39 protein-coding genes (1 of these 39 running past the window's edge) are annotated in these 45,414 nt (G+C 71.6%); 22 read left to right on the plus strand and 17 right to left on the minus strand.

The features are described 5' to 3' along the window. The 6 genes from ACZ4UV_RS38450 to ACZ4UV_RS38475 form a co-directional block, all read left to right on the plus strand. On the plus strand, positions 1-137 hold the 3' end of the coding sequence (locus tag ACZ4UV_RS38450; protein ID WP_390041759.1) for an ABC transporter ATP-binding protein. It extends 1,729 nt beyond the left edge of the window; the window shows 137 of its 1,866 coding nt (coding positions 1,730-1,866); its start codon lies off the left edge, out of view; the stop codon is at positions 135-137. 284 nt (positions 138-421) lie between these two features. Next, positions 422-1,783: a lectin gene (locus ACZ4UV_RS38455; RefSeq protein ID WP_467844465.1), complete on the plus strand. Its 1,362-nt coding sequence runs from the start codon at positions 422-424 to the stop codon at positions 1,781-1,783. A 32-nt stretch (positions 1,784-1,815) separates the two neighbouring features. After that, positions 1,816-4,002, plus strand: coding sequence for an RICIN domain-containing protein (locus tag ACZ4UV_RS38460; protein WP_451016665.1), 2,187 nt, complete (start codon positions 1,816-1,818; stop codon positions 4,000-4,002). Between the two features lie 144 nt (positions 4,003-4,146). Continuing rightward, positions 4,147-4,677, plus strand: coding sequence for a (2Fe-2S)-binding protein (locus tag ACZ4UV_RS38465; RefSeq protein WP_467844467.1), 531 nt, complete (start codon positions 4,147-4,149; stop codon positions 4,675-4,677). Further along, a complete protein-coding gene (locus ACZ4UV_RS38470) occupies positions 4,674-5,669 on the plus strand; it encodes an FAD binding domain-containing protein (protein ID WP_451016663.1) in 996 nt (331 codons plus the stop codon). The genes ACZ4UV_RS38465 and ACZ4UV_RS38470 overlap by 4 nt, the downstream gene beginning before the upstream one ends. 13 nt (positions 5,670-5,682) lie before the next feature. Continuing rightward, positions 5,683-7,770 (plus strand): xanthine dehydrogenase family protein molybdopterin-binding subunit, encoded by a 2,088-nt coding sequence (locus ACZ4UV_RS38475; protein ID WP_467844470.1) that lies wholly within the window; start codon positions 5,683-5,685, stop codon positions 7,768-7,770. On the opposite strand, the gene ACZ4UV_RS38480 is transcribed toward ACZ4UV_RS38475, so the two are convergent. The 7 genes from ACZ4UV_RS38480 to ACZ4UV_RS38510 all read right to left on the minus strand — a co-directional run bounded on the left by ACZ4UV_RS38480 (position 7,748) and on the right by ACZ4UV_RS38510 (position 18,120). Further along, positions 7,748-9,505: an MFS transporter gene (locus ACZ4UV_RS38480; RefSeq protein ID WP_451016661.1), complete on the minus strand. Its 1,758-nt coding sequence runs from the start codon at positions 9,503-9,505 to the stop codon at positions 7,748-7,750. The genes ACZ4UV_RS38475 and ACZ4UV_RS38480 overlap by 23 nt on opposite strands. Continuing rightward, entirely contained in the window at positions 9,502-9,969 is a 468-nt protein-coding gene (locus tag ACZ4UV_RS38485) for a MarR family winged helix-turn-helix transcriptional regulator (protein WP_390041296.1), read from the minus strand. The genes ACZ4UV_RS38480 and ACZ4UV_RS38485 overlap by 4 nt, the downstream gene beginning before the upstream one ends. Positions 9,970-10,055: 86 nt before the next feature. After that, a complete protein-coding gene (locus ACZ4UV_RS38490) occupies positions 10,056-10,229 on the minus strand; it encodes a hypothetical protein (RefSeq protein WP_451016660.1) in 174 nt (57 codons plus the stop codon). 25 nt (positions 10,230-10,254) lie between these two features. After that, complete coding sequence (locus ACZ4UV_RS38495; protein WP_451016659.1) at positions 10,255-10,611, minus strand: PRC-barrel domain-containing protein; 357 nt, start codon at positions 10,609-10,611, stop codon at positions 10,255-10,257. A 43-nt stretch (positions 10,612-10,654) separates the two neighbouring features. Then, the gene (locus ACZ4UV_RS38500; RefSeq protein WP_451016671.1) at positions 10,655-13,105 is read right to left on the minus strand and encodes a SpoIIE family protein phosphatase; all 2,451 of its coding nucleotides are present in this window, start codon (positions 13,103-13,105) and stop codon (positions 10,655-10,657) included. A gap of 72 nt (positions 13,106-13,177) precedes the next feature. Continuing rightward, the gene (locus tag ACZ4UV_RS38505; RefSeq protein WP_467844475.1) at positions 13,178-17,452 is read right to left on the minus strand and encodes a HAMP domain-containing protein; all 4,275 of its coding nucleotides are present in this window, start codon (positions 17,450-17,452) and stop codon (positions 13,178-13,180) included. Positions 17,453-17,754: 302 nt separating this feature from the next. Beyond that, positions 17,755-18,120, minus strand: a complete 366-nt coding sequence (locus ACZ4UV_RS38510; RefSeq protein ID WP_351489778.1) for an STAS domain-containing protein — start codon at positions 18,118-18,120, stop codon at positions 17,755-17,757. A gap of 145 nt (positions 18,121-18,265) precedes the next feature. Between ACZ4UV_RS38510 and ACZ4UV_RS38515 the strand changes: the two genes are divergently transcribed. The 4 genes from ACZ4UV_RS38515 (at position 18,266) to ACZ4UV_RS38530 (ending at position 19,915) form a co-directional block, all read left to right on the plus strand. Then, a complete protein-coding gene (locus ACZ4UV_RS38515; protein WP_451016658.1) occupies positions 18,266-18,826 on the plus strand; it encodes an ATP-binding protein in 561 nt (186 codons plus the stop codon). A gap of 69 nt (positions 18,827-18,895) precedes the next feature. Further along, positions 18,896-19,123 carry a DUF5133 domain-containing protein gene (locus tag ACZ4UV_RS38520; RefSeq protein WP_390041307.1) on the plus strand — a complete coding sequence of 76 codons (228 nt, stop codon included), beginning with the start codon at positions 18,896-18,898 and terminating at the stop codon, positions 19,121-19,123. 161 nt (positions 19,124-19,284) lie between these two features. Then, complete coding sequence (locus ACZ4UV_RS38525; protein ID WP_451016657.1) at positions 19,285-19,788, plus strand: MarR family transcriptional regulator; 504 nt, start codon at positions 19,285-19,287, stop codon at positions 19,786-19,788. Between the two features lies 1 nt (position 19,789). Then, on the plus strand, positions 19,790-19,915 hold the full coding sequence (locus ACZ4UV_RS38530; RefSeq protein ID WP_451016656.1) for a hypothetical protein: 126 nt from the start codon (positions 19,790-19,792) through the stop codon (positions 19,913-19,915). A 138-nt stretch (positions 19,916-20,053) separates the two neighbouring features. Here the strand turns inward: ACZ4UV_RS38530 and ACZ4UV_RS38535 are convergent, their stop codons facing one another. Then, positions 20,054-21,226, minus strand: coding sequence for a PP2C family protein-serine/threonine phosphatase (locus tag ACZ4UV_RS38535; RefSeq protein ID WP_451016655.1), 1,173 nt, complete (start codon positions 21,224-21,226; stop codon positions 20,054-20,056). Positions 21,227-21,376: 150 nt separating this feature from the next. Between ACZ4UV_RS38535 and ACZ4UV_RS38540 the strand changes: the two genes are divergently transcribed. Together ACZ4UV_RS38540 and ACZ4UV_RS38545 are read left to right on the plus strand one after the other, a co-directional pair. Beyond that, positions 21,377-21,862: a MarR family transcriptional regulator gene (locus ACZ4UV_RS38540; RefSeq protein ID WP_390041314.1), complete on the plus strand. Its 486-nt coding sequence runs from the start codon at positions 21,377-21,379 to the stop codon at positions 21,860-21,862. Between the two features lie 526 nt (positions 21,863-22,388). Then, positions 22,389-22,769, plus strand: a complete 381-nt coding sequence (locus ACZ4UV_RS38545) for an STAS domain-containing protein (RefSeq protein WP_467844482.1) — start codon at positions 22,389-22,391, stop codon at positions 22,767-22,769. Here the strand turns inward: ACZ4UV_RS38545 and ACZ4UV_RS38550 are convergent. From ACZ4UV_RS38550 to ACZ4UV_RS38570, 5 genes are all read right to left on the minus strand, one after another. Beyond that, positions 22,764-23,750, minus strand: coding sequence for a sensor histidine kinase (locus ACZ4UV_RS38550; RefSeq protein WP_467844485.1), 987 nt, complete (start codon positions 23,748-23,750; stop codon positions 22,764-22,766). The genes ACZ4UV_RS38545 and ACZ4UV_RS38550 overlap by 6 nt on opposite strands. A 141-nt stretch (positions 23,751-23,891) precedes the next feature. Beyond that, positions 23,892-24,290 (minus strand): hypothetical protein, encoded by a 399-nt coding sequence (locus ACZ4UV_RS38555; protein WP_451016652.1) that lies wholly within the window; start codon positions 24,288-24,290, stop codon positions 23,892-23,894. A 61-nt stretch (positions 24,291-24,351) separates the two neighbouring features. Beyond that, entirely contained in the window at positions 24,352-25,086 is a 735-nt protein-coding gene (locus tag ACZ4UV_RS38560; RefSeq protein WP_451016651.1) for an AraC family transcriptional regulator, read from the minus strand. Between the two features lie 164 nt (positions 25,087-25,250). Next, positions 25,251-26,822: a SpoIIE family protein phosphatase gene (locus ACZ4UV_RS38565; RefSeq protein WP_451016650.1), complete on the minus strand. Its 1,572-nt coding sequence runs from the start codon at positions 26,820-26,822 to the stop codon at positions 25,251-25,253. A gap of 98 nt (positions 26,823-26,920) precedes the next feature. Continuing rightward, positions 26,921-27,835 carry a PP2C family protein-serine/threonine phosphatase gene (locus tag ACZ4UV_RS38570; RefSeq protein ID WP_467844488.1) on the minus strand — a complete coding sequence of 305 codons (915 nt, stop codon included), beginning with the start codon at positions 27,833-27,835 and terminating at the stop codon, positions 26,921-26,923. A gap of 678 nt (positions 27,836-28,513) precedes the next feature. Between ACZ4UV_RS38570 and panD the strand changes: the two genes are divergently transcribed. From panD to ACZ4UV_RS38585, 3 genes are read left to right on the plus strand one after another with little or no spacing between them, the layout of a single operon-like run. Beyond that, on the plus strand, positions 28,514-28,933 hold the full coding sequence (panD, locus tag ACZ4UV_RS38575; RefSeq protein ID WP_390041326.1) for an aspartate 1-decarboxylase: 420 nt from the start codon (positions 28,514-28,516) through the stop codon (positions 28,931-28,933). A 21-nt stretch (positions 28,934-28,954) separates the two neighbouring features. After that, positions 28,955-29,299: a GNAT family N-acetyltransferase gene (locus ACZ4UV_RS38580; RefSeq protein ID WP_451016640.1), complete on the plus strand. Its 345-nt coding sequence runs from the start codon at positions 28,955-28,957 to the stop codon at positions 29,297-29,299. Between the two features lie 10 nt (positions 29,300-29,309). Continuing rightward, on the plus strand, positions 29,310-29,954 hold the full coding sequence (locus ACZ4UV_RS38585) for an aspartate/glutamate racemase family protein (protein WP_451016639.1): 645 nt from the start codon (positions 29,310-29,312) through the stop codon (positions 29,952-29,954). Positions 29,955-30,537: 583 nt separating this feature from the next. On the opposite strand, the gene gndA is transcribed toward ACZ4UV_RS38585, so the two are convergent. After that, entirely contained in the window at positions 30,538-31,977 is a 1,440-nt protein-coding gene (gene gndA / locus ACZ4UV_RS38590) for an NADP-dependent phosphogluconate dehydrogenase (RefSeq protein WP_451021709.1), read from the minus strand. Between the two features lie 350 nt (positions 31,978-32,327). On the opposite strand from gndA, the gene ACZ4UV_RS38595 reads away from it, so the two are divergent. After that, on the plus strand, positions 32,328-33,545 hold the full coding sequence (locus tag ACZ4UV_RS38595; RefSeq protein ID WP_467844493.1) for a transglycosylase family protein: 1,218 nt from the start codon (positions 32,328-32,330) through the stop codon (positions 33,543-33,545). Here ACZ4UV_RS38595 and ACZ4UV_RS38600 read toward each other — a convergent pair. Further along, positions 33,535-34,662, minus strand: a complete 1,128-nt coding sequence (locus ACZ4UV_RS38600) for a DMT family transporter (protein WP_451021711.1) — start codon at positions 34,660-34,662, stop codon at positions 33,535-33,537. The genes ACZ4UV_RS38595 and ACZ4UV_RS38600 overlap by 11 nt on opposite strands. Before the next feature lie 229 nt (positions 34,663-34,891). On the opposite strand from ACZ4UV_RS38600, the gene ACZ4UV_RS38605 reads away from it, so the two are divergent. From ACZ4UV_RS38605 to ACZ4UV_RS38630, 6 genes are all read left to right on the plus strand, one after another. Beyond that, entirely contained in the window at positions 34,892-35,719 is an 828-nt protein-coding gene (locus ACZ4UV_RS38605) for a (2Fe-2S)-binding protein (RefSeq protein ID WP_467844496.1), read from the plus strand. Positions 35,720-35,757: 38 nt separating this feature from the next. Continuing rightward, on the plus strand, positions 35,758-36,909 hold the full coding sequence (gene glgA / locus ACZ4UV_RS38610) for a glycogen synthase (protein WP_467844803.1): 1,152 nt from the start codon (positions 35,758-35,760) through the stop codon (positions 36,907-36,909). A gap of 104 nt (positions 36,910-37,013) precedes the next feature. After that, positions 37,014-38,234: a glucose-1-phosphate adenylyltransferase gene (gene glgC / locus ACZ4UV_RS38615; RefSeq protein WP_451021713.1), complete on the plus strand. Its 1,221-nt coding sequence runs from the start codon at positions 37,014-37,016 to the stop codon at positions 38,232-38,234. Between the two features lie 131 nt (positions 38,235-38,365). Then, a complete protein-coding gene (locus tag ACZ4UV_RS38620) occupies positions 38,366-40,687 on the plus strand; it encodes a GH92 family glycosyl hydrolase (RefSeq protein ID WP_467844499.1) in 2,322 nt (773 codons plus the stop codon). A gap of 149 nt (positions 40,688-40,836) precedes the next feature. Beyond that, on the plus strand, positions 40,837-42,168 hold the full coding sequence (locus ACZ4UV_RS38625) for a wax ester/triacylglycerol synthase family O-acyltransferase (RefSeq protein WP_467844502.1): 1,332 nt from the start codon (positions 40,837-40,839) through the stop codon (positions 42,166-42,168). Positions 42,169-42,271: 103 nt separating this feature from the next. Further along, on the plus strand, positions 42,272-43,798 hold the full coding sequence (locus ACZ4UV_RS38630; RefSeq protein WP_451022770.1) for an SDR family NAD(P)-dependent oxidoreductase: 1,527 nt from the start codon (positions 42,272-42,274) through the stop codon (positions 43,796-43,798). 208 nt (positions 43,799-44,006) lie between these two features. On the opposite strand, the gene ACZ4UV_RS38635 is transcribed toward ACZ4UV_RS38630, so the two are convergent. Next, the gene (locus tag ACZ4UV_RS38635; protein ID WP_390041345.1) at positions 44,007-44,777 is read right to left on the minus strand and encodes an SDR family oxidoreductase; all 771 of its coding nucleotides are present in this window, start codon (positions 44,775-44,777) and stop codon (positions 44,007-44,009) included. Positions 44,778-44,802: 25 nt separating this feature from the next. After that, entirely contained in the window at positions 44,803-45,180 is a 378-nt protein-coding gene (locus ACZ4UV_RS38640; RefSeq protein WP_451022771.1) for a hypothetical protein, read from the minus strand. Between the last annotated feature and the right edge of the window lie 234 nt (positions 45,181-45,414).

Below are 45,414 nucleotides of genomic sequence, written 5' to 3' on the forward strand. Positions count from 1 at the left end.
TGCGGGCCGCCGACCAGATCCTGGTGGTCGAGGCGGGGGAGATCGTGGAGCGCGGCACCCACGAGTCGCTTCTGGCGGCGGAGGGGCGGTACGCGGAGCTGTACCGGACGCAGTTCGCCGAGGTGCCGTCGGTCTGAGCGGGCGGAAGCCCGCCATGGGACTGCGGGCCGCTTCCGGGTGCACGTCTGATCTGGCTGGTCGCGCCCACGCGGCGGCAGCCGCAAATGCGACACGGCCCCGCGCCCCTTCGGGCGCGATCCTGGCGGGGTCCAATTGGCTCCGCACCCCTTGACGCAGATGGTCCGGACCTTTAGCTTCACGCCTTAAACAAAGCCTCACGGATGTGCTCAACGCTCGGCGGTAACACGGGCGTTGAGCACAAACCGTGCTGCATCCCCCCGCGTGAAAGGCCACCCCCGCAATGGCCAGACCTCTCCCCACGGCTGTCTCCATAGCCGCTCTGACCCTGTCCGCAGGACTGCTCACCGCCGCTCCCGCGCACGCCGCCACCGGCACCATCACCGGCCTCGCCGGCAAGTGCCTCGACGTCGCCGGCGCCAACTCCGCCGACGGCACGGCCGTACAGCTCTACGACTGCAACGGCACCGCGGCCCAGCAGTGGACCGTCGGCAGCGACGGCACCATCCGCGCCCTCGGCAAGTGTCTCGACGTGACCGGCAATTCGACGGCCGACGGCGCCAAGCTGCAGCTGTGGACGTGTTCCGGCGGCGCGAACCAGAAGTGGGCCGTGTCGTCCGCGCACGACATCGTCAACCCGCAGGCGAACAAGTGCATGGACGTCACCGACAACAACTCCGCCAACGGCACCCGGATACAGATCTGGACCTGCGCGGGCACCGCCAACCAGAAGTGGACGGCCCCCGCGTCCGGCGGCGGCACCACCCCGTCCTCGCCGATGGCCGTGGCGCCCTACCTCTACAACGGCTGGGGCGACCCGCCGAGCCCGACCACCATCACCAACGCGACCGGCGTGAAGTACTACACGCTCGCGTTCGTCCTCAGCAACGGCTACTGCAACCCGCAGTGGGACGGCAGCCGGGCGCTGACCGGCGGGGTCGACCAGCAGACCGTCAACACCGTGCGCGCGAACGGCGGTGACGTCATCCCGTCCTTCGGCGGCTACAGCGGCAACAAGCTGGAGAGCTCCTGCTCCAGCGCGGGCGAGCTGGCGGCGGCCTACCAGAAGGTCATCAACGCCTACGGCGGTCTCAAGGCCATCGACATCGACCTCGAAGCCGACGCCTACAGCAACGGGACCGTGCAGCAGCGGGTCGTGGACGCGCTGAAGACGGTGAAGGCCAACAACTCCGGCCTGAAGGTGTACATCACCATCGGAACCGGCCAGAGCGGTCCGGACACCAGCCTGATCAACCGGGCCGCGTCCTCCGGGCTGACCGTCGACGCCTGGGCCATCATGCCGTTCGACTTCGGCGGCGCCGGCCAGAACATGGGCAACCTCACCACCCAGGCCGCCGAGGGGCTCAAGAACGCCCTGAAGGCCGCGTACGGCTACAGCGACGACACGGCCTACCGGGACATGGGCATCTCGTCCATGAACGGCATCACCGACAACAACGAGACGGTGACCGTGAACGACTTCCGGACCATCCTCGCCTACGCCCAGCAGCACCACCTGGCCCGGCTCACCTTCTGGTCCGCCAACCGCGACCGGCCCTGCACCGGCGGCTCCGCCGACAGCTGCTCCGGCGTGAGCCAGTCCGACTGGGACTACACGCGCGTCTTCGCCGGATACACCGGCTGATCCCCTTCGCAGACCGCTTCCAAGGAGAACCAGTGCTTTCCCTTCACCGGCGCCGCAGACCAACGGCCGCCGCAGCGGTGGCCGTTGTCGCCGCCTCCCTGCTGACCGCGGCGGGCGCCTCCTCGCCCGCGTCCGCCGCCACCCTGCCCACCGGCAACGTCACCCTGCTCGGCGCGGCCGGCGGCAAGTGCGTGGACGCCAAGGCGGCCGCCACCGCCGACGGCACCGTCGTCCAGCAGTACACCTGCAACAACACCACCGCCCAGCAGTGGAGTTTCACCGCCACCAGCGGCGGCTACGTCCGCATCAACAACGCCAACAACACGAACGAGGTCCTGGACGTCACCAACGTCTCGACGGCCGACAACGCGGCCGTCCAGATGTGGACCTACGGCGGCGGCAACAACCAGCAGTGGCTGCCGGTCGACGACGGCGGCGGCGCCTACCACTTCGTCAACCGCAACAGCGGCAAGTGCCTCGACGACCCCGGCGCCTCGACCGCGGACAGCGTGCAGTTCGTCCAGTACACCTGCAACGGCACGCAGGCCCAGCGCTTCCAGGTCGTCCCGGTGACCCAGTCGGGCAACCCGGACCTCGGCTCCAACGTGGTCGTCTTCGACCCGTCGATGTCCGCGTCGACCATCCAGAGCAAGCTGGACTCGATCTTCCAGCAGCAGGAGACCAACCAGTTCGGCTCCCAGCGCTACGCCGTGATGTTCAAGCCCGGCGCCTACAGCGCGGACGTGAACGTGGGCTTCTACACCCAGGTCCTCGGCCTCGGCCTGTCGCCCGACGCGGTCTCGATCAACGGCGCGGTGCACGCGGAGGCCGACTGGTTCCAGGGCAACGCCACGCAGAACTTCTGGCGCGGCGCCGAGAACCTCTCGGTCAACCCTGCGGGCGGCAGCGACCGCTGGGCGGTCTCGCAGGCGTCCGCCTACCGCCGGGTGCACCTGCGCGGCAACCTCGCCCTGGACGACGGCGGCTGGTCCAGCGGCGGCCTGATCGCCGACAGCCAGATCAACGGGCAGGTCAACTCCGGCTCCCAGCAGCAGTGGCTGACCCGCAACTCCCAGCTCGGCAGCTGGACCGGCTCCAACTGGAACATGGTCTTCGTCGGCAGCACGGGCGTGCCGTCCACCACCTTCCCCAGCCCGCCGGACACCACGGTCGCGCAGAGCCCGACCTCGCGTGAGAAGCCGTTCCTGTACGTCGACGGCTCCGGCAACTACCAGGTGTTCGTCCCGTCCACCCGCTCCAACTCCTCCGGCACCAGCTGGAGTTCGGGTTCCGCGGCCGGTACGTCCCTCTCGCTCGACAGCTTCTACGTCGTGAAGCCGGGCGCCACCGCGTCCCAGATCAACGCGGCCCTGACGGCGGGCAAGAACCTCCTGGTCACCCCCGGTGTCTACCACCTCGACCAGACGCTGCAGATCAACCGCGCCGACACCGTCGTCCTGGGCCTCGGCCTCGCCACCTTCGTCCCGGACAACGGCATCACCGCCATGAAGGTCGCCGACGTCGACGGCGTCGACATCGCCGGCCTGCTCTTCGACGCCGGCACCACCAACTCCGCCACCCTGGTGGAGGTCGGCCCGACGGGTTCCTCGGCTTCGCACGCGAGCGACCCGACCTCGCTGCACGACGTGTACTTCCGCGTCGGCGGCGCGGGCGTCGGCAAGGCCACCACGAGCCTGGTCGTCAACAGCGACAACGTCATCGGCGACCACATGTGGATCTGGCGCGCCGACCACGGCAGCGGAGTCGGCTGGACCACCAACACCGCCGACACCGGACTCGTCGTCAACGGCGACAACGTGACCATGTACGGCCTGTTCGTCGAGCACTTCCAGAAGTACCAGACCGTCTGGAACGGCAACGGCGGGCGCACGTACTTCTACCAGAACGAGATGCCGTACGACCCGCCGAACCAGTCCGCGTGGATGAACGGCTCGACCAGGGGCTACGCGGCCTACAAGGTCGCCGACTCGGTCACCAGCCACCAGGCGTACGGCCTCGGCAGCTACTGCTACTTCAGCACCAACCCCGGCGTCGTCGCCGACCACGCGATCGAGGCACCGGCCAACTCGAACGTCAGGTTCACCAGCATGGTGACGGTCTCGCTCGGCGGCACCGGCACCATCACCCACGTCATCGACAACAGCGGAGGACCGTCGAACTCGTCGACCAACGTGGCGAACCTCAACTCGTATCCGTGACCGTCGCCCGGTGAACGGATCGTGGGTGACCCGGCGTGCCCGCCGGGTCACCCACGGCCGTCGCCGCCGTCGGCACGTGTGGGACGGCGTGACCTGGATACCCGGACCGAACGGCAGCACGGCCCGTCCGGAAGCAGGCACGCCATGGGCAGTGAGATCCAGCGCTCCGAAACCACCCTCCGGGTCAACGGGAAGCCCCACACCCTGCTCCTGGACCACCGGCGCGTCCTCCTGGACGTACTCCGCGAGGACCTCGACCTGACCGGCGCGAAGAAGGGCTGCGACCACGGCCAGTGCGGCGCCTGCACCGTGCTGGCCGACGGCCGCCGGGTGAACAGCTGTCTGCTGCTCGCCGTCGCCCTCGACGGCAGCGAGATCACCACGATCGAGGGCCTGTCCGCAGACGGCGAGGCCCCCCACCCGCTGCAACGGGCCTTCCTCGACCGTGACGCCTTCCAGTGCGGCTACTGCACCCCCGGCCAGATCTGCTCCGCCGTCGGCGCGCTCGCCGAGGCCGCCGCCGGGCATCCGTCCCAGGTCACCGACCCCGCGCTGCAGTCCGGCCGGCCGGTCCCGCTGGACCGGCCCGAGATCCGTGAGCGGCTCAGCGGCAACCTGTGCCGGTGCGGGGCCTACCCGCGCATCGTCGAGGCGGTCGAGGACGTGATCCCGTGAGGTCCTTCGACTACGTCCGCGCCCGCACCCCCGAGGAGGCCGTCGAGGCCTTCGCCGCCCGCCCCGGCGCCCACTACCTGGCCGGCGGCACCAACCTCGTCGACCTCATGAAACTCGGCGTCGAACGGCCCACCGCGCTGATCGACGTCAGCCGCCTCCCGCTGGACCGGCTCGAACAGTTGCCCGACGGCGCCCTGCGCGTCGGCGCCACCGTCCGCAACAGCGACCTCGCCGCCCACCCCCTGGTCCGCGACCGCTACCCGGTGCTCTCCCAGGCCCTGCTCGCCGGCGCCTCCGGCCAGCTCCGCAACGTGGCGACGACCGGCGGCAACCTCCTCCAGCGCACCCGCTGCACCTACTTCCAGGACCCGGGCAAGCCCTGCAACAAACGTGAACCCGGCAGCGGCTGCGGCGCTCTCGACGGCGTCCACCGCGACCACGCGGTCCTCGGCCACTCCCCGCACTGCGTCGCCACCCACCCCTCCGACATGGCCGTGGCCCTCGCCGCCCTCGACGCCCGGGTCGAGCTGTACGGCCCCGACGGCGCCCGGACCGTGGACCTGACCGACTTCCACCGGCTGCCCGAGGACCACCCCGAGCGGGACACCGAGATCCGCCCCGGCGAGCTGCTCACCGGGGTGCTGCTGCCCGCCGCCACGGCCGGCGCGCCCTCCGCCTACCGCAAGGCCCGCGACCGGGCGTCGTACGCCTTCGCCCTCGCGTCCGTCGCCGTCGTCCTGCGCGTCGCCGACGGCCTGGTCACCCAGGTGGGCCTGGCCTTCGGCGGGCTCGCCCACCGCCCCTGGCGGGCCCGGGTCGCCGAGGCGGCCCTGCTGGGCGAGGCGGCCGCGCCGACGGTCTTCGCCGGCGCCGTCGACCTGGAACTCGCCGCCGCCCGCCCGCTGCCGGACAACGCCTACAAGGTGCCCCTCGCCCGCAACCTCGCCCTCGACGTCCTGGCCCGGCTCGCCCCGGCGCCCGCCCCGCTCTGACCCGGAGGTCCCCATGGCCCGCACCGCCGCCCTCGGCGCCCCGGCCGAGCGCCGGGAAGGGCTCGCGAAGGTCACCGGCGCCGCCCGCTACGCCACCGAGCACCCGCTGCCCGGCCGCGTCCACGCCCGCGCCGTCCCCGCCACCGTGGCCCGCGGCCGGATCACCGGCATCGACAGCGGCCCGGCCCGCGCCGTCCCCGGAGTCGTCGCCGTCCTCACCCACGAGAACGCCCCGCGCCTCGCCGAACCCGAGGACGCCACCCTCGCCCTGCTCCAGGACTCCGACGTCCCCCACCGTGGCTGGTGCGTGGCCCTGGTCGTCGCAGAGACCCCGGAGGCGGCCCGCGCCGGAGCCGCCGCCGTACGGATCACCTACGACACCGTCGGCCACGACGCCGTCCTCACCCCGGGCCACCCCGGCGCCCACGAGCCCGAGGAGGCCAACGGTGGCCAGCCCGCCCGCTGCCGCCATGGCGACCCGGAGTCCGCCTTCGCCGCGGCCCCCGTCCGGGTGGACGTCACCTACCGGACCCCGCCCCTGCACAACCACCCGATGGAACCCCACGGCAGTACCGCGTCCTGGGACCGCGGCCGGCTCACGGTGTACACCTCCAGCCAGGGCACCAGCGACGTCCGCGGCGTGCTCGCCGGGCTGTTCGCCCTGCCCGTCGGCCGGGTCACCGTGCGTGCCGAACACGTCGGCGGCGGCTTCGGGTCCAAGGGCTCCGCGCGCCCGGACGTGGTCCTCGCCGCCATGGCGGCCCGGTACACCGGCCGGCCGGTCACCCTCGCCTACCCGCGCCGCCACCTGCCCACGGTCGTCGGCCACCGCGCCCCCACCCTCAACCGGCTGCGGCTCGGCGCCACCTCGGACGGCCGGCTCACCGCGCTGCTGCACGACGTGACCACCCACACCTCGCCGGTCAGGTCGTTCGTGGAACTGGCCGGCACCACCTCGGGCGTCATGTACGCCACGCCGAACCTGGACGTCGTCCACCACGTGGTCCCGCTCGACGTGCCCAGTCCCTCCTGGATGCGCGCACCCGGCGAGGCCACCGGCATGTACGCCCTGGAGTCGGCGATGGACGAGCTGGCCGACGAACTCGGCGCCGACCCCGTCGAGCTGCGGATCCGCAACGAACCCGACCGCGAACCCGCCGGTGGCCTGCCCTTCAGCAGCCGGCACCTCGTCGAGTGCCTGCGTGAGGGCGCCCGCCGTTTCCGGTGGAGCCACCGGGTGCGGCTCGCCGAGGGCCCGCTGCTGATCGGCACCGGGGTGGCCGCCGCCACCTACCCGGTCATGGCCTCCCCGTGCACGGCGACCGCCGAGGCCCGGCCGGACGGCACCTTCCTGATCGGGGTGAACGCCTCCGACATCGGCACCGGCGCCCGTACCGTCCTCGCCCAGATCGCCGCCGACACGCTCGGCGCACCCCTGGACCGGGTCCGCACCGAGATCGGCGACAGCGACCTGCCCCCGGCCCCGGTCGCGGGCGGCTCCTCCGGGACCGCCTCCTGGGGCTGGGCGGTGCACGAGGCCTGCGCCCGGCTGCTGAACCGGCTCGCCGACCACACCGGTCCGCTGCCCGAGCGGGGCATCGGCGTCCGCGCGGACACCAGCGGGCGCGCGGACGCCGACAGCCCCTACGCGCGCCACGCGTTCGGCGCCCACTTCGCCGAGGTCGCCGTCGACACCGTCACCGGCGAGGTGCGGGTGCGCCGGCTGCTCGGTGTCTACGCGGCCGGGCACATCCTCAACTCCCGTACCGCGCGCTCCCAGTTCGTCGGCGGCATGACGATGGGCCTGGGCATGGCCCTGACCGAGGGCAGCACGGTGGACGCGGCGTACGGCGACTTCGCGGAGGCCGACCTGGCGTCGTACCACGTTCCCGCGCACGCCGACGTCCCCGACATCGAGGCGCACTGGATCGACGAGGACGACCCGCACCTCAACCCCATGGGCAGCAAGGGCATCGGCGAGATCGGCGTGGTGGGCACCCCCGCCGCCGTGGGCAACGCCGTCCACCACGCCACGGGTATCCGCTTCCGCACTCTGCCGCTGACCCCGGACCGGATCCTCACCGCTTTGAACGCACGGTGACCTTCGCGACGGGGGAGGGGCGTTCCTCGACGGGACGGTGGCTGCCGCGCAGGGCGGAGGCCACCGCCGAGACCAGGGCCATGCCGGCGGCCACGCCGAAGACGATGGACAGGCCGTGGTGGAAGGGACCGGAGACCAGCTGCGGGAAGAACGTGTGGCCGGTCAGGACGGACCGCTGGGCCTTGCCGACATGGTCCAGGACGCCCTCGGAGGCGAGCAGGTGCTCGATGGGGTTGTTGCCGAGGAACGTCGCGAACAGCGTGCTCACCGGCGGCAGCGACGCGGCGTGCGCGGCGGAGGCGGCCGGCACGCCGTGTGCCACGAGGCCGCTCTTCAGCGTGGACGGGAGCGAGGAGGCGAGCCCGGACACCATCAGGGAGAAGAAGACGCCGATGGACAGCGCGGTACCCGAGTTCTGGAAGGTGGAGCGCATGCCCGAGGCGACACCCCGGTACTCGGCCGGCACGCTGCCCATGATCGAGGAGGTGTTGGGCGCGGAGAACATGCCCTGGCCGAGGCCGTTGAGCAGCAGCAGCGCCGCGAACAGCCCGTAGTCGAAGTCGACGGGCAGGGCGAGCAGCCCCAGGAAGGACGCGGTGACGACGACCAGCCCCGCGGTGGAGAAGAACCGGGCGCCGAACCGGTCCGACAGGTACCCGGACACCGGTCCCGCGATCAGGAAGCCCAGTGTCAGCGGGAGCATGAAGATGCCGGCCCACAGCGGGGTGTCCTCGAAGTCGTAGCCGTGCAGCGGCAGCCAGATGCCCTGCAGCCAGATGATGAGCATGAACTGCAGGCCGCCGCGCGCGATCGAGGTCAGCAGGGCGGCCACGTTGCCTGCCGCGAACGCCCGGTTCCGGAACAGCGCCAGGTTGAACATGGGCTCGGCGACCCGCGTCTCGACGACACAGAAGGCCAGCAGCAGGGCGGCGCCACCGATCAGGCCGGTCAGCACCCAGGGGTTCCCCCAGCCGGTGGCGCTGTCGCCGTAGGGCTGGATCCCGTAGGTGATCCCGGCGAGCAGGATGCCGGCACCGGCCGCGAAGGTGAGGTTGCCGAGCCAGTCGATCCGGCCGGGGCGGCCCGCCGAGGTCTCGCGCAGGCTCAGGTACGACCAGATCGTGCCGGTGACGCTGACCGGGACGCTCACCCAGAACACGGCACGCCAGTCGACGACGGCGAGCAGCCCGCCGGCCAGGAGACCGAGGAACTGCCCGGCCAGCGCGGTGATCTGGTTGATGCCGAGGGCCATGCCGCGCTGCCGGGCCGGGAAGGCGTCGGTGAGGATGGCGGCAGAGTTGGCCGTGAGCATGGACCCGCCGAAGGCCTGCACGATCCGCCACAGGATCAGCCAGAGGGCACCGGCCCCCGCGCGGAACGGATCGAGCGACAGCGCCACCGAGGCACACGCGAAGATCAGGAAGCCCAGGTTGTAGATCTTCACCCGCCCGAACATGTCGCCGAGCCGCCCGAGGACGACGACCAGGACGGCGGAGACCAGCAGGTAGCCGAGGATCATCCAGAGCAGATAGCCGATGTTGCCCGGTGCCAGCGGGTCGAGGCCGATGCCGCGGAAGATCGCCGGCAGCGAGATGATCACGATCGACGCGTCCATCGTGGCGATCAGCACGCCGAGCGTGGTGTTCGACAGCGCGACCCACTTGTAGCCCGGTCCGGCCGGGGTGTCCTTGTGGCGGGCCGAGCGCAGGGCCGCGGACCACCCGCGCCCGCTCACAGCCGCTCCGCCAGCCGGCCGAGGAGCGGCAGGGCCGCCCCGAGCGTCGCGCGCTCCTGCTCGGAGAACGTGTCGAGAACGGCCGCGAGGCGCTGGACCGACTCGGAGCGCCGCTCGGCGAGCACCGCCCGCCCCTCCTCGGTGACGGCCACGATGCTCCGCCGCCCGTCCGCGGCGTCGGGGGTACGGCGGACCAGACCGCGCTGTTCGAGCTGGGTGAGGGTGCTCGCCATGGCCTGCGGTCGTACCCGCTCCGTCTCGGCGAGGGAGGTCGGGGAGTCGGGGCCCTCGGCCGCGAGCCGCGCGAGGACGGAGACGCCCGACAGGGAGACGTCCCCCACGGCGTGCGCCTGCCGCAGCCGCCGCGTCACCCGGCCCACCGCGAGCCGGAGGTCGGACGCGAGGCGGGTGGCATCGCTCAGGTCGCGTATACCGCCGCCACCGGCGGCCATGTCTGCCTTCACATGTACTAACACTAGGTTTATCAGTCTGAACTGCTCAACCATTCGTTAGTAAATACGATGACCGGCGGACTGGGTCGGCGGGCTGGTCAGCGGGCGATGCGGTGGTGCCGGCCGCGGTGCCGCAGGCGGAGCGTGGCGTAGACGAGGTCGGCGAGGAGTACGACGGCGCCGATGACCAGCAGGTAGAACAGGCCGTGGGCGGCGAATCCGACGATGCCCAGGACGACGGCCACAAGGATCAGGAGCAGGAACAGACTCATCGGCTCTCCCGGACGGCTCGGTGGGTCAGCGGCGGGCCAGGCGGCGCTCGCCGCCCGCGCCCGGGACGTAGTCGAGTTCGTAGTGCGCGAAGACCGCGGGTTCCCGAGCGGCCGGCAACTCGCCGTCGGTGTCGATCGACGGAGCCTTCTTGACCACGCCCTTGCGGTACGCGACCTTCAGGTAGGCCGGACCGACGGTCGCCTCGGCGAGGGGGACGAACACCAGGCGGCGGCGCGTGGGCAGCCCGACCGTCACGGTGACGAAGCGGGGCTTGTCGGTCGTGGTGTCCACGTAGACCGACTCCAGGACGCCGATCTTGTGCCCGGCGGCGTCGACCACGTCATGACCGCGCCACTCTCGGATGTCGGTTGCTTCGAACATCGGGCACCTCCGCCGAGCGGGTACCCGGTGCGGGCGCCGGCAGTCATGGAGCCACGCGGATGCCCACGACGCAGGTGTCGTCGTCCGTGTCGGACCGGCTGTGGGTCAGCAGGCGGTCCACCTGCTGGTCCAGGGCCGGCGGCACCGTGCGGGCAGCCTTCAGCAACTGCGCGAGGGACTCCTCCACGGACCGGTCACGGCGTTCGACCAGTCCGTCCGTGTACATCAGCAGGGTGTCGTCGACCGCGAGCTGCACCTCGTGCTCCTGGTACTCGGCCTCCGGTACGGCGCCCAGCAGCATGCCCCCGACCAGGGGCAGCGGCTCCGCCTCGCCCTCGCGCACCAGGACGGGCGGCAGATGTCCGGCCCGGGCCCAGCGCAGGGTGTGCCGGTCGGGGTCGTAGAGACCGCACACCGCGGTCGCGGTGACGGAGCCGGTCAGGTGGTGCGTCACCATGTTGAGCCAGGACAACAACTGCCCCGGCCCGGCGCCGGTCACCGCGAGCCCGCGCAGCGCGTTGCGCAGGACGACCATGCTGGTGGCCGCGTCGATACCGTGCCCGGCGACGTCCCCCACGCACAGCAGCACCAGCCGGGACGGCAGGACGACCGCGTCGTACCAGTCGCCGCCGACCAGATGCTGGGTCTCCGCGGGCCGGTAGCGTACGGCGAGGTCCAGTCCGGGAACCGCCAGCGGGGTCTGCTCGGGCGGCATGATGGCGTGCTGCAGCTGCAGGGTCAGCCGGTTGCGCTCGCTGGCCTGCTGCTCGGTGTGGGCGAGCTGGTCGCGGGTGGCGGCGAGGGCCACCTCGGTCCAGTGCTGGGCGGAGATGTCCTGGTAGGCGCCGCGTACGACGTACAGCTGGCCGTCGGAGTCGAGGACCGGTTCGGCCACCACCCGGATGTGCCGGGTGACCCCGTCCGGCCGCTGGAGGCGGAACGCGGTGGACGCCGCCCGGCGGTGGTGCAGCAGTGTGCGCAGGAACCGTCCGATGGCCACGGCGTCGTCCGGATGGGCGTGCGCGGGCAGGTCCTCCAGCGCCACCGGGACGCCGGAGGCGGGCCTGCCGTAGAGCTCGTACAGCTGCCCGTTCCAGGTGATCTCGGCGGTGAGCAGGTTCTCCTCGAAGCCGCCGATGCGGCCGAGGCGCTGGGCGTGCTGGAGCAGGCTGGCCAGCCGGGCCGTCTCGTCCTCGATGCGCCAGACGAGCAGCACGCTGCTCCCGTGCCGGCTGATGTTGATGTCGGCGACCGCTGCCAGCGGCACCTCGTCGACCAGGGCGGTCAGCCGCATGCGGTGGGCGCGGTAGGGCTCGCCGGTGGCGTGGACGCGCTCTATCCGTTCGAAGAGCTCGCTGTCACCGGCGGCCACCGGGTACGTCTCCAGCAGCAGGGCCCCGTTGACGACTCCCCGGGGGCGGCCGGCCGGGTCCAGGAAGCGGCTGTTCACGTGATGGATGCGGAAGTCGGCGAGTTCCCCGTCGGCGTCCAGCACCGGGACGAGCACGAGCGCGGGGTCGTGGAGCCCGTCGGCCAGGTCCATCAGTTCCGTCACGTCCGGCAGCACCCGCGGGCCCCCGGCCCCGTCCGGATGGTGCCCGCCGTAGGTCTCCAGGGTGTGCGCGCACAGCTCGGCCAGCGCCTCGATCTGCCGGACGACCGGCGGGGGAGGGGGGTCCAGCGGGGTGGGCCAGGCGATCTCCAGGACACCGTGGATCCGTCCGCCGGTCCCGGCGGGTACGGCGAACCGGCCGCCCTCCGGATGGTGGTGCTGGCCGATGGAGGGCATCCCCGTCTCGGCCAGGCTGCGGATCCAGTGGCCCGATCGCTCCGCGAGCCCCCGGCGGGCCACCGTCGTCACACCGGGCGGTACGTGCCGCCAGCGCCCGGCCTCTGCGGCGGGGAACCCCGCGGCGCCCGCCAGGGCGAGCGAGCCGTCGGTGCCCAGGGCCCAGATGGCCACCGCCTCGGCACCGAGGGGTGTCAGGGCGTGTTCCAGCAGGGAGTCGGCGACGGCCTGGGTGTCGTGGGCGGCCAGCGCGCCGCTCTCGGCGGCCCGCAGCCGGACGGCCGAGGAGTGGCCGTTTGCCGGCTCCGCGGGCCGGGCATCGGCCGCGGTGGCCGCCAGGAAGGCCGCGGTCACCTCCGAGACCCGGTCGCGGGCCGCCTGGTTGATGACGTCGACCGCGAACTCCAGCGGTGTCACCCCCGCCTGCCCGGCCAGCTCGGCCAGCTGCCGTGCGGCCTGCGCCGGACCGCAGCGCAGCCGTTCGACCAGGATGCCCTTCGCCAGCTCGATCAGGGCACGTCCGTCGGCCTCCGCCTGCGCCGCCCGCACCTCGCGGCGCAGGCGGTCCACGGTCGCCGTGAGCCTGCCGACGGGCGACGGCCTGCCGGGGCTGCCGGCGTCGGTCTCCGCAGGCGTGGGCCGGCCGCCCGCCGGGAGCTGCGGGCCCTGTGGATCGGGAGGTTGACGGAGGTCACTCACGGTCAGTCTGTTCCTCGGCTGGGACGCCTCGCGGCGTCACGCGGGTCGGCTGGGGGACGGTGCGGCCGTGGCGCCCGGTCACCCGGGCAGCCACCGCCGGACGCGGCCGATGAGGTCCCCCGTGTCGACGGGTTTGGTGATGTAGTCGTTGGCGCCCGAGGCGAGGCTCTTCTCCTGGTCGCCCGGCATGGCCTTCGCGGTGACGGTGATGATGGGCAGTTCCGCGTACTGCGGCATGGCACGGATCTCCGCGGTGGCGGCGTAGCCGTCCATCTCCGGCATCATCACGTCCATCAGCACCAGGCAGATGTCGGGGTGCGCGAGCAGCATCTCGATGCCCTTGCGTCCGTTGTCGGCGTGCAGGACCTGGAAGCCGTGCAGTTCCAGCACCCCGCTGAGGGCGAACAGGTTGCGGGCGTCGTCGTCGACCACCAGGATCGTCCGGCCCAGGAAGGCGTCGTCCACGACCTGCGCGGCCGGGTGGTGCGGCTCCTCGGCGCGCACCAGCGACAGCACGTCACCGGGCTGCTCGGCCGACAGGTGCAGCGTGATGCGCTCGCGCAGCTCGTCCAGGCTGGCCAGGAAGTCCAGCGGCCGGTCACCTGCGAGGGCCCGCAGTCCCTGCTCCTGGGCCAGGTCCACCCGGTGCCCGGTGTGCACCAGGACGGGCACGCTGGCCAGCGCCGAGTCACCGCGCATGGCCTCCAGGAAGCCCGCGCCCTCCTGGCCGGGCATGCCGAGTTCCAGGACGACGCAGTGGCAGGCCTGCGCCGCCAGGGTGCTCGCCGCCTCCTGCGCCCCGACCGCGGTGATGATGTCGATCGCCCCGTGCGGATCGTCGGGTCGCTGCGCGATGTCCGCCACGGCCCGCTCGGCGACCAGCGTGAGCAGCCCGCGCGGCCGTTCCTCGATCACCAGCAGCCGGCGCCTGCGCGGCTCGGCGGCCGACACGGGAGTGGGCAGCGCACGGGGCGTCGACAGCTCCCCGGCGCCGGTCTCGTCGTGCGGCTGTTCCACCGCCCGGCCCCCGGCCTCCAGGAGTTCCTCGAAGTCGGCACGGGCGACGGGCAGATACAGCGTGAACGTGCTGCCCTGACCGGGCGTGCTGTCGACCGTGACGGCACCGCCGAGCAGGTGCGCGATCTCCCGGGTGATGGACAGGCCGAGGCCGGTGCCGCCGTACTTGCGGCTGGTGGTGCCGTCGGCCTGCTGGAACGCTCCGAAGATCGTCTCCAGCTGCTGCTGGGGGATGCCGATGCCGGTGTCGACGACCCGGAAGGCCACCACCGGACCACCGCGGTGCACTCCCGGCGGCACCTCCGCGTCGGCGGCCGGTTCGATCCGCAGCCGCACACCGCCCTCCTCGGTGAACTTCACCGCGTTCGACAGCAGGTTGCGCAGGATCTGGCGCAGCCGGGAGTCGTCGGTGAGCAGGTCGGCAGGTGTTCCGGGGGCGGTGGCCACCGCGAAGTCCAGGCTCTTCTGGGACGTCATCGGCCGGAACGTCGCCTCGACGTACCCCAGCAGCTGGCGCAGCGGGACCCGCTCGGGAGCGACGTCCATCTTGCCGGCCTCCACCTTGGACAGGTCGAGGATGTCGTTGATCAGCTGGAGCAGATCCGAGCCCGCCGAGTGGATGATGCCCGCGTACTCGACCTGCTTGGGCGTCAGGTTGCGCGACGGGTTCTGCGCCAGCAACTGGGCGAGGATCAGCAGGCTGTTGAGCGGGGTGCGCAGCTCGTGGCTCATGTTGGCCAGGAACTCCGACTTGTACTTGGAGGCCAGCGCGAGCTGCTGCGCCCGGGTCTCCAGCTCCTGCCGGGCCTGTTCGATCTGGAGGTTCTTCGCCTCGATGTCGCGGTTCTGGTCGACCAGCAGGGACGCCTTCTCCTCCAGCTCCGCGTTGGAGCGCTGAAGTTCCTCCTGCTGCACCTGCAACTCCTCGGACCGCGACTGCAGTTCGGCGGTCAGGCGCTGCGACTCCTCCAGCAGTTCGTCGGTGCGGGCGTTGGCCACGATGGTGTTGAGGTTGACGCCGATGGTCGGCATGAGCTGCGCCAGGAAGTCCTGGTGGATCTGGGTGAAACGGGTCAGCGAGGCCAGTTCGATGACGCCCAGGACCTGCTCCTCGACCACGATGGGCAGCACCACGAGGGCGCGGGGCAGCGCCTGCCCGAGGCCGGAGGAGATGGTGACGTACCCCTCCGGAAGCTCGTCCACGGAGACGGGGCGCCGGTTGCGCGCCGCCTGCCCGACCAGGGAGCGGCCGACCGGGATCCGGGTCGGCCGCTCCGCGTCGTCCGGGGCTCCGTACGAGCCCACGAGCCGCAGCTCGGGCCCGCGCCCGGTGTCCTCCGCCAGGTAGAACGCGCCGTACTGGGCCGACACCAGAGGGGTCAGCTCGTCCATGATCAGCTCGGCCACGACGGGCAGGTCGCGGTGGCCCTGCATCAGGCCGGAGATGCGGGCGAGGTTGGTCTTGAGCCAGTCCTGTTCCTGGTTGGCCCGGGTGGTCTCGCGCAGGGACCCCACCATGGCGTTGATGTTGTCCTTGAGCTCCGCGACCTCGCCGGACGCCTCCACGGTGATCGAGCGGGTCAGGTCCCCCTCGGCGACGGCGCTGGCGACCTCCGCGATCGCGCGGACCTGCCGGGTGAGGTTCCCGGCCAGCTCGTTGACGTTCTCCGTCAGCCGTTTCCAGGTCCCCTCGACACCCTCCACCTCGGCCTGGCCGCCGAGCCTGCCCTCGCTGCCGACCTCGCGGGCGACACGGGTGACCTCGGCGGCGAACGAGGACAGCTGGTCGACCATCGTGTTGATGGTCGTCTTCAGCTCCAGGATCTCGCCCCGCGCGTCCACGTCGATCTTCTTCGACAGGTCGCCGCCCGCCACCGCGGTCGTCACCAGGGCGATGTTGCGCACCTGCCCGGTGAGGTTGTTGGCCATCGAGTTGACGTTGTCCGTCAGGTCCTTCCAGGTGCCGGCCACGTTCGGCACGTGCGCCTGCCCGCCGAGGCGGCCCTCGGTGCCCACCTCGCGCGCCACCCGGGTGACCTCGTCGGCGAACGCCGACAGCGTGTCGACCATGGTGTTGATGACGTCGGCCAGCGCGGCGACCTCGCCCTTGGCCTCCACGGTGATCTTCTGCGAGAGGTCGCCGCGGGCCACCGCCGTGGCGACCTGGGCGATCGAGCGGACCTGCCCGGTCAGGTTGGACGCCATCACGTTGACGTTGTCCGTGAGGTCCTTCCAGGTCCCCGACACGCCCCGCGCGATCGCCTGCCCGCCGAGGTTGCCCTCGGTGCCGACCTCGCGGGCGACGCGGGTGACCTCGTCGGCGAAGGCGGAGAGCTGGTCGACCATGGTGTTGATGGTGTTCTTGAGTTCGAGGATCTCGCCGCGGGCGTCGACGGTGATCTTCTGGGAGAGGTCGCCCTGCGCGACCGCGGTGGCCACCTGGGCGACGTTGCGGACCTGTGCGGTGAGGTTGCCCGCCATGAAGTTCACGGAGTCCGTCAGGTCGCGCCAGGTCCCCTTGACGCCCTTCACGTCGGCCTGCCCGCCCAGGCGCCCTTCGGTGCCGACCTCGCGGGCGACGCGGGTGACCTCGTCGGCGAAGGCGGAGAGCTGGTCGACCATGGTGTTGATGGTGTTCTTGAGTTCGAGGATCTCGCCGCGGGCGTCGACGGTGATCTTCTGGGAGAGGTCGCCCTGCGCGACCGCGGTCGTCACCTGGGCGACGTTGCGGACCTGGGAGGTGAGGTTCCCGGCCATGAAATTGACCGAATCCGTGAGGTCGCGCCAGACCCCGCCGACCCCGGGCACCTGCGCCTGGCCGCCGAGCCGCCCTTCGCTGCCGACCTCGCGGGCGACGCGGGTGACTTCGTCGGCGAAGGCGGAGAGCTGGTCGACCATCGTGTTGACGGTCTCCTTCAGCTGCAGGATCTCGCCGCGCGCGGGTACGTCGATCTTCTGGGACAGGTCGCCCTTGGCCACCGCCGTCGCCACCTGGGCGATGTCGCGGACCTGGGTGGTGAGGTTGCCCGCCATGGCGTTGACCGACTCGGTCAGGTCCGCCCAGGTGCCGGAGACCCCGGGCACCTCGGCCTGACCGCCCAGGGTGCCCTCGGTGCCCACCTCGCGGGCGACCCGCGTCACCTCCGAGGTGAACAGGGACAGCTGGTCGACCATGCCGTTGAACACCGTGGCTATGTCGCCGAGCAGACCCGTGCCGTCGGACGGCAGGCGGGTACCGAAGTCTCCGTCCCGTACCGCCGTCAGCCCGGCGAGCAGCTGCCGTAGCTCCTGCTCGCCCGGGCCCCGCACCTGGGTGTCCATCGAAGTGCCGGCCATGCCCACCCTCGTTCCGCTTCGCAGGATCCCCACCCCGAGGACCCGGAACCAGGCCGGCGCCGGCAGCCCCGCCACCAGTGGTGACGCCGCGTTCGACGGCTCCGGCCGACGGGAAATCGATCGCAGACTAACTCAGTTGTCGTGCAGCAACAAAAGGCCGCCGAGAAAGCCGTGGCCCGGAAAAAAAGACGGGAAGCACCCGGCATGGCAAGGCCGTGCCGGGGAACCCGGCCCCGTTCCGCCGTCTGTGGATCCGGTGCCCACCGCAACAGCCGCGGACGCCGCTCACGGTGTCCCGGGCGTCACGCCGCGAGGGCCTCCGCGACGGTCGGGTGACAGGGGGCGACGGCGTCGAGGCCCACCAGTTGCACGGTGCGCAGCACCGGGCCGTGGGCGCCCGCCAGGCGCAGCCATCCCTGTGCGGCCCGGGTGGCGTGGTGGGCGGCGACGAGCGCGTTGACGCCGCTGGAATCCATGAAGGTGACCTCGCTGAGATCGACGACGACCCGGGGGCCGGTGGTGGGGTCGGCCGGGGGCATCGCCCGTGTCAGCGTGCCCACACTCTGGTAGTCGATCTCTCCGCGGACGCCGAGCACGGCGATGCCGTCGACGTCCGTGCGCACGACGGCCAACTGGCCGCGTCCCACTGCTTCCTGGTTGTCTGCCACTTCGGTCCTCTGTGCCCTCGGTACGGGTCGAGCCCCCTTCCTGTAGCCAACGTTGCCCAGGATCCCGGCGGTGATGCACCCGATGTCCCGGCCGACTTCCCAGGGCGCAGGAATACCGTCGGCAAGGCCGGGTAGACGCGCGCCCATGAACGGGGTATCGCATGTCAGTGGCAGGGAGGAGCCTGTCCCGCCCGAGGAGTGTTCCCGGATGCCGGATGCAGCACCTGCCGACGTCACCATCGCCCTGGACGGGACGGACGGCTGTATCGCCAGTGCGCGGCACCGGACGTCGGAGTTCCTGACCAGGGCGCAGTCCGAGCACGGACTGCCGGTCACCTCCCGCACGATGGACCTGGCACAGCTGGTGGTCAGCGAACTGGTCACCAACGCGCTGAAGTACGCGCCCGGACCGGTGCTGCTGCAGCTCCGCGTCGTCGACGGCCTGGTGGAGATCGAGATCTGGGACACCGATCCCGCGCTGCCGCTGGCCCGGGCCGCCGACGCCGGACGGGTGGGCCAGCACGGCCTGGAGATCGTGCTGGCGGTGGTGCAGGGCTTCGAGGCCCGCCGTGAGCCCGTGGGCAAGTGCGTCACCGCCCGGCTCGCGCTCTTCGACGACCCGCTGCTGGGATTCGGGCAGCCGGCTGGTGGCGGTGGCCGGACGGCCGGTCGGCCCGAGCCGCCGAAGGCGGAAGGCCGGGAATGAAGCGTGGCGAGCGGGGCAGGCGGGCCGCTGCACGATCCGTGCGAACTGTTGACAGGCAGGAGGCTTGCGATGCTGATGGCACACCCCGCCGTACTGACGGACCTGATCGAGCAGTACGAGACACTGCGCGCCCTGCATGCGGACGAGGGCGACGAGGCCGTACGCCGGCGGATGGCCGACATCGCCTACACGCTGTGTGTGGCGACCGGTACCAGTGACATCGACGCCGCCCTCGTGGTGGCCCGGTACCGCCTGCCCGGTGCCCGCGTCGAGGACGACTCCCTGCTCTCCGCCTGACCCCGGACGACCGAGGGCGCGTCCCGCGCGGCGACTCGTGCAGATGCTGTGGAGGACGAGAGGACGGAGGAGCGGCGGGGCGTGTCCGGCCGTCGGTCGGGTATCGCGAGGGAACAAAATTGGCACCTGCATGGACAGGCGATGTCTGAAAGCGATACCTCGTGACTGGTCTCAGTGGCTCCGGGGACAGCCGATCGAGCGGGCCGTCGGACGGCCTCATGGCGCTGGCCGTCTCGATGGCCGACGCCGTGGAAGGGCTTACGACCCTGTGGTCGGTCGCCGCGCAGGGCGCCCGTGTGCGTCTGTCGCCGCACCAGTTGCGCGCCCTGCGGATCACGGAGGGGGAACCGGGGCTCAACCTCACCGCGCTCGCCGTGCGGATGGACGTCGGGCTGCCCGCCGCCAGCCGGCTGTGCGACCGGCTGGAGGCGGCGGGTCTGCTGGAGCGGGAGCTGCATCCGCGCAACCGGCGAGCGGTGCGACTGCATGCGACGAGGCAGGGCCGGCAGGCGCTCGAGGAGGTGGCGTGCCGCAGATCGCGGAGGCTGGCCGTCGCACTCGGTGCCATGGAGCCGGCCGAGGCCGAGGCCCTCGGGCGAGGACTCCGGGGCTTTCTGGCCGCGCTGGACGGCAGGGAGGGCGACGAGGACGTGACCGACTTCTGACGTGCGCGGGGGCGTGTGCCGGGACGCGCACAAGGACCTGAGCGGGGACGTGCACGGGATCGCGGCGTCGGCCGAGGCGGACCGGGTGACGGCACTCCGCGACGTCGGCCCGCGGCGGATCCGGTGACGGCCCTCCGCGCCGGATTCCCACCTCCGGCCCCCACCTCCGGGCACCACCGCCGGCCGGAGCCGTCCCCGTGCCCGGCGGTCGGCAGCCGGCCGCCCGGTAGCGGGAACGCCGTCTCAGGTCACGACGGTCACGACGTCACGACGGCTTCCGCCCTCTCCAGTCCAGGCACACGACCAACGCGTCGTCGTCCGCCACGACGGCATCGCCGCGATGACCCGCCAGCTCGCGCAGCACGGCGCGCGGCACCTCGGCGGCGGGCAGCAGCCGAGTGGACTGGATGGCGCGGGCGAGCGCCCGCTCTCCGTACGTCTCGCCCTTGGGCGAGTGCACCGCGTGGACGCCGTCGCTGACGAAGATGAGCCGGTCTCCGGGCTCGACGGCGAAGTCCTGCGCCACGTAGTCCGTCTCCTCGAACATGCCCAGAGGCAGCTGGGCCTCGAAGGGCACGCGCTCGACCGCGCCGGCGCGCAGCCGCAGCAGCTGCGGGGAGCCGGCGTCCACCACGCCGGCCCGGCCGGTCGTCAGGTCGAAGTCCAGCATCAGGACGGACAGGTACCGGCGGCCCCGGTAGTGGGCGTAGACGGCCTGGTCGGCCAGGGCCGCCTGGTCCTCGATGGCGATTCCGGCGCGCCGCGCGTTGCGCAGGGCGTTGACGGCGAGGTTGGTCAGCAGGGCCGCCTCTATGCCCTCGCCCATGCCGTTCGTGACGTACAGCATCAGCCGGTCGGACGTGGCGGACCAGTCGAAGTTGTCCCCGAAGACGGCGTAGGCCGGTTCCAGCTGGCAGGCCAGGTCGTACTCGGGCCGGGAGCAGGAGCGGCCGGGCAGCAGGTGCCACTGCATCTCCGCGGCCAGGGTGAGCCGGTCCTTGCGCCGGGCCTGCAGGTACAGGTCCGTGTCGCGCTCGGCCACGACCACCTCGTGCGCCAGCGCGTCGGCGATCTCGGCGAGTTCCGGGACGCACTCGGACGCCGTCTCGCGGCTGCGCAGCGTCACGGACAGCACGCCGAGCCGGTCGCCGCGCACGCTCACCGGCAGATGGACCCGGGCCGGCCGGCCCCGGCCGTCCTCCCAATAGGGTGCTTGCGAGCCGAAGGCACGGCCGGCCGGGCTGCCGTGCACCGGGATCGGCTCCAGGTTGTGCGGCGCCACCGACACCGGCTGAAGCACCGTCAGGCTGTAGTCGGCCATGAACAGCTCGACGTCCGCCGCGCCGTATCGCTCGGTCAGCACGGCGCGGACCGCGTCCAGCAGTTCGTGGGGAGCCGCCGTGCGCAGAGCGCGTTCAGCGGTCTTGAATCTGTTCACGATGAGGGGTGCACCATTCTGTCTCCTGACAACGTGCGGGCCCGGCGGCGGCGCCGGTGCTCCGCGAAGAGCCGCGTCTGTCGTCCCGAGGTGTCCGTGGCCGGTGGCGGCTGCTAGTACGCTGAGAGGCGCCCCAGTGCCTGCGAGAGTGTGACCGTGACTGCCTTCCGCCGCCGCCCGGAGCCCGAAGAGGTCGCACATGTGACCACGCGGGCCGTCGAGCTGCTGGAGGTTGTCTGGGGGCGGGCCTCGACCGCGCCCACCTCAGCCTCCCAGCTGCGCGTGCTGCACATCCTCGAGCACCATGACGGCATCAATCTGCGCACCCTCGCCGAGTTCCTCGCTTCCACTCCGCCGTCGACGAGCCGGCTCTGTGACCGGCTGCAGGCCGCGGGGTTCGTCGAGCGCATGGTGAGCCCGGAGGACCGGCGCGAGGTACGGCTCCATCTCAGCGCCCGGGGGCGCTTCTTCCTCGCCGATCTGCGCGCCCGCCGGGAGAGCGAGTTGCAGAAGGTGCTGGCCGACATGCCCGCGGCCAAGCGTGTTGCCCTCCTGGAGGGCCTGGAGGCGTTCTGCGCCACCGCGGCCTCGCAGATACACGACGAGGCTCCGGACTCCGACAGCCGGACCGCCTGAAGAACCTTCACGGCACCGGTGCCACCACCGCTTCACGACGATGGCGGGCGGTGCCCGGAGCGGTCTCCGTCCACCGGATCATTCCAGGTCCTTCCCCGTGTACGTCCGACGCGGCTACTCTGTTGCCTCATGGCTATTGTTGTCAAACGGCAACTGTTCTTGGAATTCGCCTCACACCTTTCGGCCACCTCCCGTCGGCACGATCCTGAGCGACCGTGCGGTACGTCCCGAACGCCGGAGACTCGCGAGTGATCGAAAGCACGACCCGGCACGTGACTCGGGTGCGGGGTGCTCACGACGGCCGTCCTGACGGCCGTCCTTCCGCGGCGCCCGCGTCGGCCCCGCACGCACCGCCTCCGCGCGGTCGTGCTCGCCCGTCGGCGAGCCCGGCAGCCATCCGTGTACCCGCCGAGAGGGAACGCATGACGATCGTCGCCCCGTCCGTGGCGACTCCCGGGGGAAGCGGCCCGGCCGCCCGGTCCGGCCCCACCCGTCCCCCTGGGACCGGCGACGTGAGGATGGCGCCATGCACCCGGCTCCCGATCTGAGTGTGCTCATCGACCGCCGTGAGCAGGTCTTCGTGCTCACCGTGCGGGGCGAGGTCGACCACGACGACGCCGGTGACTTCGAGCGGGCCTGGGAGACGGCCGACCGGGCGGCGATGCCCGTCACCGCGGTGGACCTCACCGCGGTCACCTTCGCCGACAGCATGCTGCTCAACGCGCTGATCCGGGCCCGCCACCGCCACCAGGCCGACGGCAGGACCCTGGTGCTGGTCGGTCCCCTGCGGTCCGCCGTCAGCCGGCTCCTGGAGATCAGCGGCACCACGGAGCTGTTCACCGTCACGGACGCCCGCCCCGGCGGAGGCGGCGCGGATCCGGGCGGAGGCGGCGCGGACCCGTCATGAACGTCCACACCGGCACGGTTCGGCGCCCATGCCTGAGGCCGGCCATGGCACGACCGGCCTCCGGTGCCGACGCGCACCCGGAGCGATGCTGACGGTTCCGGTCCGTGACGACAGGGCTCGGTTGGCGTTCCCCCGCATCGGTGGCTGTCGCAGCCGCCGACCGGAACCGTGAGGTCCGGCTTCGGCTGCCGCCCTCACGGGCTGTTCAGTCCGCGCAGGGGGGGGCGGCCGGGGGAAGCCATGGGGAGGTGAGGGATCCGCCGGCTGTGCCTCGGTCAGGGGAAGGCGTGCTCGCAGAGTGGTACCTGCCCCCTCGGGGCTGTGGAGGCCCAACGTCCCGCCGAGGGCCCTTACCCGGTCGGTGAGGCCGACCAGCCCCGAGCCACTCCCCATTGCGGCGCCTCCGACGCCGTCGTCGTGAACGGACAGGCACAGGACGCCGGGGCCGGTCCTCGCGCAGACGTGGACGCAGGATGCGTGGGCATGCTTCGCGGTGTTGGTCAGCGCCTCGGAGACGACGTAGTAGGCCGCCACCTCGATGGGCTCGGGCAGCCTTCGTGGCACATCCACGTCGAGTTCCACCGGAACCGGTGAGCGACGGGCCAGAGCCCTGAGCGCGGGGGCCAGACCTCCCCGGGTGAGGACTGCCGGATGAATGCCACGGGAGAGCTCGTGCAGGTCGTCCAGTACCCCTTTCAGGGACTCGGCGGCCCGGGAGATCCCGGCCCTCAGTTCCCGTTGGCCCGCAGGGACCGTGTTCTCGGCCACTTGCAACTCCAGCAGAAGGGCCACCAACCGCTGCTGGGTGCCGTCGTGCAGATCTCGTTCGATGCTGCGCCGTGCCTGGTCGGTGGCCGCGAGAATCCTGGATCGAGACGTGGACAGTTCCGCATGGCCCTGCTCCAGCGAGTCGGCCATGCGATTGAAGCTGCGCTCCAGGAGCCCGATCTCGCCCGCGACTACGAAACCGGCCCAGCCCATTGGGAGACGATGATCCGCTGGGCGATGATCGGCATCATGGCCCGTCGCCTGACTCGGGTTGGGCCGGCATCTCGACCAGGTCCTCGGCCGTTGTCCCGCGCCTCCGCCTGACGTGACCAGTCGCGACCTCTGACGCCCATCTCAGTCCAGTTCGTCCTCGATGAGTGCGGTCAGCATCGCGTCCAAGGCGCTGTCGCTGAGTTCTGGGACGGCCCAGCCCTCGCTACGCGCGTGCTCGACGAACCCGGGATTGAGTGCCACGTGGTAGTGCTCCACGTAGTGGGCAAGGTCGGAGTACCACAGCCACTTTCCGTCGGTCAGCAGGTGCAGTCCCCCGATTACAGCGCCGGTGGAACTGAGTACGTCGGGGACGGCGCTGGGCGTGCAGAACAAAGCCGAGCCACTGCGCAAGTACTGGACAAGGTCGCGCTCATGCTCTGGCCCTACGGTACGCACAGCCGCCCGAAGCGACGGCCCGTCCGGTCGGCCGTACTCCAGCTCCCGGAAGTCGCCGACGAAGGGGAACTTGTCGAGGTCCACCCACCGAGCCTAGAACACCCCCTGGATGGGCACGGAACGAGATCTCAAACGCGGTCTCAGATCATTGTGTATTGCGCCCTGGGGAAGTCCCGAACATTCGTCGGTAGTCCCGGTGGAACTGGGACGGGCTTTCGTAGTCGACGCGGTGAGCGATCGCCGTGACGCTCCCCGTGCGGGCCCACAGAAGTGTACGAGCGGTTTGCAGACGTATCGTCTTCTGAAACTGAATCGGTGTGGCCGACGTCGCTGCGCGGAAGTGCCGGTGGAACGAGGATGTACTCATGCCTGACAGGCGTGCGAGGTCGGTGACGTTGAGCGGTTCGTGATAATGCCGGCGGATCCAGTCGATGGCCCGGGCGATGTGCGCGATGCTGCTGTTGGCCAGGCCGATCTGCCGTATGACGCCGCCTTGGTTTCCGCTGATCAGCCGCCAGAGGATCTCGCGTTGGTATGCCGGGCCGAGAACTCGCAGGTCGTCGGGGCAGCGGGCGGCCCGCAGCAGTCGTACGACGGGCTCGAGCAGCTTTGGCGTGGCCTCCGTGACGAAGAATTCCCTTTCGGCGGGGGGCGTGCCCGCCTCGTCCGTCTCGACCAGCAACGACGCGATGGCCTGCGGCCGGAGGTCCATGATGAAGACCGTGAGCGGTTCGTCACGGTCCGCCTGGATGACCTGGCTCGTCGACGGCAGGTCGAGCGAGGCGATCAGGTGCTTCCCGGCACCGTACTCGTACGGTTCGCCGTTGAACACCGTGCGCATGGTGCCCCGAGCCACGATCGCCAGGGTGGGTCCGGGCACGGGGCAACGACCGGCGGAGTCGGCTCGTTCACGACCGCAACGGCCACGCCGTCGGCAACCGTGGCTCTGCGGCCGCCGTCCCCCACGTGTTCAACGATCAGCCTGTGCAGCTCCTGTAGAAGCTCCATCCTCAACCTCCGAACAGGACGAGGTTCGGCAGAGGGTTAGGCGCCCAGGCGTGCCGAGGAGATGTGGTGGTCGCTCGGGGCTTGTTCCGGTGTCGGAAGTTCTTCTTCCGCCCAGATGGTCTTGCCGAGGGAATGGTGGCGTGTGCCCCAGCGCCTGGTGAGCTGAGCGACGATGAACAGCCCCCGGCCGCTCTCGTCGAAGGTGCGGGCTCGCCGCAGATACGGGGAGGTGCTGCTGCCGTCGGAGACCTCGCAGGTCAATCCGGCGCCGTGTCGGATCAGGCGCAGTCGGACAGGAGGGCGACCATGGCGGATCGCGTTGGTGACGAGCTCGCTGGCGATGAGCTCCATGGTGGGTGCGGCCTCTTCAAGTCCCCACGCGGCGAGCTTCCCTGAGATGTGCTTACGAGCTTGCGAGACGGCCGCGAGATCGGCTGAGAGCTCCCAGGCACCGACATTGCTGCCGTCGAAGGCATGTGTGCGGGCCGCGAGGACGTCGGCGTGGACATAACGCCCACTGGATACGAGGGCGTCGAGGGTCCGGCGGCAGAGGGCGTCCAGGCCGCGCTGAGATCCGGCAACCGCCTCGGACGACGCGGTCCCACCGGGCCGGGCTGCCAGTTCGGGTGTCCCGGGGGTGTGCGCGTACAGCAGGAGCACACTGCCTTCGGGGAGCGCGACCTCGGTGGCCTCCGCGGGCGGTTGGGCAAGTCCGAGCGGCAGGCCGACAGGAAGCTCCACGGTGGTGGCCAGGCCGTCGGGCCTGATCACGGTCGGCGCGGGATACCCGGCGCTGGCGAGGGTGCAGCGCGCGGAGACGGGGTCGTAGACGGCATACAGGCAATGGGCGGTGGTCCCGGCCGCGCTCTCGTCGTGCTGGGGCCGCAGCCGGGTAAGTACGTTCTCCAGGTGGGTGAGGAGTTCATCCGGTTGCAGGTCGATGTCGGCCAGTGTGCGTACCGCGGCGCGGAGTTCGGCGGTGATCCCGGGCGAGTAGCTCCCGTGGTCGGTGACGGATCCTGCGACCAGCGCGACCCGGGCGCCCGGCAGTGGTATGACGTCGAGCCAGTGGGCTCTGGGCACGGCTGTGTTCTTGCCGGCCACGCCAGAACCGGCAAGCTCCACCGCCGCGGGCTGCGGCAGCGGGGGCGGTTGCCCGTCCGTCACCGAGAACGGAAGCGCGTCGCCGGGTGCGCCGTCTGCGGTGTGCCTCGCCTCTGAGGTGACTGCCGGACCTTCGACGCTCAGCACCGGCTGTTCCGCCCGGGTGCAGTGCCGGCGTTGCAGACGCAGGCGGGTCCGGCAGATCACAAGGCTCAGGCCGAAGGACAGCACCGCGGCGGAGATCACGACTGCACGGCCTCCTTCGGAGACCCCGTGGATCGCCAAGCCGTAGACGGCCGCACTGGCCACCAGGGTCGCGCCCCCGATGAAGAGGGTCCGGCGAACGGGGAGCAGGGCGGCGGCCACGAGGGGGACCAGCACCGAGTAGTCGGACCAGCGGACCAAGCCGCCGGTGGAGACGCCCAATTGGACCGCGCATATGGCGCTCAGGTAGATGACGAGCAGCGAGCTCGGCTGGCACAGTAGACGTCGTACAGCAGCCATCCTTGTCTCTGTCCCTTCATGGTCGGCCTCTGGTGCAAGGCACAGGGCCCCGTTGTCCGCGACGGACGACCCGCGGATGTGGATGCCTCTGACGCGGCTCATGCGGCGGCCTCCCGGGAATCGGACGCGTGGGCAGGGCGCTGGACGGCCACCATGGCGAGGTCGTCGTCCAGGTGTTGACCCGCATAGCTGTTGAGGTCATGGCTGATGTGTTGCAGCAGGCTGTGCGGGCAACACCAGGTCCACGTGGCAGCACGCTCGAGGACGGGGTAGAACGTCCCGGTGGCGTCGCGGGCCTCGGCGAGTCCGTCGGTGTAGAGCAACAAGGTGTCCCCTGGAGAGAACGCGAACGTGTCGAAGGGGAATGCCTCAGCCGTGCTTCCGGCCAGTCCGAGTGGCGGAGCAGGCCGGTCCACACACAGGCGGGTCACCCCGCCGCGTTGCCCGCGCAGCGGCGGAGGGTGTCCGCAACTCACGACCCTGACGGTCTCTTCTGCGTCGGGAAGTTCGACCAGCAGAGCGGTGATGAAGCGTTCCGCGCTGTTGGGGTCCCTCTCGCTCATCTCGGCCAGGTGCCTGCGGACGCTGCGTTCCAGGGAGGCCGCCAGCTGCGGGAGTGTCTCGTGTTCATGGGCTGCCTCGCGGAAGGCACCGAGCAGGGCGGAGGCGTCCTCGACGGCCGGCAAACCCTTGCCGCGGACGTCGCCTATGAGAAAACGGGTCGTGTGGCCGGAGCGGACGGCGGCGTACAGGTCGCCGCCCACCAGGGCGTGCGCGGTGGCCGCCCGGTACATGGACGCGATGCGCAGAGAACCCAATGTGTGCGGGATCGGACGCAACAGAACCCGCTGGGCCGCCTCGGACACAGCGCGCACCTGGGTGAGTTCTCTCAGATCGCGGTCGTGCAGCGCGCGAGCGGCGACGGCAGAGCCCGAGACCGCCAGCAGAGCGCCGATGTGTATGGGCAGCAACGGCGAATGCAGCAGGCCGTCGTGCCAGTCGACGAGGACCACTGCCGCACTGGCGGTGAGTGCCATGGCGACCGTGAATCGCACCCGTGCGACCGCCGCGGTGCAGGTGGGGGCCGCCACGAGCAGCGGTGAGAGATGAATGGCCAGGGGGGCGAAGGACGCCGAGAGGGTGATGGCAGCGATCAGCAGGAGAGGAAGCACCAGATGCGCTCGTGTGCGTCCTCGGGGCAGGAGGCTGTCAGGGCCAGGCGCTGAGACATCGCGAGCAAAGAATTTCATGGGTGATCCTGCGAGGGTCGATCTCGTGAGCGCCTGGGATTCGGCGTGCCGGCCGTCCGGGAAGGTCGTTCACCTTCTGTGCGTGGTCATGCGGTGCGCCACGGCGGAAACCGTCCCTGTCCTTACTTTCTGTTTGACGCATTCTTACCGTATGGCGGTAATTCATTTCCGCTATGCGGATTCCAATGTGCGCCGAGCGCAGGACCGGGTCAAGCGGGGACGCCGCGCACAGGCATTACGGAATTCGAACGTCGGCTGCCTCGCCGCCTCCCGGAGCCTCGCAACTGTGCCGACATTCCGTGACGCGCGTACGACTGCTGGCCGTGTGAGTCCTGAAACACCCGGGGGCAGCTGACCGGACATGCGAAATGATGTAGCTTCCGAACACCGCCCTTGACCTGCAAAAAGCAGGCAGGGAGCAGACAAACCGGGAGTATCTCCGTGTTTCGTACCATGTTCAAGTCCAAGATCCACCGCGCCACCGTCACCCAGGCCGACCTGCACTACGTGGGATCCGTGACCATCGACGCCGACCTCCTCGACGCCGCCGACCTGCTGCCCGGCGAGCTGGTCCACATCGTCGACATCACCAACGGCGCCCGGCTGGAGACGTACGTCATCGAGGGCGAGCGGGGCTCCGGGGTCGTCGGGATCAACGGGGCGGCCGCCCACCTCGTCCACCCCGGAGACCTGGTGATCATCATCAGCTACGCTCAGGTCACCGACGCCGAGGCGCGTACGCTTCGGCCGCGGGTCGTGCACGTCGACCACGACAACCGGGTCGTGGCCCTCGGAGCCGACCCGTCCGAGCCGGTACCCGGCTCGGACCAGGAGCGCAGCCCGCAGGCCGTGTCGGCCTGACCGGAGGACCAGGAGGGCGACATGAGCGACATCGAGATCCGCGACGACCGGGCGGCCGGCCGTCTGGAGGCGGTCGCCGGCGACGAAGTCGTCGGCCACATCGAGTACTTCGTCCTGGAGTCGCCCTCCCGGGCCCTCGTGCCCGTGCACACCATCGTGGAGCCGGAGCACGAGGGGAAGGGCATCGCGGGCTCTCTCGCCCGCGAACTGTACGCGATCTCCGAGCAGGAGAAGACCCCGGTGGCCCCGCTCTGCCCGTACGTCGTCAGGTGGGCCGAGCGCCACCCCGACGTGGCGCCGGCACCGGACCCCGAACTGCTGCGCGCCGCGAAGGAATGGCTGGTCGCCCACCCCGGCCGCTTCTGACGGCCCGCGCATGCTCGCCCTCCTGCACACCTCACCCCTCCACGTCCCCGTTTTCGACGCCCTGCGCGACGAGCACCACCCGGGCCTGGAGCTACGTCACTCCGTGGCCCCGGACCTCCTGGCCCGAGCCCGCCGGGAGGGCCCCGAAGCGGTGGCCGGGGACGTCGCCGCGGCCCTCCACCAGGTGGCGAGCTCCCCTGCACGGGCCGTGCTCTGCACCTGCTCGACGATCGGCGAGGTGGCGGAGCGGGCCGCCGCCGAGGTCGGCGTACCGGTCGTCCGCGGCGACCGTCCGATGGCGGCCGAGGCAGTGGCGGCGGGCCCCCGCATCGCCGTCCTGGCGACGGTCGAGAGCACCCTGCCGCCCACCCTGGCCCTGCTCGACGACGAGGCGCGCCGCGCGGACCGCCCGATCCGGGCCCGCGCCCAGGTCGTACCGGACGCCTGGACCCGCTTCGAGGCCGGTGACATCGAGGGATGCGCCCGCCTGGTGGCCGCCGCGGCGGACGCCGTGACCGACGCCGACGTGATCGTCCTGGCCCAGGCATCCATGACCTCGGCCGCGAAATTCACGACCACGGCGGTCCCGATGCTGTCCAGCCCCCGTCCGGGCCTCGCGGCGGCTGCGAGGAGTGCGCGAGCGTCGGTCGGGTAGGTGGCGCAGTAGACCCCCAGAGGTGACATCGAGCCACTGGCCGGAGGACACCATGACGAATCCACACCCAGCCCCCGCCCCAGACCCCCACCCTCCGGACCCCTACCCCAGCCCGGTCCCCACCCCCCAGCCACCCCCGGCCCCGGAACCAACCCCACCACCCCAGCCCCCCACCCCGACTCCGACCCCCCCACCCCCCGACCCGTCCCCCATCCCCCCGGGCCCAGAACCCACCCCCACCCCAGAACCGGGCCCGCCCCTGACCTGAGCACCCCCGAAGACCCCGAGCAGCAGCCCCAACCCACCGGCACCTCAAGGCGCGCGGGAAAGCACGCGAAATCCCACGACGTACCGGCACCCGAAGGTCGAGCTCGCCTGGATCCCCCGGGGGCGCGGGAAAGCACGCGAAATCCCACGACGTACCGGCACCCGAAGGTCGAGCTCGCCCCGTTCCCGGGGGCGCGGGGAACTGCGCGAAAACCCACGACGCGCCCGCACTCGACCGCCGGCTCCAGCCCGGCTCAGGGGCGCGGGGAACTGCGCGAACCCGCAGCCCACCCGCACCCCGCAAACGCGGCCGACGCTACGCCGTGACCTCCGAGCGGTCCCCGCCCCACAGCGTGTGGAACGACCCCTCCCGGTCCACCCTCCGGTACGTGTGCGCCCCGAAGAAGTCCCGCTGCCCCTGCGTGAGCGCCGCAGGCAACCGCTCCGCCCGCAGCGCGTCGTAGTACGCCAGCGCCGCCGAGAAGCCGGGCACGGCGACGCCCTCCCGCGTCGCGGCGATGATCACCTCACGCCAGTCGTCCTGCGCCTGCGCGATCTCCCGCGCGAACGTCTCGTCCGACAGCAGGCTCGGCAGGTCCGCCCGCGCGTCGTACGCCGCCCGGATCCGGTCCAGGAACGCCGCCCGGATGATGCAGCCGCCCCGCCAGATCGAGGACACCGCCCCGAGGTCGATGTCCCAGTCGTACTCGTCGCTGCCCGCCTGGATCTCGTGGAAGCCCTGCGTGTACGACACGATCTTCGACGCGTACAGCGCCTGCTCCACCCGGTCCGCGAACGCCGCCGCCTCCGCCTCGGACAGCGCCCTCGGCTTCGGACCGGCCAGACCCCGGGACGCGGCCCGCAGGTCGGCGTGACCGGACAGCGAGCGCGCGAACACCGCCTCGGCGATCCCCGACACCGGCACGCCCAGGTCGAGTGCGATCTGGACCGTCCAGCGGCCGGTACCCTTCTGCTCCGCCTGGTCCACCACCACGTCCACGAACGGCTTGTCGGTCGCGGCGTCCACGTGCGCCAGCACCTCCGCCGTGATCTCGATCAGGTACGAGTCGAGCCGGCCCGTGTTCCACGTGCGGAAGATGTCCGCGATCTGCGCGGGGGAGTACCCGGCGACATCGCGCAGCAACTGGTACGCCTCGCCGATCAGCTGCATGTCGGCGTACTCGATGCCGTTGTGGACCATCTTCACGAAGTGCCCGGCGCCGTCGGGGCCGATGTGTGTCACGCAGGGCGCGCCGTCGGCCGCCTTCGCCGAGATCTTCTCCAGCATCGGGCCCAGCGAGTCGTACGACTCCCTCGGACCGCCCGGCATGATGCTCGGGCCGTGCAGCGCGCCCTCCTCACCGCCGGACACGCCCATGCCCACGAAGTGGATGCCCTGCTCGCGCAGCGCCTTCTCGCGGCGCCGGGTGTCCGCGAAGTGCGCGTTGCCGCCGTCGATGATCATGTCGCCGGGCTCGAGGAGCGGTGCGAACTCCTCGATCACCGCGTCCGTCGGACCGCCCGCCTTGACCATGATGACCAGCCGGCGCGGCCGCTCCAGCGCCGCCACGAACTCCTTGGCGGTCTCGGCCGCGATGAAGTCGCCCTCGTCCCCGAAGTTCTCCACCAGCTCGTGTGTCTTCGACACCGTGCGGTTGTGCAACGCCACCGTGTAGCCGTTGCGCGCGAAGTTCCGGGCGAGGTTGCGGCCCATGACCGCGAGACCCGTGACGCCGATCTGCGCCGAAGTGCTCATACCGCCTGCTCCTCAAGAATCAAGTCGATCCCGTAGAACGTGCAAGGGATGCTGCCGCTCATGCCCGCCAGTATTGCCCAAAGGCCATCCTGACCCGCCGTTCGACCGGCCGCACTTGCAGATACGGACCACACGGCCCCGACGGCTCAGTAACCTCGTGAGACGCCTTCCGGCAGTCCCGCCGGACCCTTACGGCTGATGGCCCGTCAACGCCTTTTCCCGTCACACCCGTTCGGGCGGGACGGCCGAGTCCTCGGGGACAGGAGGCGGCTGATTGCCGTCTTGTCATGGCCTGTTCGGGACGCTTACTTTTGGCCTTCCTGACGCGCGTGGCGAGGGGGGCTCCAGACATGGCCGATCACGGACGGCACCGCCGGTACCAGCCGAACAGGATCAACCGCGCCTCGCTCACCGTCACGGCGGGCGGCGCCGGCCTCGCGCTCCCGCTCGCCGCCGCCGGCAGCGCCGACGCGGCCTCGGTGTCCACCTGGGACCGGGTCGCCGCCTGTGAGTCCAGCGGCGACTGGGGCATCGACACCGGCAACGGCTTCTACGGCGGGCTCCAGTTCACCCAGTCCACCTGGGAGGCCTACGGGGGCACGAGGTACGCGCCGCGCGCCGACCTCGCCACCAAGGACCAGCAGATAGCGGTGGCGGAGAGGGTCCTCGACGGCCAGGGGCCGGGCGCCTGGCCGGTCTGCTCGGTGCGGGCCGGGCTCGCCCGCGGCGGCGACACCCCCGACGTGCACACCGAGAGCGCCGCCACCCACCCCGCGGCGCACCACGCCGAGAAGACTTCGGCCAAGAGCGCCGCGAAGAGCTCCGTACGGGACGTACAGCCGCAGACCACGCCGCAGTCCCGGGCCGGCAAGGCCGAGATGTACACCGTGGTGCACGGCGACACGCTCTCCGGGATCGCCGAGGAGCACGAGGTGGCCGGGGGCTGGCACCGGCTGTACGCGGCCAACCGCGCGACGGTCGGCTCCGACCCCGACCTGATCCTGCCGGGACAGCGGCTGAGCCTGACGGGCCAGGCGGCCAAGACCGAAGCGGCGGCGAAGCAGACCGCCTCCAAGGCCACGGCCAAGGTCCACCCGAAGGCCGACGCCAAGAACAAGACCAAGTCCAAGGCCGAGAAGACGAAGGCCGCCACCCACACCGGCCACACCCTCGTCGCACCCGTCGACGCCCCTGTCGGCACCGCCTACCACGTGTCCGGCTCGCACTGGTCGAAGGGCTACCACACCGGCGTCGACTTCCTCGCGCCCACCGGCACCTCCGTGAAGGCGGTCGAGGCCGGGCAGGTCGTCACGGCGGGCTGGGGCGGCTCCTACGGCTACCAGGTGGTGATCCGGCACGCCGACGGCCGCTACACGCAGTACGGCCATCTCTCGGCGATCTCCGTGCGGGCCGGGCAGAGCGTGTCCACGGGCCAGCGGATCGGCCGCTCGGGCTCCACCGGAAACGCCACGGGCCCGCATCTGCACTTCGAGGTGCGGACGGGGCCCGGATTCGGCACGGACATCGACCCGGTCGCCTATCTCCGGGCCGGCGGCGTCAGGATCTGATCCGCGTACGGCGCCGGGCCAGGAGCGGACCGTGCACGTAGTCGGCGGCGGGCAGCAGCACATCGGCCACGTCCGGGACCACGTCCGGCCCCGCGGACCCCGACCGCTGCTGCGGCATCTCGACCAGTGAGCCGGCCACCTTCGCCGGCTCCGCCTGCGCGGCACCGCCGCGCTCCGCGAGGGCCTGCGCCAGGCCCGCCTCGGCCAGTTCCACCAGCGCCTCGACCAGCGGCTCGGGTGACGCCTCGGCCACGGCGGGCTCCGGCACCGGCCGGGCGGGATGCGGGGTGCGCTCGATACGCTCGGTCGTCAGCAGGATCAGGCCGCCCGCGGCCACCACACCGCAGCCCAGCGCCAGCAGGGTGCCCGTCGCGCCGTAGCGGAACGTCTCGCCGAACATCGTGATGCCGACCGCGGCGGCCAGCACCGGGTTGACCACGGTCAGCGTGGCCAGGGGTGCGGCGAGGCCGCCGCCCCGGTAGGCGGCCTGGGAGATCAGGACGCCCGCGACGGCGTAGGCGCCGATCACGGACAGCCAGAGCAGGTCGGCCGTGGCGATGCCGCCGTCCCAGTCGATCGCCACGACCTTGGTGAAGACCGAGGACATGCCGAAGGCTATGCCGGACGCGGTGGCGAGCAGCACGCTGCGCACCGCCGGGTGCCGGTGCGCGGCCCGGCCCGCGATCATCAGCGCGACGACCGCCGTGCCGGTGACCAGCGCGACGCCGATCCGCCCGGCGGAGTCCAGGGTGTGCGAGTCGGAGGAGCCGACCAGGGAGAGCAGACCGGCCAGACCGACGGTCGCCATGATCGCGCCCCGCCAGGCGGTCGCCCCGGCCCTGCGGCCGACGAAGAGGGCCGCCATGGGCAGCGCGAACACGATGGTGAGCGCGCCCAGCGGCTGGACCAGGCTCAACGGGCCGTAGGCCAGTGCCACGACGTGCAGCAGGCCACCGAGGCCGTTCAGCGCCATCGCCCCCCACCAGCTCGGGCGGCGCAGCGGCGCGTACTGCTCGTCGGGGGAGGAGACCGCTACCTGTTCCTGCACGATCGCTCCGCCGGCGTAGGCGACGGCGGAGACGAAGGAAAGCACCACGGACAACGCGAGGGCGCTCATGCTCGGCTCCTCTGCGTCAGGCGTGGCCGGTTGGCCCCGCGCGGTGATCGGTCGGCTTCCATGAGCAACACTCTGCCCGTCCGCGTGCTTCCCGTCGTCGTACCTGAGCACCTAATGGGTCCTACTACCGATGGAGTACGGCGGGATCCTGATCATCCCCAGGGTGGGGGCCGCCGGGTGGAGACGGTGTGCGCCCGGGATTTCGTGAGGCCTGGTACTACTGCTCCTCGTGGACCTGTTCGAGGACCTGGACCCCCATCTCGCCGCGCTCCGCCCGCTCGGCGGCTTCTTCGTCCTGCGCACGGTCCGACCTGCGGTAGGAGAGCCCGACCCGGCGTGGATCGGCCAATCCACGACCTTGGCAAAGGCCTATGAAAAACTCACATCGGATGTTTACCGGAATGCGCTGACTTTCCGTGTCGACGCTGTTTCGAGGCGTCTGCGTACCGGCGAGCCCCGGGTCGCCGCCTCCATCGCCCACCAGGGGCTGGCCGCCCGGCTCTGGTCCGTCGCCCTCGGCTGCGCCGTCCGCTACGGCCGCCTCCCCGACCTCGGCCCCGGCCTGCTCCACTGGGACCCCGGCGCCACCGCCCCCGACGACCTCTGGCTCGCCGAGGTACGCGCACTGCCCGCCGGCACCGGCCCGGCCGCGCCCGCCGACCCCGTAGTGCCCGCCGACCCCGCAGTACTCGCCGACGCGGTCGTGCGAGTCGTCGTGCACGGCCACCTCGAACCCCTGGGGGCAGCCCTGCGGGACCGCTACGGTCTCGCCGCCGGCCTGCTGTGGGGCAACGCCGGCTCCGCGCTGGCCGGTGCCGCACGGGAGCTGGACCGCTGGGCGCGTGCGAACAGATGTGCTGACGTGGCCGCACGGACCCGCGCCCTCGCCGACGCCCTCTTCGCGCACCCCCTGCTGAGCGCCACCGGCACCCGCACCGGCCTGGCCTTCCGGCGCCGCAGCTGTTGTCTCTACTACCGGGTACCGGGCGGCGGGGTCTGCGGTGACTGTTGTTTCACACAACCACCGCGCTCTTCCCCGCGCGCCGCATCTGGGTGACCATGGAACAACCGGCCGTGGAGAGCGAGGGGTTGCGGGTGCGAGTCGGACTGCTGACCCGGGAGTACCCCCCGGACGTCTACGGCGGCGCGGGTGTGCACGTGGAGTTCCTCGCCAGGGAGTTGCGCCCCCTGGTCGACCTGGAGGTGCACTGCTGGGGCGAGGGCCGCGGGGTCGGCGTCGTCCGGCACCGCCCCTGGACCGCCCTGGACACCGCCAACGACGCGCTGCGCACCTTCTCCGTGGACCTCGCCATGGCCGCGGGCCTCGAAGGCCGCGAGCTCGTCCACTCCCACACCTGGTACGCCAACCTGGCCGGCCACGTGGCCAAGATGCTCTACGGCGTCCCGCACGTGGTGACCGCCCACTCGCTGGAGCCGCTGCGGCCCTGGAAGGCCGAGCAACTCGGCGGCGGCTACGCCCTGTCGAGCTGGGCCGAGCGCAGCGCGGTCGAGGCCGCCGACGGCGTGATCGCGGTGTCCGGGGCGATGCGCACGGACATCCTCGACTGCTATCCCGCCCTGGACCCGGCGAAGGTCCACGTCGTGCACAACGGCATCGACACCACTCTCTACCGCCCGGACCGCGCCACCGACGTCCTGGCCCGGATCGGCATCGACCCCGGCCGCCCCTACGTGCTGTTCGTCGGCCGCATCACCCGCCAGAAGGGCGTGCCCCATCTGCTGCGCGCGGTACGGGACATCGACCCGGCGGCCCAGGTCGTGCTGTGTGCGGGGGCGCCCGACACCCCGGAGATCGACCGCGAGTTCCGCGAGCTGTTCGCGGAGCTGAGCCGGGTCCGTGAGGGCGTGCACTGGATCCCGCAGATGCTGCCGCGCGCCGACGTCATCCAACTCCTCACCCACGCCGCCGTGTTCGCCTGCCCCTCGGTCTACGAGCCGCTCGGGATCGTCAACCTGGAGGCGATGGCCTGCGGCACGCCCGTGGTGGCGTCCCGGGTCGGCGGTATCCCCGAGGTCGTCGAGGACGGCAAGACGGGCCTGCTGGTCGACCTGGACGACGACTTCGAGGGCGGCCTGGCGCGGGCGCTGGACGCCGTCGTCGGCGACCGGGAGACGGCCCGCCGGATGGGCGAGGCCGGACGGGAGCGCGCCGTGGGGGAGTTCGGCTGGGACGCGGTGGCACGACGCACGGTCCGGCTCTACGAGGAGATCCTCAAGCAGCCGTAACGACAGGCGTAACGAACAGGCCGCCTGTTCGACGCGATCCCGGTGCAGGCTTAGCGGGTGTGCTCCCAGGGCAGGCATGGAGCACCAGGGTGAGGGGAGCGGCCATGCGTCGTGGTGGGCCTTCGGTACTCGGGATCGTGCTGGCCGGCGGGGAGGGCAAGCGCCTGATGCCGTTGACCGCCGACCGGGCGAAACCAGCGGTCACCTTCGGCGGTACCTACCGCCTGGTCGACTTCGTGCTGTCCAACCTGGTCAACGCGGACGTGCTGCGCATCTGTGTGCTGACCCAGTACAAGTCGCACTCGCTGGACCGGCACATCACCACCACCTGGCGGATGTCCAGCCTGCTCGGCAACTACGTCACCCCGGTCCCGGCGCAGCAGCGGCTCGGCCCGCGCTGGTACCTGGGCAGCGCCGACGCCCTTCTGCAGTCGCTCAACCTCGTCAACGACGAACAGCCCGACTACGTCGCGGTGTTCGGCGCCGACCACGTCTACCGCATGGACCCCCGGCAGATGCTGGAGCAGCACATCGAGGGCGGCGCCGGGGTCACGGTCGCGGGCATCCGCATCCCGCGCGCGGAGTCCTCGGCGTTCGGTGTGATCACCCCGGGCTCGGACGGGCAGACGATAGAGACCTTCCTGGAGAAGCCCGCCGACCCGCCGGGTCTGCCGGACGCCCCGGACTGCGTCTTCGCCTCCATGGGCAACTACATCTTCACCACCAAGGCCCTGGTGGAGGCCCTGCACCGGGACGCCGAGGACGACGACTCGGTGCACGACATGGGCGGCTCGATCCTGCCCCAGCTCACCGCCCGCGGCGAGGCCCAGCTCTACGACTTCGGCACCAACCACGTCCCCGGCGAGACCAGTCGCGACCGCGGCTACTGGCGGGACGTCGGCACCCTCGACGCGTACTACGACGCCCACATGGACCTGATCGCCGAGCGGCCCGCCTTCAACCTCTTCAACCGCAGCTGGCCCATCTACACCCACTCGTACCAGCTCTCCCCGGCCCGCTTCAACGCCGGCGGCATGGCGAGCGAGTCCATCATCAGCGCGGGCTGCCTGATCCGGGGCCAGGTCACCCGGTCCGTGCTCTCCCCGGGCGTGCGGGTCGACCCGGGCGCCGTGGTCCAGGGGTCGATCCTGCACGACAACGTGGTCGTGGGCCGGGGCGCGGTGGTGCGCGGCGCGGTGCTGGACAAGAACGTCGAGGTCCCGCCCGGCGCGACGATAGGCGTCAACCCGGAGCGTGACTCGGAGCTGTACACCGTCTCCAAGGGCGGGGTCATCGCCCTCGGGAAGGGGCAGATCGTCTCGTAGCCCTCGTGCGCACTCCAACTCGCGCGCGACGCGCTGCGAGTGAATAACCCTCATTTGCCGGACTTTGGGGCCCTCTCCCCTCACGATGCAGACAGCGATGTCGAACTGTCGAACTTCGGAGGTCGTCCGACATGAGAGGGACCCGGTGCACACGGCTGTGCCTCGCCGCGGTGCTGACAGCGTCCGCGCTGCTCACCGCCCCCGCCGCGGGGGCCGCCGAACCGGCCGACGGCCACCTCGCCGACCTGGTGAACCCCTTCATCGGCAGCCAGGACGAGGGCAACACGTTCCCCGGCGCGGCCGTGCCCTTCGGCATGGTGCAGCTCTCTCCGGACACCGGGCACAGCACCGGCTACGACTACTCCCAGCGCCGGATCCGCGGCTTCTCCCTGGTCCACCTCTCCGGCGTCGGCTGCGCCATCGGCGGCGACCTGCCCGTGCTGCCCACCACCGGGGACGTCACGCAGACGGACTACGCCGAGTACGCCGTCGGCTTCGACCACGCCGACGAGGCGGCGAGCCCCGGCTACTACCGCGTCGGCCTCGACTCGGGCGTGACGGCCGAGCTGACCGCGACCGCCCGCACCGGCGTCCAGCGCTACACCTTCCCGGCCACCGGCAAGGCCAACGTCCTGCTCAACGCCCACCAGGCGCTGCACAAGGCGGTCAGCAGCGACGTCGAGATCCTCGACGACCACACCGTCCGCACCAGGATCACCGGCCACGGCTTCTGCCGCGAGACCGCCCCGTACACCGTCTACACGGTCACCCGCTTCAGCCGCCCCTTCACCGCGTACGGCACCTGGAACGGCACCGCGGTCACCCCCGGCTCCCGCACCGGAGCCGACGGCGCCTACGTCCGCTTCGACACCACCCGGGACCGTACGGTCGAGGCGACCACCGCCCTGTCGTACGTCGACGCACACGGCGCCGAGGTCAATCTGCGCGCCGAGGGCGGCCGTTCGTTCGACGCGGTACGGCGGCAGGCCCGGGACGCCTGGGGGCGGCGGCTCGCCGGCATCCGCGTCCGGGGCGGCTCCCCGACCCTGCGCCGTACGTTCTACTCGTCCCTGTACCGCACCTTCCTCGCGCCCAACGTCGGCGAGGACGCCGACGGCCGTTACACCGGCTGGGACCGCCGGATCCACCGTGCCCACGGGTTCACCTACTACCAGAACTGGTCCCTCTGGGACACCTACCGCACCCAGGCCCAGGCGCTCGCCCTGCTCGCCCCGCGCGAGGCCCGCGACATGGCCCTGTCGGTGCTGAAGATCGACGAGGAGGGCGGCTGGCTGCCCAAGTGGGGCTACGGCACGGTCGAGACGAACATCATGACCGGCGACCCGGTCACCCCCTTCCTGACCACCGCCTACCAGCTGGGGCTGCTCAAGGGGTACGAGGAGCGCGCCTACCGGGCGCTGAAGAAGAACGCCGACGGCGTGCCGCCGGCCGCCAACGCCGGGGTCGGCCGCGAGGCCAACGCCGAGTACCTCGCCGACGGCTTCGCGCCGTACCTCAAGGGCCGCCCGCACACCAAGGTGGGCGACTCCGACTACGACCACGGCGCCTCCGTGACCCTGGAGTACGCGCTGTCCGACGCGATGCTCGCGCAGCTGGCCCGGGACCTCGGCCATGTCGAGGACGCGGCCCGCTACGCCACCCGGGCGCAGAACTACCGCAACGTCTTCGACCCCTCCACCGGCTTCTTCCGCGCCCGCGACGCCTCCGGCCTCTTCACCGGCAACCCCGACCCGGCCCGCGGCATCGGCTTCCACGAGGGCACCGCCTGGCAGTACCAGTGGCTCGTCCCGCAGGACCTGCCCGGTGTGATCTCCCTGATCGGCGGCGAGCGCGCCACCAACACCCGGCTCGACTCCTTCTTCGCCTACGACAAGCTGCTCGCCGATCCGGAGAGGACCGCGCGGGAGGTGTGGGTGCACGGCAACGCGTACGCCTACTACAACGCGGCCGTCTACAACCCCATGAACGAGCCCGACCTCATCGCGCCGTACACCTACCTCTCCACCGGCCAGCCCTGGAAGACCACCGACGTGGTGCACGCGGCGCTGACCCTGTTCACCGACGGCCCGACCGGGATGACCGGCAACGACGACCTCGGCACCATGTCCGCCTGGAACGTCCTGTCGTCCCTCGGCCTCTTCCCGGTACAGCCCGGCTACGGCACCTGGGGCCTGTCCACGCCCGTGTTCGACCGGGCCGATGTCCGCCTCGACCGGCGCTTCTGGCCGAGCGGCGGATTCACGGTGACCGCACCGGGGACCTCCGCCGGCCACCGGTACATCCAGAAGGCCCGCACCGACGGTGCCGACTACGGCCGTACCTACCTGACGACCGGTGCGCTGCGCTCCCTGCGGTCGCTGGCGTTCACGGTCGGCTCGCGCCCGTCAGAGTGGGGTACGTCACCCGAGGCGGCACCACCGGCGCTGAAATGACCTCAGGCGACGCATGAGCCCCGCCTCTTTCGGAGGGGGCGGGACTTAATCTGCTGTTAACTGAGCGTAGCGTGATCGTACTTGACCGTAATCATGAGTCGGCGTTTGACTGCTGATCCACCCTCCGTCAACGCGAGGCACCCTTTTCGATGACTGAGACTGCTGACCTGCTCGCCCCGCTCGATCTGGCGTTCTGGAACATCGAGTCCGAGCAGCACCCGATGCACCTGGGCGCGCTGGGCGTCTTCTCGGCGCACTCCCCGACCGCCGGGGCGCACGCCGCCGACCTGCTCGCGGCCCGGGCCGCCGCCGTGCCCGGTCTGCGCATGCGTATCAGAGACGTCTGGCAGCCGCTCGCGTTCGGCAGTGCCGCCCGCGAGACCGACCCGGACTTCGACCCCCTGAACCACGTCCGGCTGCACGCCCCGACCGCCGACTTCCAGGCCGTCGCCGGACGGCTGATGGAGCGTCCGCTGGAGCGGGGCCGGCCGCCGTGGGAGGCGCACGTGCTGCCCGGCGAGGACGGGGTGTCCTTCGCGGTGCTGTTCAAGTTCCACCACGCCCTCGCCGACGGGCTGCGCGCCCTGAAGCTGGCCGCCGGCGTCATGGACCCGCTCGACCTGCCGGTGCGCGCACCCCGCTCGATCGAGCCGCCGCGCCCGATGCTGGCGCTGCCCGACGTGCGCAGGCTGCCCGAGCTGGTGCGCGGCGCCCTCTCCGACGTGGGCCGGGCCCTCGACATCGGCGCCTCGGTCGCCCTGTCCGCCCTCGGGGTGAGCTCCTCGGCCGCGCTGAGGTCCGATCCCACCGGCACCCGGAGCATCGCCGGGGTCGACCTCGACATCGACGACGTGCACCGGGTCCGCAAGGCCGTCGGCGGCACCGTCAACGACGTGCTGATCGCCGTCGTCGCCGGCGCCCTGCGCCGCTGGTTGGAGGAGCGCGGCGACTCCACCGAGGGCGTCGCCCCGCGCGCCCTGATCCCCGTCTCCAAGCGCCGGCCGCGCACCGCGACCCCACAGGGCAACCGGCTCTCCGGGTACCTGATACGGCTTCCGGTCGACAACCCGGACCCGATCGCCCGCCTCGACCGCGTCCGCACGGCGATGGTCCGCAACAAGGACGCCGGCCCCAACCGGGGCGCCGGTGCCGTCGCCCTGCTCGCCGACCACGTGCCCGCGCTGGGGCACCGGCTCGGCGGGCCGCTCGTCGGCCAGGCCGCCCGGCTCTGGTTCGACATCCTGGTCACCAGCGTGCCGCTGCCCGGCGTCGGCCTGCGCCTCGGCGGCCACCCGCTCACGGCCGTCTACCCGCTGGCCCCGCTCGCGCCCGGCCAGTCCCTGGCGGTCGCCATCTCCACCTACCGCAACCACGTCCACTACGGCCTGGTCGCCGACGCGAGCGCCGTCCCCGACCTCGACGTGCTGGCCCGCGCGGTCACCGACGAGGTGGACTCGCTGATCGCGGTCTGCGATCCATGATCCGGTCGGGTTTGGAGGTATCGCCCGGAGCTCCGTAAAATTCCCGGTTCGAAAGCGGGCGCGAGTCGGAGCGCCGCTGGTGGATCAGGGAAGCGGCAGCGCGATGACGGTGACACAGGACGGCCCGGCGGCCGAGGACGCGGTGCGGGCCGTGGACGAGGCCGTGGACGGGGCCGTGGTCCACGGCCCCGGCATCGACCCCGAGCGGCTCGCCGTCTGCCTCGGCGTGCTCGCCGAGCTGGACGAGCTGGAGGTCGACCACCCGGACGCCATCGCGGTGCGCCGGGCCACGGCCGGCATCTACCGAACGGTCAAGCAGCGCCGCCGCCAGGAGCGCCGGGCCGCCAAGACCGCCCACGACAAGGCGGTCACCGAGGCCACCGCGACCGGCTCCGCCCAGCGCATCGACGACGAGACCGAGGGCCTGCTGCCCTCCTCCCGGACCGAGGAGGGCAGGGTCGCCGGGATACTCCAGCGCCCGCGCTCCTGCTACACCTGCAAGACCCGCTATGTCGAGGTCGACTACTTCTACCACCAGCTCTGTCCGGACTGCGCACAGCTGAACCGCGCCAAGCGCGACGCCCGCGCCGACCTGGCCGGCAAACGTGCCCTGCTCACCGGCGGCCGCGCCAAGATCGGCATGTACATCGCGCTGCGACTGCTGCGTGACGGCGCCCACACGACGATCACCACGCGCTTCCCGAAGGACGCCATCCGCCGGTTCAAGGCGATGGAGGACTCGGCGGACTGGCTGCACCGCCTGGAGGTCGTCGGCATCGACCTGCGCGACCCGGCGCAGGCCGTCGCCCTCGCGGAACAGGTCGGCGCGGCGGGCCCGCTCGACATCCTGATCAACAACGCGACCCAGACCGTACGCCGGCTGCCGGCCGCCTACGCGGCCCTGGTCGAGGGCGAGAGCGCCCCGCTGCCGGCCGGTGAGCTCCCCGGCCACCAGGTCATCGGCGCCTTCAACTCCGGGGCCGTCGACGGTCTCGCCGCGCTGCCGCTGGGCACCAGCGGCCTGGACGCGCAGCAGGTCGCCGACCTCGCCCTCGTCGCGGGCAACGCCAGTGTGGCCCGGCACCTCGACGGCACCGCCATCGACGCCGGCGGCCTCGTCCCGGACGTCGTCGACACCAACACCTGGGTGCAGACCATCGACCAGATCTCCCCGGTGGAGCTCCTGGAGACCCAGCTCTGCAACTACACCTCGCCGTTCATCCTGATCAGCGCGCTCCGGCCGGCCATGGCCGCGGCCGCGAAGAAGGCGGCGCGCGGCCGCTCGTACGTCGTCAACGTGTCGGCGATGGAGGGCGTCTTCGGCCGCGGTTACAAGGGCGCCGGGCACCCCAACACCAACGCGGCCAAGGCCGCCATGAACATGGTCACGCGGACCAGCGCGGCGGAGATGTTCGAGACCGACGGCATCCTCATGACCTCCGTCGACACCGGCTGGATCACCGACGAGCGGCCGCACTACGACAAGCTGCGGCTGGCCGAGGCCGGCTTCCACGCACCGCTCGACCTGGTCGACGGGGCGGCCCGCGTCTACGACCCGATCGTGCGCGGCGAGGAGGGCGACGACGTGTACGGGGTCTTCCTGAAGGACTACGAGCCGGGCAGGTGGTGAGCCCCGCTTAATCGCTGGCGATGCCTGCCACCGGAGCCCTAGTCTTCTGCCAGGCGCCGGTGTGCCCGGTGCGCAGGTCACGCGTACTTCGTGGTTCGATCCCATACGGGTCCACCCATGGGCCCGTCGCCCGCTGGGGGCAGCCGCGTTGCCGAATTGATCTCGGGCACGCGCGCCTGCCGTGGCCGGGGGTGGGCGCGGCTCCCCCTCAGGTGGGCAAGTGCGCCGCTCTCACCCTGGTACCGCCATCCACCACCAGGTCCGCTCCCGTCACCCACTCCGCCGCGTCCGAGGCCAGCCACAGCACCGCCCCGGCCACATCCTCCGGCTCGCCGATCCGCCCCATCGGCAGCCCCGCGGCGATCTCGTCCTCCCGCGGCTCCCACATGAAGCGGGCCATCTCCGTGCGCACCAGGCCCGGGGAGACCGAGTTGACCCGCACCCGGGGCGCCAGTTCGCCCGCCAGCTGCTGGGTGAGATGCAGCAGTGCGGCCTTGCTGGTGCCGTACGCGCCCACGTGGGGGCCGACATGGGCCGCGCCCTCCGTGCAGATGTTGATCACGGAGCCGCCGTGCTCCCGCATCCAGCCGCGCCACGCGCACTGCGTCAGCCGCAGCGGGGCCTCCACGTTGACGGTGAACGCCTCCCGCCACACGCCCAGGTCGGCACCCATGAGCGGGCCGTACGGGCGGTTGGTCGCCGCGTTGTTGACGAGGATGTCCAGCCGCCCGAACTCGGTCAGCGCCAGCCGGGTCAGCTCCCGGGCGTGCTCCGGCTCGGCGACGCTGCCGGCCAGGCCGACCCCGCCCAGCCCGGCAGCCGTACGCCGCACCTCGTCCGGGTCCCGCGCGCTCACGCACACCAACGCACCGGCCGCCGAGAGCGCCTCGGCGACCGCGCGCCCGATGCCGCGGGTGCCGCCGGTGACGACGGCCGCCCGGCCCCGGAGCCCGTTCGACGGCCCGTAGGATGACGTCACCGCCGTACCGTCTCATGACGGAACGTCAGTCGACAGCCCCCAGGCGGGAGTTGCGGGCGGCGACCAGTTCCAGGACGGTCCGCCAGTCCTCCAGGACGCCCGCGTCGAAGCCGGCGGTGCGGCTCTCCTCGTCCGCCTGGCGCAGGCGCAGTACGTCGTCGTCCGTAGCGGCGCCGTCCCCTCGGACGAGGTGGTAGACACGTTCCCCGAGCAGGTGGCGTACCGTGCGCGCGGCGCCGTCGGCCGGGCCGAGCAGTTCCTCGATGCCGTGCACCAGGCCTGCCACCTGGAGCTCCTTGTCGGCAGGGCGGCTGCGGCGCAGCAGTGCCGCGGCGCGCAGCGCGCGCTGGTGCCGGCAGGCGTACAGCAGATCCATCAGCTCCTCGACGCTGCGCAGCTCCATGCGTCAGTCCTTCCGCGAGACAGCCGTTGTCCTGCGCCATCGGATCATGTCGAGTTTTCGACCCGGCCAACGCAACCTGAACTGCACAGCCTGTTGTGGCCCCGGCCCGGGGCCCCCGGGGGGGGCGCCCCCCCCCGCCCCGGGGGGGGGGGGGGCCCGCACAGCATCACCCCAACCCGCCGGGGCGCCCACCACCCCGCGGGGCATAGGGTGAAGATGGAGGTGACGCGCGAG

This window comes from Streptomyces sp. NPDC028289 (assembly GCF_055565975.1).

Coding starts and splice junctions, on each gene's coding strand:
- ACZ4UV_RS38455 (WP_467844465.1), top strand. CDS start 422: ATGGCCAGACCTCTCCCCACGGCTGTCTCCATAGCCGCTCTGACCCTG.
- ACZ4UV_RS38465 (WP_467844467.1), top strand. CDS start 4,147: ATGGGCAGTGAGATCCAGCGCTCCGAAACCACCCTCCGGGTCAACGGG.
- ACZ4UV_RS38475 (WP_467844470.1), top strand. CDS start 5,683: ATGGCCCGCACCGCCGCCCTCGGCGCCCCGGCCGAGCGCCGGGAAGGG.
- ACZ4UV_RS38490 (WP_451016660.1), bottom strand. CDS start 10,229: ATGAGTCTGTTCCTGCTCCTGATCCTTGTGGCCGTCGTCCTGGGCATC.
- ACZ4UV_RS38495 (WP_451016659.1), bottom strand. CDS start 10,611: ATGTTCGAAGCAACCGACATCCGAGAGTGGCGCGGTCATGACGTGGTC.
- ACZ4UV_RS38505 (WP_467844475.1), bottom strand. CDS start 17,452: ATGGCCGGCACTTCGATGGACACCCAGGTGCGGGGCCCGGGCGAGCAG.
- ACZ4UV_RS38515 (WP_451016658.1), top strand. CDS start 18,266: ATGAACGGGGTATCGCATGTCAGTGGCAGGGAGGAGCCTGTCCCGCCC.
- ACZ4UV_RS38520 (WP_390041307.1), top strand. CDS start 18,896: ATGCTGATGGCACACCCCGCCGTACTGACGGACCTGATCGAGCAGTAC.
- ACZ4UV_RS38545 (WP_467844482.1), top strand. CDS start 22,389: ATGCACCCGGCTCCCGATCTGAGTGTGCTCATCGACCGCCGTGAGCAG.
- ACZ4UV_RS38550 (WP_467844485.1), bottom strand. CDS start 23,750: ATGGGCTGGGCCGGTTTCGTAGTCGCGGGCGAGATCGGGCTCCTGGAG.
- ACZ4UV_RS38565 (WP_451016650.1), bottom strand. CDS start 26,822: ATGGCTGCTGTACGACGTCTACTGTGCCAGCCGAGCTCGCTGCTCGTC.
- ACZ4UV_RS38580 (WP_451016640.1), top strand. CDS start 28,955: ATGAGCGACATCGAGATCCGCGACGACCGGGCGGCCGGCCGTCTGGAG.
- ACZ4UV_RS38585 (WP_451016639.1), top strand. CDS start 29,310: ATGCTCGCCCTCCTGCACACCTCACCCCTCCACGTCCCCGTTTTCGAC.
- gndA (WP_451021709.1), bottom strand. CDS start 31,977: ATGAGCACTTCGGCGCAGATCGGCGTCACGGGTCTCGCGGTCATGGGC.
- ACZ4UV_RS38595 (WP_467844493.1), top strand. CDS start 32,328: ATGGCCGATCACGGACGGCACCGCCGGTACCAGCCGAACAGGATCAAC.
- ACZ4UV_RS38600 (WP_451021711.1), bottom strand. CDS start 34,662: ATGAGCGCCCTCGCGTTGTCCGTGGTGCTTTCCTTCGTCTCCGCCGTC.
- glgC (WP_451021713.1), top strand. CDS start 37,014: ATGCGTCGTGGTGGGCCTTCGGTACTCGGGATCGTGCTGGCCGGCGGG.
- ACZ4UV_RS38620 (WP_467844499.1), top strand. CDS start 38,366: ATGAGAGGGACCCGGTGCACACGGCTGTGCCTCGCCGCGGTGCTGACA.
- ACZ4UV_RS38625 (WP_467844502.1), top strand. CDS start 40,837: ATGACTGAGACTGCTGACCTGCTCGCCCCGCTCGATCTGGCGTTCTGG.
- ACZ4UV_RS38630 (WP_451022770.1), top strand. CDS start 42,272: ATGACGGTGACACAGGACGGCCCGGCGGCCGAGGACGCGGTGCGGGCC.
- ACZ4UV_RS38640 (WP_451022771.1), bottom strand. CDS start 45,180: ATGGAGCTGCGCAGCGTCGAGGAGCTGATGGATCTGCTGTACGCCTGC.